The organism is Shewanella sp. M16 (assembly GCF_018224605.1).
Classification (GTDB): domain Bacteria; phylum Pseudomonadota; class Gammaproteobacteria; order Enterobacterales; family Shewanellaceae; genus Shewanella; species Shewanella oncorhynchi.
Map to the genome: position 1 here is coordinate 1 of NZ_JAGTUL010000030.1, position 54,027 is coordinate 54,027.

47 protein-coding genes, 1 rRNA gene and 1 pseudogene are annotated in these 54,027 nt (G+C 46.8%); 34 read left to right on the plus strand and 15 right to left on the minus strand.

The window, feature by feature from the left end; genetic code table 11:
- The coding region (locus KFE26_RS17520; RefSeq protein WP_212601174.1) for an MAE_28990/MAE_18760 family HEPN-like nuclease at nucleotides 1-685 on the plus strand (685 nt) is incomplete at its 5' end.
- Between the two features lie 453 nt (nucleotides 686-1,138).
- On the opposite strand, the gene KFE26_RS17525 is transcribed toward KFE26_RS17520, so the two are convergent.
- From KFE26_RS17525 to KFE26_RS17540, 4 genes and pseudogenes are all read right to left on the minus strand, one after another.
- The gene (locus tag KFE26_RS17525; protein WP_249195809.1) at nucleotides 1,139-1,495 is read right to left on the minus strand and encodes a hypothetical protein; all 357 of its coding nucleotides are present in this window, start codon (nucleotides 1,493-1,495) and stop codon (nucleotides 1,139-1,141) included.
- A 164-nt stretch (nucleotides 1,496-1,659) separates the two neighbouring features.
- Nucleotides 1,660-1,791: pseudogene (locus KFE26_RS24060) on the minus strand (LysR family transcriptional regulator); the annotation flags it as partial.
- A 66-nt stretch (nucleotides 1,792-1,857) separates the two neighbouring features.
- On the minus strand, nucleotides 1,858-2,124 hold the full coding sequence (locus tag KFE26_RS17535; RefSeq protein ID WP_168826547.1) for a helix-turn-helix domain-containing protein: 267 nt from the start codon (nucleotides 2,122-2,124) through the stop codon (nucleotides 1,858-1,860).
- 293 nt (nucleotides 2,125-2,417) lie between these two features.
- A complete protein-coding gene (locus KFE26_RS17540) occupies nucleotides 2,418-3,314 on the minus strand; it encodes a LysR family transcriptional regulator (RefSeq protein WP_212601177.1) in 897 nt (298 codons plus the stop codon).
- A 302-nt stretch (nucleotides 3,315-3,616) separates the two neighbouring features.
- On the opposite strand from KFE26_RS17540, the gene yjjG reads away from it, so the two are divergent.
- Nucleotides 3,617-4,297, plus strand: a complete 681-nt coding sequence (yjjG, locus tag KFE26_RS17545; protein ID WP_131523988.1) for a pyrimidine 5'-nucleotidase — start codon at nucleotides 3,617-3,619, stop codon at nucleotides 4,295-4,297.
- A 148-nt stretch (nucleotides 4,298-4,445) separates the two neighbouring features.
- Here yjjG and KFE26_RS17550 read toward each other — a convergent pair whose 3' ends face one another.
- Complete coding sequence (locus KFE26_RS17550; RefSeq protein ID WP_212601178.1) at nucleotides 4,446-5,309, minus strand: YicC/YloC family endoribonuclease; 864 nt, start codon at nucleotides 5,307-5,309, stop codon at nucleotides 4,446-4,448.
- Nucleotides 5,310-5,520: 211 nt separating this feature from the next.
- Between KFE26_RS17550 and rph the strand changes: the two genes are divergently transcribed.
- Both rph and pyrE read left to right on the plus strand, forming a co-directional pair.
- The gene (gene rph / locus KFE26_RS17555; protein ID WP_006079862.1) at nucleotides 5,521-6,234 is read left to right on the plus strand and encodes a ribonuclease PH; all 714 of its coding nucleotides are present in this window, start codon (nucleotides 5,521-5,523) and stop codon (nucleotides 6,232-6,234) included.
- Nucleotides 6,235-6,410: 176 nt separating this feature from the next.
- Nucleotides 6,411-7,052 carry an orotate phosphoribosyltransferase gene (gene pyrE / locus KFE26_RS17560; protein ID WP_006079863.1) on the plus strand — a complete coding sequence of 214 codons (642 nt, stop codon included), beginning with the start codon at nucleotides 6,411-6,413 and terminating at the stop codon, nucleotides 7,050-7,052.
- A 226-nt stretch (nucleotides 7,053-7,278) separates the two neighbouring features.
- On the opposite strand, the gene folE is transcribed toward pyrE, so the two are convergent.
- The 5 genes from folE to coaBC all read right to left on the minus strand — a co-directional run bounded on the left by folE (nucleotide 7,279) and on the right by coaBC (nucleotide 12,627).
- A complete protein-coding gene (gene folE / locus KFE26_RS17565) occupies nucleotides 7,279-7,929 on the minus strand; it encodes a GTP cyclohydrolase I FolE (protein WP_006079864.1) in 651 nt (216 codons plus the stop codon).
- 270 nt (nucleotides 7,930-8,199) lie between these two features.
- Nucleotides 8,200-10,188: a S9 family peptidase gene (locus tag KFE26_RS17570; RefSeq protein WP_212601179.1), complete on the minus strand. Its 1,989-nt coding sequence runs from the start codon at nucleotides 10,186-10,188 to the stop codon at nucleotides 8,200-8,202.
- A gap of 135 nt (nucleotides 10,189-10,323) precedes the next feature.
- Nucleotides 10,324-10,917, minus strand: coding sequence for a nucleoid occlusion factor SlmA (gene slmA / locus KFE26_RS17575; RefSeq protein ID WP_113941097.1), 594 nt, complete (start codon nucleotides 10,915-10,917; stop codon nucleotides 10,324-10,326).
- A 34-nt stretch (nucleotides 10,918-10,951) separates the two neighbouring features.
- Entirely contained in the window at nucleotides 10,952-11,410 is a 459-nt protein-coding gene (dut, locus tag KFE26_RS17580) for a dUTP diphosphatase (RefSeq protein ID WP_105251173.1), read from the minus strand.
- Entirely contained in the window at nucleotides 11,407-12,627 is a 1,221-nt protein-coding gene (gene coaBC, locus KFE26_RS17585) for a bifunctional phosphopantothenoylcysteine decarboxylase/phosphopantothenate--cysteine ligase CoaBC (protein WP_212601190.1), read from the minus strand. The genes dut and coaBC overlap by 4 nt, the downstream gene beginning before the upstream one ends.
- Nucleotides 12,628-12,749: 122 nt before the next feature.
- Between coaBC and radC the strand changes: the two genes are divergently transcribed.
- The 5 genes from radC (at nucleotide 12,750) to KFE26_RS17610 (ending at nucleotide 16,246) form a co-directional block, all read left to right on the plus strand.
- Complete coding sequence (gene radC, locus KFE26_RS17590) at nucleotides 12,750-13,427, plus strand: RadC family protein (protein ID WP_113941095.1); 678 nt, start codon at nucleotides 12,750-12,752, stop codon at nucleotides 13,425-13,427.
- 121 nt (nucleotides 13,428-13,548) lie between these two features.
- Nucleotides 13,549-13,785 (plus strand): 50S ribosomal protein L28, encoded by a 237-nt coding sequence (gene rpmB, locus KFE26_RS17595; RefSeq protein ID WP_006079870.1) that lies wholly within the window; start codon nucleotides 13,549-13,551, stop codon nucleotides 13,783-13,785.
- A 6-nt stretch (nucleotides 13,786-13,791) separates the two neighbouring features.
- Nucleotides 13,792-13,965 (plus strand): 50S ribosomal protein L33, encoded by a 174-nt coding sequence (rpmG, locus tag KFE26_RS17600; RefSeq protein ID WP_006079871.1) that lies wholly within the window; start codon nucleotides 13,792-13,794, stop codon nucleotides 13,963-13,965.
- Nucleotides 13,966-14,288: 323 nt separating this feature from the next.
- On the plus strand, nucleotides 14,289-15,608 hold the full coding sequence (gene argA, locus KFE26_RS17605) for an amino-acid N-acetyltransferase (RefSeq protein WP_105251176.1): 1,320 nt from the start codon (nucleotides 14,289-14,291) through the stop codon (nucleotides 15,606-15,608).
- A gap of 119 nt (nucleotides 15,609-15,727) precedes the next feature.
- Nucleotides 15,728-16,246 (plus strand): PH domain-containing protein, encoded by a 519-nt coding sequence (locus tag KFE26_RS17610; protein WP_212601180.1) that lies wholly within the window; start codon nucleotides 15,728-15,730, stop codon nucleotides 16,244-16,246.
- Nucleotides 16,247-16,295: 49 nt separating this feature from the next.
- Here KFE26_RS17610 and rarD read toward each other — a convergent pair whose 3' ends face one another.
- Both rarD and KFE26_RS17620 read right to left on the minus strand, forming a co-directional pair.
- Complete coding sequence (gene rarD, locus KFE26_RS17615; protein WP_198572571.1) at nucleotides 16,296-17,180, minus strand: EamA family transporter RarD; 885 nt, start codon at nucleotides 17,178-17,180, stop codon at nucleotides 16,296-16,298.
- Between the two features lie 205 nt (nucleotides 17,181-17,385).
- Nucleotides 17,386-17,850: a thioesterase family protein gene (locus KFE26_RS17620; RefSeq protein ID WP_212601181.1), complete on the minus strand. Its 465-nt coding sequence runs from the start codon at nucleotides 17,848-17,850 to the stop codon at nucleotides 17,386-17,388.
- A gap of 329 nt (nucleotides 17,851-18,179) precedes the next feature.
- On the opposite strand from KFE26_RS17620, the gene recQ reads away from it, so the two are divergent.
- Nucleotides 18,180-20,003 carry a DNA helicase RecQ gene (gene recQ / locus KFE26_RS17625; RefSeq protein WP_212601182.1) on the plus strand — a complete coding sequence of 608 codons (1,824 nt, stop codon included), beginning with the start codon at nucleotides 18,180-18,182 and terminating at the stop codon, nucleotides 20,001-20,003.
- Here the strand turns inward: recQ and KFE26_RS17630 are convergent.
- A complete protein-coding gene (locus KFE26_RS17630) occupies nucleotides 19,985-21,766 on the minus strand; it encodes a diguanylate cyclase domain-containing protein (RefSeq protein WP_212601183.1) in 1,782 nt (593 codons plus the stop codon). The genes recQ and KFE26_RS17630 overlap by 19 nt on opposite strands.
- Before the next feature lie 509 nt (nucleotides 21,767-22,275).
- On the opposite strand from KFE26_RS17630, the gene leuA reads away from it, so the two are divergent.
- The 6 genes from leuA to glpK all read left to right on the plus strand — a co-directional run bounded on the left by leuA (nucleotide 22,276) and on the right by glpK (nucleotide 30,617).
- Nucleotides 22,276-23,844 carry a 2-isopropylmalate synthase gene (gene leuA / locus KFE26_RS17635; RefSeq protein WP_113941087.1) on the plus strand — a complete coding sequence of 523 codons (1,569 nt, stop codon included), beginning with the start codon at nucleotides 22,276-22,278 and terminating at the stop codon, nucleotides 23,842-23,844.
- Between the two features lie 70 nt (nucleotides 23,845-23,914).
- Nucleotides 23,915-25,009: a 3-isopropylmalate dehydrogenase gene (gene leuB / locus KFE26_RS17640; protein ID WP_198572574.1), complete on the plus strand. Its 1,095-nt coding sequence runs from the start codon at nucleotides 23,915-23,917 to the stop codon at nucleotides 25,007-25,009.
- Nucleotides 25,010-25,032: 23 nt separating this feature from the next.
- Complete coding sequence (gene leuC / locus KFE26_RS17645; RefSeq protein WP_212601191.1) at nucleotides 25,033-26,433, plus strand: 3-isopropylmalate dehydratase large subunit; 1,401 nt, start codon at nucleotides 25,033-25,035, stop codon at nucleotides 26,431-26,433.
- A 27-nt stretch (nucleotides 26,434-26,460) separates the two neighbouring features.
- Nucleotides 26,461-27,066, plus strand: coding sequence for a 3-isopropylmalate dehydratase small subunit (gene leuD, locus KFE26_RS17650; RefSeq protein ID WP_113941084.1), 606 nt, complete (start codon nucleotides 26,461-26,463; stop codon nucleotides 27,064-27,066).
- A 526-nt stretch (nucleotides 27,067-27,592) separates the two neighbouring features.
- Complete coding sequence (locus KFE26_RS17655) at nucleotides 27,593-28,939, plus strand: outer membrane protein transport protein (RefSeq protein WP_212601184.1); 1,347 nt, start codon at nucleotides 27,593-27,595, stop codon at nucleotides 28,937-28,939.
- A gap of 193 nt (nucleotides 28,940-29,132) precedes the next feature.
- Nucleotides 29,133-30,617 (plus strand): glycerol kinase GlpK, encoded by a 1,485-nt coding sequence (glpK, locus tag KFE26_RS17660; RefSeq protein WP_212601185.1) that lies wholly within the window; start codon nucleotides 29,133-29,135, stop codon nucleotides 30,615-30,617.
- A gap of 171 nt (nucleotides 30,618-30,788) precedes the next feature.
- Here the strand turns inward: glpK and KFE26_RS17665 are convergent, their stop codons facing one another.
- Nucleotides 30,789-31,124, minus strand: coding sequence for a hypothetical protein (locus tag KFE26_RS17665; RefSeq protein ID WP_168826581.1), 336 nt, complete (start codon nucleotides 31,122-31,124; stop codon nucleotides 30,789-30,791).
- Nucleotides 31,125-31,786: 662 nt separating this feature from the next.
- On the opposite strand from KFE26_RS17665, the gene mraZ reads away from it, so the two are divergent.
- From mraZ to lpxC, 15 genes are all read left to right on the plus strand, one after another.
- Complete coding sequence (gene mraZ / locus KFE26_RS17670; RefSeq protein WP_105251188.1) at nucleotides 31,787-32,245, plus strand: division/cell wall cluster transcriptional repressor MraZ; 459 nt, start codon at nucleotides 31,787-31,789, stop codon at nucleotides 32,243-32,245.
- A 31-nt stretch (nucleotides 32,246-32,276) separates the two neighbouring features.
- Complete coding sequence (rsmH, locus tag KFE26_RS17675; RefSeq protein WP_105251189.1) at nucleotides 32,277-33,218, plus strand: 16S rRNA (cytosine(1402)-N(4))-methyltransferase RsmH; 942 nt, start codon at nucleotides 32,277-32,279, stop codon at nucleotides 33,216-33,218.
- A gap of 10 nt (nucleotides 33,219-33,228) precedes the next feature.
- A complete protein-coding gene (ftsL, locus tag KFE26_RS17680; RefSeq protein WP_105251190.1) occupies nucleotides 33,229-33,543 on the plus strand; it encodes a cell division protein FtsL in 315 nt (104 codons plus the stop codon).
- Between the two features lie 13 nt (nucleotides 33,544-33,556).
- On the plus strand, nucleotides 33,557-35,311 hold the full coding sequence (locus KFE26_RS17685) for a penicillin-binding transpeptidase domain-containing protein (RefSeq protein WP_105251191.1): 1,755 nt from the start codon (nucleotides 33,557-33,559) through the stop codon (nucleotides 35,309-35,311).
- The gene (gene murE / locus KFE26_RS17690; protein ID WP_212601186.1) at nucleotides 35,308-36,810 is read left to right on the plus strand and encodes a UDP-N-acetylmuramoyl-L-alanyl-D-glutamate--2,6-diaminopimelate ligase; all 1,503 of its coding nucleotides are present in this window, start codon (nucleotides 35,308-35,310) and stop codon (nucleotides 36,808-36,810) included. Before KFE26_RS17685 ends, murE begins: the two co-directional genes overlap by 4 nt.
- Nucleotides 36,811-36,886: 76 nt before the next feature.
- Complete coding sequence (gene murF, locus KFE26_RS17695) at nucleotides 36,887-38,269, plus strand: UDP-N-acetylmuramoyl-tripeptide--D-alanyl-D-alanine ligase (protein WP_212601187.1); 1,383 nt, start codon at nucleotides 36,887-36,889, stop codon at nucleotides 38,267-38,269.
- Nucleotides 38,270-39,352 (plus strand): phospho-N-acetylmuramoyl-pentapeptide-transferase, encoded by a 1,083-nt coding sequence (gene mraY / locus KFE26_RS17700; RefSeq protein ID WP_006079891.1) that lies wholly within the window; start codon nucleotides 38,270-38,272, stop codon nucleotides 39,350-39,352.
- 6 nt (nucleotides 39,353-39,358) lie between these two features.
- Nucleotides 39,359-40,678, plus strand: a complete 1,320-nt coding sequence (gene murD, locus KFE26_RS17705; protein ID WP_212601188.1) for a UDP-N-acetylmuramoyl-L-alanine--D-glutamate ligase — start codon at nucleotides 39,359-39,361, stop codon at nucleotides 40,676-40,678.
- Entirely contained in the window at nucleotides 40,668-41,879 is a 1,212-nt protein-coding gene (ftsW, locus tag KFE26_RS17710) for a cell division protein FtsW (RefSeq protein WP_113941076.1), read from the plus strand. The genes murD and ftsW overlap by 11 nt, the downstream gene beginning before the upstream one ends.
- Nucleotides 41,879-42,967, plus strand: a complete 1,089-nt coding sequence (gene murG / locus KFE26_RS17715; RefSeq protein ID WP_212601192.1) for an undecaprenyldiphospho-muramoylpentapeptide beta-N-acetylglucosaminyltransferase — start codon at nucleotides 41,879-41,881, stop codon at nucleotides 42,965-42,967. Before ftsW ends, murG begins: the two co-directional genes overlap by 1 nt.
- Nucleotides 42,968-42,969: 2 nt before the next feature.
- Complete coding sequence (gene murC, locus KFE26_RS17720) at nucleotides 42,970-44,436, plus strand: UDP-N-acetylmuramate--L-alanine ligase (protein WP_105251197.1); 1,467 nt, start codon at nucleotides 42,970-42,972, stop codon at nucleotides 44,434-44,436.
- 151 nt (nucleotides 44,437-44,587) lie between these two features.
- Nucleotides 44,588-45,337, plus strand: a complete 750-nt coding sequence (locus KFE26_RS17725; protein ID WP_212601189.1) for a cell division protein FtsQ/DivIB — start codon at nucleotides 44,588-44,590, stop codon at nucleotides 45,335-45,337.
- Nucleotides 45,318-46,553 carry a cell division protein FtsA gene (gene ftsA, locus KFE26_RS17730; RefSeq protein WP_006079897.1) on the plus strand — a complete coding sequence of 412 codons (1,236 nt, stop codon included), beginning with the start codon at nucleotides 45,318-45,320 and terminating at the stop codon, nucleotides 46,551-46,553. The genes KFE26_RS17725 and ftsA overlap by 20 nt, the downstream gene beginning before the upstream one ends.
- Before the next feature lie 33 nt (nucleotides 46,554-46,586).
- A complete protein-coding gene (ftsZ, locus tag KFE26_RS17735; RefSeq protein WP_106648312.1) occupies nucleotides 46,587-47,774 on the plus strand; it encodes a cell division protein FtsZ in 1,188 nt (395 codons plus the stop codon).
- A 182-nt stretch (nucleotides 47,775-47,956) separates the two neighbouring features.
- Nucleotides 47,957-48,877, plus strand: coding sequence for a UDP-3-O-acyl-N-acetylglucosamine deacetylase (gene lpxC / locus KFE26_RS17740; RefSeq protein WP_011845621.1), 921 nt, complete (start codon nucleotides 47,957-47,959; stop codon nucleotides 48,875-48,877).
- Nucleotides 48,878-48,889: 12 nt separating this feature from the next.
- On the opposite strand, the gene KFE26_RS17745 is transcribed toward lpxC, so the two are convergent.
- Nucleotides 48,890-49,336: a DUF721 domain-containing protein gene (locus KFE26_RS17745; protein WP_106648311.1), complete on the minus strand. Its 447-nt coding sequence runs from the start codon at nucleotides 49,334-49,336 to the stop codon at nucleotides 48,890-48,892.
- Between the two features lie 27 nt (nucleotides 49,337-49,363).
- On the opposite strand from KFE26_RS17745, the gene KFE26_RS17750 reads away from it, so the two are divergent.
- The 3 genes from KFE26_RS17750 to KFE26_RS17760 all read left to right on the plus strand — a co-directional run.
- A complete protein-coding gene (locus KFE26_RS17750) occupies nucleotides 49,364-50,263 on the plus strand; it encodes a M23 family metallopeptidase (RefSeq protein ID WP_105251201.1) in 900 nt (299 codons plus the stop codon).
- 60 nt (nucleotides 50,264-50,323) lie between these two features.
- The gene (secA, locus tag KFE26_RS17755) at nucleotides 50,324-53,050 is read left to right on the plus strand and encodes a preprotein translocase subunit SecA (RefSeq protein WP_212601193.1); all 2,727 of its coding nucleotides are present in this window, start codon (nucleotides 50,324-50,326) and stop codon (nucleotides 53,048-53,050) included.
- A gap of 754 nt (nucleotides 53,051-53,804) precedes the next feature.
- Nucleotides 53,805-54,027: ribosomal RNA gene (locus KFE26_RS17760) — 16S ribosomal RNA — on the plus strand; the annotation flags it as partial.

The window sequence follows — 54,027 nt, forward strand, 5'->3', positions numbered from 1 at the left end:
AGAAGAACATTTACAAGAGAATATTAATAAATCTTATATAAAAAAAAGGCTTAAACCTGAGTTCATTATTAATGATTATAAAAAAAAAAAGCTTTTAGCTAACCTATATATACTTTTATATAATGTTACGGAAGCATTTTTGAAACAATCAATATTAACTGTCCTTGAACGTATAAATGAACAGTATACTTACTCTAAGTTGTCGGATACGATAAAAATACTGTGGTTAGATAAGTGTGTAAAATGGTTTAAATATAAGTCGCCAGAAATAGAGAAAGGCAATACCACCCTTCAAGTTTATTATGCTGATTTTATTAAGGATTTACAGGGTAAGTTATTGGTGTTTTTAACTGATGAGGATAAGGAGAATAAGAAGTTATTTGCAGAGAAATTCGGAATTCCAGGTAATGTTGATCATAAGATTTTTAAACAGATTGCTAAGGAGTATGGTATAAGTCTGAATGATGGCAGCTTACATAGGAAGGAAGCCGACTTAGAGAATCTTCGGTTGAAGCGTAATAATCTCGCACATGGTAACATATCATTTTCAGAATTTGGAAAAGATTTGTCAATTCCAGATTTGCAGAAGTTATCGAATGATATTTTTGATTACTTAGATAAAACAGCAGATATGTTTAATTTATATTTGGATGGCAAAGAATTTTTATGTAAAAATAATAATTAATCCACCACTTTATGTTATTTGGCTTGAAAGTGGGTGGCATTATTAATGCAGTGCTTAACGCAGTTGTAATCTAAAACAGAAGGTATTAGCCGAGCCAATTGCTCATTATTTTTTTATCAAAGACACGGCGTGTCGCTGGGGATAATGTAGACTAGGTGATTAATTTCATGTCTAATCCTCTCTGTTTACAGCACGGACAATGAAAACCTTCTATGTGCTGTTCTGGGTTAGTAGAGCATCTAAGGCTGCAACTGAGTTTTGCTAAGCAGACCCTCTGCGCTAGGGACAGCGCGGTGGAGCCCCCAATGGATGTTCCTTGTAAGATCAAGAGCTGGCGTGTCTGTGTGCTGGGCCAGTTGCGTAGCACTGTTACTGGCGGCTAATTAGTTTCAAGCATAGTTTTTTTGGTTCTTTGGGTTACCGCTGCACTATCGGCATGGTTTAATATCGTGGTTATCGTATTGAAACGACTTTGGCGCTCAGTTGCAGTTTTATCTGCTCTAGATAATCAATCAGTTCACTGGGCTGTTCGAATTCAAGCTGTAGTGTTGGCTGAGAAGTGGTACGGATTTCTGGGTGTACATTGTCGCCGTCATTTACGGCCGAAATGATGGTGTAGCGGGGATAATCTTCTTCGCGACAAATGGGGTCGGCATAGTCTACCCAAAGAATAAAGTAGTCGCTTTTTCGTTTGAAATAAAAGCTGGGGCACATGTCATTTTGGTAGCTTTTATCAATGAGAAATGGGTATAAGCTTAGGTCGAAGCCAAGATCAAATTCATAGCCAAATGTTTGATGGTAAGCACTCATATTTCTGCCTTTAATCATCGCATTAAGTGATGTTAAGTATAGTTAAAGTATTTGCTTAACGAACTGTTTTATCTGGTTTAAATGTGTTTTCATTAGTCTGTTTTGGCTGTGTGGTTATGTTCGTTATAACCATTATATAAAGCCGTATTTATCCTTAACCCTATCTAATAATTGCTTAATCTCTTTGCTAAGAACTCAATCAAAAATTCAATCAATACTGTCACTTTGGTTGGGAGGTATTTTCGTTGCGGATACACGGCATAAATGCCATGTTCGGGTAGCGGATAGTCTGTGAGCGCCAGTATCTTCTTTAGAGAAAGTACCGACTAGAAAGCCATTCATATAAACGTCAAGTGCTGCCATTACCACTCCTGAGCCCATTGTTTATTGTTAGATGGGCCTGTATCACTGTCACTCGCGTTGCGAGGTTTGAGTTCTATTTCGAGTTCGAGGGCTGATAAGAGTTTGAAAAATGTATCAAGTTTAGTGCTGTCGGGATTCTGTTCGAAGTTGGAAATAGTGCCTTGGCGTAAGCCAATTTTCTCACCAATTTTAGCCTGAGAGAGTCCCTGTGATTGGCGAACATCTTGTATATAAGCGCTAAGCTGTTTGGTTGTGGTGATCTTCATCTTGAATTCCCATTATTTCCCAATACGCTTTAAAGTATAAACATAACTTAACACGCTACAGCGTATAGTTAATGTTTAAGACGTTGCAGCGTATAATTTGTTTATATACGTTATAGCGTATAAATAGGGGCTAAAAATGCAAGTGTAGTATTGATTAAAAACATAAATCTGATTGTTCAAATGATTCGCTATCAGCCGCTCGAGAGAGTCAGTCTGATGGCCTCTGGTCTATTGTTTATTTTTCATAGGGGGTGAAAGAGAGTTGTCCTTCCTCATTACTGACAAGTGAAAATTTACCCTAACTTGCCATTCGCCAGCTTCTCCATCAAAAATTCAATCAATACACTCACCTTAGTCGGCAAATGTTTTCGCTGTGGATAAACCGCGTAGATGCCATGTTCGGGGAGGGGATGGTCTGCGAGCAAGGCTTGTAGGCGGCCTGCTTGTAAGTCGGCGTCGACCATGAAACGGGGCAGGTTGGCTATGCCTAAACCATCGAGTGTGGCTTGGTGGATAGCATCACTATTGTTGACTTGATAGTTACCGTTCGGCTGGATACGAGTGGGGCCCTGCGGGCTTAAGAAGGTCCATTCAACACCATCACGAAAATATGAGTAGAACAAACAGTTATGTTGGCTGAGTTGCTGCGGCGTGTGTGGCGCAGCGTGGCGAGCAAGATACTCGGGTGAGGCGCAAATGACACTTAAACAAGGGGCGATTTTACGGGCAATCAGGCTGGAATCTGGTAGCTCGCCGATGCGAATTGCCAGATCGAATCCGCCAGCAATTAAATCGGTTGTCTTATCATCCATCTGCATTTGCAGCTGTATTTTCGGGTAACGGCGCAGAAACTCGGGGATTAAAGGGGCGATATGCAAGCGGCCAAATACCATAGGAACTGCGATGCGAAGATTGCCCTGAGGCGCTTGTTGTAGCTCAGAAATGGCGTCTAACCCTTCCTCTGCGAGTTTAACGGCAGGACGAACATAGTCAAAATAGCGGGCGCCCGCTTCGGTAAGACTTAAGCTGCGAGTAGTACGGTGCAAAAGTTGAATACCCAGACTTTGTTCTAATAGGGTAATGCGTTTACTCACCGCCGATTTACTCAGTCCAAGCTTTTGACTTGCAAGCGAAAAGCTACCGCATTCCACTACAGTGACAAAGATAGGTAGTGCTGAAAAGTGCTCCATGGTGTCCTTAGATTATCGCGTTCCCCTGTCATTATTGTTGATGATACCTCAACAGTCAGTTTTTATTATCGTGGTTATCATTGCCCTTGATGCAAGGTAGACTAATGCACTTGCTGATTGCGAGTGTCGACTGTGAAGCCTAGTTATTTTCGCGCTCATCGCTCATCGCTCATGTTTATCGCTTATCTTGATTACTGCTAGGCAGTTAGCCACAGTATTGCCGCAATCGCCGATGTACCATTCTCGATGCCACTGAACGGCATGGGATGGGTCTTAGCTATTTTGTCAGAAAGAGAGTTCCTATGTCCTTGCCTTACCAATGGATTTTGTTCGATGCCGATGAAACCCTATTTTATTTCGATGCCTTAAAAGGGCTTAAATTGATGTTTAGTGAGTTTGGGGTCGATTTTACCCAAGCCGATTTTGACGAGTATCAGTTAGTTAACAAACCACTTTGGGTTGATTATCAAGATGGCAAGATAACTGCCGCCGAGTTGCAAACCATACGTTTCGAACCTTGGGCTGCCAAATTATCTGTCACGGCCATGACGCTCAATAGTGCCTTTTTATCAGCAATGGCCGAAATTTGTTCGCCGCTACCCGGTGCTCGCGAGTTATTAGCCGCGCTCCAAGGCAAAGCCAAATTAGGTATCATCACTAACGGTTTCACTGAGCTACAAACCGTGCGATTAGAGCGTACAGGCTTACAGCATCATTTTGATATTTTAGTGATTTCAGAAAAAGTCGGCATAGCCAAACCTGATGTGGGCATCTTCGAACATGCTTTCGAACTCATGGGTCATCCTGAGCGCGATGCTGTGCTCATGGTCGGTGATAACCCGCATTCAGATATCCAAGGCGGTATCAATGCAGGTATTCATACTTGTTGGTATAACGTCCACGGCCACGATGTACCCGCCGGTATCGCCCCGCACTATCAAGTGAGCTCGCACCAAGAGCTGCAAAAAATCTTATTACCGTAAACGATTGTTCACTGAGCCTAGCTCAGCACTTCGCACTCGATAGGTTTGGCTGAGAGTGAGTGCTTTAACTGATATTCCCTCAGTGTCATAAAATACAAAAAGCCCTTATATTAAGGGCTTTTTGGTATCTAAAACGCGTTAAAAATCATTACTCAACGTTTTGGATCTGCTCGCGCATTTGCTCAATTAGCACTTTAAGTTCCACTGCGGCTGAGGTGATGTCAGTGCTGATGGATTTAGAGGCGAGCGTGTTCGATTCGCGGTTGAATTCTTGCATCATAAAATCTAAACGGCGACCTTCGCTGCCGCCTTTTTTGAGGATGCGGCGCGCTTCGGCTACATGGGCTTCGAGTCTGTCCATTTCTTCGGCGACATCTTGTTTCTGAGCCAGAAGCACCATTTCTTGCTCGATGCGGGCTGGGTCGAGTTCACCTTTGATTTCCGCAAGGCGGTTGGTGAGCTTTTCGCGTTGATACAGCATCACCGTTGGCATGTGCTCGCGTACGACGGCGATTTGCTCGCTGACTCCGTCTAAGCGGCTTAGCAGCATGTCTTTGATGGCTTCGCCTTCACGACCACGGGCTTCGATGAATTGATCTATGGCTGAGTCGAAGGCTGTCATCAGATCGGCGCCGATCGCATCCATATCTTGTTCACCGCTTGCTAGCACGCCCGGCCAGCGCAGGATGTCGGTCAGATTGACATCGCCTTGTCCCGCTTCTTGCTTGAGCCAAGTGGCGGCGCCTAATAGCTGTTTTGCTAGCGCTTGATTCAACTGCAGCTCGTTATTGCTGTTGTCTGCCAATTCGTAGCGCAGATTGACTTCCACTTTGCCGCGGCTTAAACGTTTACGAAGGCGGTCGCGCAGTACGGGTTCGAAGCTGCGGAATTGCTCGGGTAAACGTAGGTAAGTTTCGAGATAACGTTGATTGACTGAGCGAATTTCCCAGGAGGCAGTGCCCCATTGTGCTTTGTGCTCGATGCGAGCGTAGGCTGTCATGCTTTGGATCATGGGTTGTCCTAATGGTGTAATCGTCATAATGAGAGGCGATTATAGAGTCAATGGCTTTAGGATTAAAGGCATACCGCCAATAGCGACCGGGATTAGGCGTTTGAGTGTGATGAGTTTGCCAGAGAATCACCCTAAGCATGGCATCCTAAGGCTCAAGCCCTTATAATATGCAGCCAAAATCGGTCAATGACTCAGAATACAGGAATCTCGCATGCGTCCAAGTAACAGAACGCCAGCACAAACTCGTCCCATCACTATCACTCGCCAGTTTACGGCCCATGCCGAAGGTTCTGTGTTAGTGGAATTTGGCGAAACGAAAGTGCTTTGTACCGCCAGTTTTACTGAAGGTGTGCCACGTTTCCTTAAAGGTCAGGGTCAAGGCTGGGTGACGGCGGAATACGGCATGTTGCCACGTTCGACCCATAGCCGTATGGATCGTGAAGCCGCTCGCGGTAAGCAATCTGGCCGTACGCAAGAAATTCAACGTCTTATCGGTCGTGCCCTACGCGCCTGTGTGGATATGAAAGCCCTAGGCGAAAACACTATCGTGATCGACTGTGATGTGATCCAAGCTGACGGTGGCACACGCACTGCCTCTATCACTGGCGCCTGTGTGGCCTTAGTGGATGCGTTGAACTGGGCGCGTGGTAAAGGCATCATTAAATCTAACCCGCTGAAATTCCTTATCGCTGCTGTCAGCGTAGGTATTTACAAGGGTGAAGCGATAAGCGATCTAGAATATATCGAAGACAGCGCCGCTGAAACTGACATGAACGTCGTGATGACAGAAACGGGTAAGATCATCGAAATTCAAGGCACCGCCGAAGGCGAGCCATTCAGCCACGAAGAATTACTCGAACTGTTGGCATTGGCGAAGAACAGCATTCGTGAAATCGTCGATGTGCAGAAAGCCGCACTGAACTAATATTGTGGTGATGAAAAAGCCCCGTCATGTTATAGAGTGCGGGGCTTTTTATTAACTGCAACTTTTTATTTGCAGCAAGATGCTAGTGTTAGACAAGCCCTGTACCGAATTAAATGTTACCCAATAAAACATTACCTAATAAAAACCAATAAAATACAAAGTCGTAAGGAGATATTGTGAAAGCTTATCAACGTGAGTTTATTGAATTTGCCCTAGAACGTCAGGTGTTGCGATTTGGCGAATTTACCCTTAAATCGGGCCGTATCAGTCCTTATTTCTTCAATGCGGGTTTGTTCAATACTGGCCGTGACTTAGCGCGTTTAGGTCGTTTTTATGCCGCTGCGTTAGTGGACTCTGGCATTGATTACGACTTGCTGTTTGGCCCTGCTTACAAAGGTATTCCGATTGCTACGACTACGGCCGTTGCCCTGTGTGAGCATCACGATATTGACATTCCTTACTGCTTTAATCGCAAAGAGAAAAAAGATCACGGTGAAGGTGGCAGCTTAGTCGGTAGCGAGCTGAAAGGCCGCGTGATGCTCGTCGATGACGTGATCACTGCGGGTACTGCGATTCGTGAGTCGATGGAAATCATCGAAGCCCATAAGGCACAATTAGCGGGTGTGTTGATTGCTTTAGACAGGCAAGAGAAAGGCAAGGGCGAGTTATCGGCCATCCAAGAAGTTGAGCGTGATTTTGGCTGCGGAATAGTAGCAATTATTAAACTCGCCGACCTAATCAGTTATCTGTCTGAAAAGCCTGGAATGGAAGTGCAACTTGCCGCCGTGAGTCAATATCGCGAGCAATATGGCATTTAAGTCTAGTGTTTGACGGCTGGTATTGATCAAGCGGCTATCGCAGGCTTGGTGAAATCAGTTAATCAGCCAGCATTGATCTTAGCTAGGTTGAGAAGGGGTTGATTGAGTGGGTATGAAAACAAAAAACGCTGCGATTCTATAGAAGGAATCGCAGCGTTTTTTTATTGAGCTGTATTGGTTGCTATTGATTTCGACACGTTTTAAATAGCGTTAAGTTTCAATACATTTATTTAGACTGGTGCAAAAATTCGGCGCGGGTCGCAGGGTTAGATTTGAAAATACCGCCCAGCGCTGTGGTAGTGGTCGAACTGGTGGAGTCCATCACACCGCGGGATTTTACGCAGTAATGCACGGCATCCATTTTAACGGCAACGTCTTTGGTTTCGAGCAAGGTTTGCAGTGCGACTAACACTTGCTGAGTCAAACGCTCTTGTACCTGAGGGCGTTGAGCAAAGAAACGCACAATACGGTTAATCTTTGATAAACCAATGATTTTTTTGCGTGGTAGATAAGCTATGGTCGCAGTGCCATCGATAGTCACTAAATGATGTTCGCAGGTGCTGGTAAGGCTAATGTCTTGCACTCGCACCATTTCATCGAAGCCCATCTTATTGTCGATAACCGTGATCTTAGGGAAGTTCGCATAATCTAAGCCGGAGAAGATTTCATCGACGTACATTTTAGCAATGCGGCGCGGCGTATCGGCAAGGCTATCATCTGACAGATCCAATGACATTAATGTCAGGATTTCTTTCATATGATGTTCAATCTTGTCTTTACGTTCTTCACTGCTGTAAACGCTTGGGAGCATTGGGGTTTCAAGTCCACGTTCTAATAACGCGGCTTGTACTTTTACTGCTGCTTCACTTAATGCCATCTTATCCTCCACTACGTCGTAGCGGCTATAACAGAAAACCTATGCTGATCATCGCGTGGTACTTGGGCTGTTCAGCATCAGATACAAATTATTGCTATTCTCGCTAGGGCAAGAATAGGGGGAGGAGGATAGCGCGAATTGCAGACAATTCATACCGAAAAACGCGCATAGGCCACATGAAAAAGCCGATAGTCCTTATCGGATATCGGCTTTAAATCTGCCACTGCCAATCGAGTTTAGCCTAGCAGTGTCGGCAAGTTTGAGTCAATTCTAAAGTTTCAGATTGGTTTTTAGGAAACTGAGCATTTGTTCATAGTATTTCGCTCTATGCTCATCGTTATAAAAACCGTGGCCTTCATTGTCCATCACCAGTTTTTGGTAAGGATAATTGTGAGCTTTTAGGCCTTTTTCGAGGGATTCGAGTTGTTCAATTGGCGCTCGCTCATCTTCACCACCATGCACCAATAGTATGTTTGCTTTGAGTTTATCGACGTTTTCAGAAGGAGACATTGCTTTAAGTACCGCTTTATCTTGGCCAAGCACATCCTTGAGATAGCTAGTACCAGAACGGCTGTTGGCGACATCGCCTTCATTAAACATCAATTCAAGATCATATACGCCAGCTACACCTATGGCGCATTTAAACATATCTGGCGCAAGCACAGCGCTCTGCAAGGCGCTGTACCCACCAAAACTGCCGCCAACAATACAGATGCGTTCCTTATCGGCAAAACCTTGGTCAATGACGTACTGGGTTGCGTCGATAATGTCATGCTGAATATCTGAGCCCCATTTTTGATAGCCAGCGCGTTCAAATTGATCGCCATATCCGCCTGAACCACGGAAGTTGACCTGTAGAACGGCTATGCCTTGGCTTGCTAGATATTGGTTTTGTGGGTCAAAGCCCCACCAGTCACGGATACCGTGTGGACCACCATGTGGATTGACGACTAAGGGTAGGTTTTTAGTTTCTTTACCAAAGGGAAGCGTTAGATATCCATGGAGTTGTTTACCATCACGGCTGGTGAAACTGATGGGTTTAACATCAGCCATTTGCTCTGGGTCGAGCCATTTTTTAGCGGCGGCTAGATATTCAAGTTTTAGTGTTTTCGTATCAAATATGTAGTAATCGCCAGGGTTTCGATCGTTAAACGCAAGTACGACGAGTTTTGCTGCATCTCGGGTTTCGCTAACAATTCGTACTTGGTGACCTGGGAGAGCACCCAGCAGATCTTTTAGTAATTTAGCGTGCGAATCCTCATTATCGACAAAGGCATAACTCGGGTAACCATTTTCAAACTCGACGGCGTAAAGTTGTTTATTGGTGCCGTTAATCCAAAAGTTGCTAGGGTCAACGTTTTCATCCTGAATGATTTCAGTTTTATCGCCCGTTTCGAGATTAATTTTGTAAACCCCTAAGGTTTCACCTTGGGAGCGACCGGCGGCATAAATCGTATTTTTATCATCGGCAAAGGAGAGTGGTTTAAAATCAGCAAGACCTAGATTTAGTTTATCTGTATTTACCCAGTTACCATCTTTGCGGTAGAACACTTTAGTGATGTTTTGTTTGTCTTCACCTGCAACGAAGCGAACCTCTCCATCATGGTCTGTCATAAAACGGGCTCTGCCGATAGGTGAGCCTGTGATGCGTTTACGTGTGCCATTGAACAAGTCTACGCGATAGACATCTTGTGATAGTTCAAAGTCAAGATTGATCCTATCATTCCATGGAATAGCATTGACTAACATGTAGCGTTCATCATCTGGCAGAGGATCGAGGATAAACGCGCTCGCACGCATAGGGGTGTTTTTCTTGATATTTGAACCTGTTTGTTGCTCGCCACTCTCGAAGCCGAATAAATACGCTTTTCGTGAACCATCGGCATTTACCGCCATCAATTCACCGTAGTAGATAGGTGTGTCTTGCCAGCCTTTTAGGTATTCTTTTGCCAATACCAGTCGCTCACTGTTGGCCCATTCATAGTCGCCGACTTGAGCATTATCGGGAAAACGTATCGCATTGAGGAGTTTTTTGGTTTGGGTATCTAAGACTAAGAGAACGTTTTTACCTTCGACACTTGTGATAGCGCTTAAGTATTTACCAGTAGGCGATATTTTTACATCCGAGTACTCATCACCTTTGCTGAATAACTGTGCTTGCGATAACGCATTCGCGTTGGAGCTATTGGCTGCAAAGGTAGATATTGGAAGTATTGGTAAGCAAAGTGTCGCCAACATGGCTAATCGGAAGAGTTTCATCTGACATCCTTGTAAAATCATTGTGTTTTTTGTTCTTAAAATGTTTTTCGAGGATAAAACAAAAGATGGAGTGAAACAAGGAAGGAATATCGAAAATAAAGGACGATAGTTACCGTCCTTTATGTTGAAAAATCATTAGCTTTGTAAAAGTTGGTGCTGGATAAAACGCCACTGTTCATCGAAGTGTGTCGTCGGTTTGAGTTTGAATTCACTTCGTACAAATTGGGCGATGCGGCCTTCGGCAAAGGCTAACAGTAAATTGGCTAATATGGCTTCGTCTAAGTTGAAGCCTTTACCTTCTCGCAGGGTTTTTTCCCGTAAAATTTGCTTTAACTGGGTTTCAATTTTGGCAAATAAGTTACCAATACGGCTTCGCAGGCGTTCATTTTCACCGAGTAGAGCATCACCGTTGAGAACGCGGGAAATTCCTGGGTTACGCTCGGCAAAGATCAGCAGCAGTTGCAGTACCAGCTGGCAGCGCTTCATGGTGTCTTTTTCGTCATCCATGATTAAATTGATGCGCGACAATAACGACTCTTCGATAAATTCGATTAAGCCTTCGAACATCCGCGCTTTACTCGGGAAGTGGCGATACAGGGCGGCTTCCGATACACCGACTTCTGAGGCCAGTTTCGCTGTGGTGATCCTTTGTCCTGGGTTGGTTTCTAGCATCTGCGCTAGACATTGCAGAATGTGTTCACGACGATTAATTTTTGGGCTTACAGCCATTACAGTATCCTTGGCTCAATAACGACTTAGGGGATTATTTAGTGCCTGAATGGCCAAATCCGCCTTCACCACGGTCTGAGCTGTCGAACTCATCAACGAGTTTGAATTGTGCTTGTACCACAGGAACAAACACAAGTTGCGCGAGACGATCGCCCATTTCTAAGGTGAATGGACTGTCACCACGATTCCAACAAGATACCATTAAGGGGCCTTGGTAATCTGAATCTATGAGTCCGACTAGATTCCCCAGTACGATACCGTGTTTATGGCCCAGGCCTGAGCGCGGTAAAATCACCGCTGCAAGTCCTGGGTCGGCCACATGAATGGCAATCCCCGTGGGAATGAGCACAGTTTCACCCGGTGCTATGGTTAAAGCCGTGTCTATCATGGCGCGAAGATCCATGCCTGCACTGCCTGCGGTGGCGTAAGCGGGCAAGGGAAATTCTGAGCCGATACGGGAGTCGAGAATTTTTAATTCAATCGGTGTTTTCATGTATTTGTTTTTTCTTTCACTATCAACGAAAGTAATTGGCGTGCCAACGTGAGTTTGTCAGTAGCAGGCAAATCTTGACTGCCGTGCGGCCAGAAAACACGCAGGGCATTAGCATCTGCATTAAAGCCTAGGCCAGCAATGGAAACGTCGTTTGCGGCGATCATGTTCAAGTTTTTACGTTTGAGCTTATCGCGCGCATAGGCTTCTACATCATGGGTTTCGGCGGCAAATCCCACCACAAAAGGACGGTTAGGTAAGCTCGCAACCGTGGCTAAGATATCAGGATTCCTCACCAGCGCAAGTTGCATTTCTTCGGTCGATTTTTTGATCTTACAGGTAGCAATATCGCTAATGCGGTAGTCTGCAACGGCGGCGCAGCCAATAAAAATATCTTTTTTATCAACGTTATCCATAACAGCATCGAGCATATTTTGCGCCGATTCAACATCAATGCGTGTCACGCCTTCTGGGGTGCTTAGATTTACTGGGCCTGAGACTAAGGTGACTGTTGCCCCCATATCTGCCGCGGCTTTGGCGAGTGCAAAGCCCATTTTTCCAGAACTGTGATTTGAAATGTATCTGACGGGATCAATTGCTTCACGGGTTGGTCCGGCGGTAATCAGCACCGACTGGCCAGCAAGAGGCAGCGCAGAGACTTCTTTTGTTGCAAAAAAATCACTGGCTAGCTCGGCAATTTCTAGCGGTTCGAGCATGCGTCCAGGACCCACTTCACCACAGGCCTGACTGCCACTGGCGGGTCCCCAAAGTGTAAAACCACGTGATGCTAGGCTAGTTAAATTCGCCTGCGTAGCCAGATTGCGGTACATCTGCTGATTCATTGCTGGACACAGGGCAATTGGCGCCTCAGTGGCAAGACATGTGGTGGTGATTAGCTCATCGGCCATGCCTGCATTAATCCGCGCCAATAGGTTTGCGGTTGCAGGGGCGATGATGACGAGATCTGCCCAACGAGCGAGTTCTATATGACCCATGGCTGCTTCTGCTGCGGGGTCGAGCAAGCTAGATGCCACTGGATGTCCAGACAACGCTTGCAGCGTCAGAGGCGTGATAAATTCCATCGCACTTTGGCTCATCACCACGCGCACATCAAAACCACGCTCTTTCAAGCGACGTACTAAATCAGCACTTTTATAGGCCGCAATACCGCCGCCAATGCCCAGCAGGACGTTTTTATTTGTCAGACTCACAGACATCATCCGAGATAGAAATAATGCCGGCAACAATATCACAAAGTGGTGAATTTTAGTGACTATCCCAGTTCAAAAAATCTCGTCCATACTCAGTAAAGTGAAAATATGTGAGATGACAGGGAGGTCACATGGGGATTAAAGATTGGCCTGAGGGCGAAGGTCCCAGAGATAAACTGTTACAAAAAGGAGCTGCGCATCTCTCGGATGCTGAATTACTGGCAGTATTGCTGCGTAACGGTTTAGCTGGATTAAACGCGGTTGACCTTGCTAGGTCGCTTATTTGCGAGTTTGGCGGCCTCAGAAACCTGCTCTGTGCCCCAAGAAATCAGGTGTGTCGACTTCCGGGCGTAGGACCTGTAAAATACGCCCAGCTTCAAGCTGCGGCCGAATTAGCGCGGCGTGTAGCGCAGGAAAATCTGCAAAGAGGTCAGGTTTTGACAAATCCCGATTTAACTCGGGACTATTTAATGCGACAATTGGCCGATCGCTCCTATGAAGTGTTCGCAGTTTTACTGCTGGATAGCCAGCATAGAGTGATTCAATTTGTCGAATTATTCCGCGGCACAATAGACTCAGCCTCAGTGTATCCACGTGAAGTGGTGAGCTTAGTGCTGGAGAAAAAGGCCGCAGCAGTTATAGTTTGTCATAATCATCCGTCTGGTATTGCCGAGCCCAGTCAGGCTGACCGACGAATAACTGAGCGATTAAAAAATGCGTTAGCAACCATAGACGTATCCTTGTTGGACCATATGGTTGTAGGTGATCGAGAGATAGTTTCTTTTGCAGAACGAGGCTGGATTAATTAATCTAACACTTGATCTTCACTCTGTGATCGTGTATAAAATGCGCCCTCTTTGTGCCTCGGGCGACGGCCATACGAGGCACATTAATGCTCGAGCGTTAAAATTGTTTTTGGAGAAGATTGACATGTCAAGAGTATGCCAAGTTACTGGCAAGAAGCCGATGGTTGGTAACAACCGTTCGCATGCAAAAAACGCGACCCGTCGTCGTTTTTTACCTAACCTACAAAACCACCGTTTTTGGTTAGAAGAAGAAAAGCGTTTCGTACAGTTACGTGTATCTACTAAAGGTATCCGTCTGATCGACAAAAAAGGTATCGAAGTTGTTGTTGCTGAACTTCGTGCCCGTGGCGAGAAGGTATAATAGATCATGGCTAAAGCTAAAGGTAATCGTGAGAAGATCAAATTAGTTTCTACAGCTAAGACTGGTCACTTCTACACAACTGAAAAAAACAAGCGTAACATGCCTGAAAAAATGGAAATCAAAAAATTTGATCCAGTTATTCGTCAGCACGTTATCTACAAAGAAGCCAAAATCAAGTAATCCTTGGTTAGTGTTTCGAGAAAAGCCCCTTATTTAAGGGGCTTTTTTTTGCACTTTTTTTAGTGGCTAGTCATCAAGTTGAGATAATTGCCTCGCAAACTTAAGCCGCTGAATCATCCCTTGTGAAGTTAAAAAAGTGTGAACACTTGCTGAAAATATAAAATAGTGCGGTTCTAAGCACTTTAAATCATTAAACCTGTACTTTAGTGAGAATAAATTCTTTATATGTGAATTAAAATGCAATACCATACGCGAAAGTTAGCGATTCATTCCTGGTGTGTCATAGTGACGCTGCCAGCTCAAAAATGAGGTGTAAATAACGCGTGCGTACCACTGAACTGGTTGATGGATTTCGTCATTCTGCCCCCTATGTTAATGCTCACAGAGGTAAAACTTTTGTGGTCATGCTTGGCGGTGAAGCTTTGGCTCAAAATCAATTCCGCGCCATCTTAAATGATGTCGCCCTGCTGCACAGTTTAGGGATCAAAGTGGTGTTGGTATATGGCGCTAGGCCGCAGATTGATGCTGCATTAGCCGCCAACGGTATTGCGCCTGCCTACCACGACGGTGTGCGTATCACGGATGAAGATTCGCTCAAAGTGATTAAGCAAGTTGCGGGTGCACTGCAATTTGATATCACAGCGCGTTTATCCATGAGTTTAAGTAATACGCCGATGCAAGGTGCGCAAATTAACTTAGTGAGCGGCAACTTTGTGATTGCTCAACCACTGGGTGTGGATAATGGTGTGGACTTTTGCCTGAGTGGCAAAGTGCGTCGTATTGATGTGCAAGGCTTAAAACGTCAGCTAGATAATCACTGCATCGTATTGATGGGGCCGATTGCTGCTTCGGTTACTGGTGAAAGTTTTAATCTCACCGCCGAGGAAATCGCGACTCAAGTGGCGATTAAGCTCAAAGCAGACAAGATGATCGGCTTTAGCTCACAGAACGGTATTCTCGATCGAAATGGCGATGTGATTGCCGAGTTGATGCCAAATGATGCGCAAAACATCATGAACAAGCTGGCCGAGCAAGGTTCTGCTTGTGTTGGTACTATGGCGTTTCTCAAAGCCAGTATCGATGCTTGCCGCAATGGTGTGCCACGTTGTCATTTAGTTAGCTACCTTGAAGATGGTGCTTTACTACAAGAGCTGTTTTCCCGTGAAGGGATTGGTACACAAATCGTCACTGAGAGTGCTGAGCGTTTACGCTGTGCGTCGATCGCCGATATTGGCGGTGTGTTGAACCTTATTCGTCCATTGGAGGAACAAGGCATTCTGGTGCGTCGTAGCCGTGAGCAGCTCGAGATCGAAATCGAACAGTTCATGTTGATTGAACGCGATGGTTTAGTGATTGGTTGCGCTGCGCTCTATCCTTTTGAAGAGGACAATGCGGGTGAGTTTGCTTGTTTGGTGGTGCATCCCGATTATCGCGATGCCGACAGAGGGAGCTTACTGCTGAAGAACATTATCAATCAGGCTAGAAACCGTGGTTATTCACGCTTGTTTGCATTGACAACTCGGAGCATTCACTGGTTCTTAGAGCATGGTTTTGTGATTGAAGATGTTGAAGCACTGCCACAGAAGAAGAAGCAGTTGTATAACTATCAACGCCGCTCAAAAATTCTTGCGCTCGATCTTTAAGCCGTTCTAAATTAATCCAATCAATGCCAGCCTAGTACTCATATTAGCGCTGGCATTTTTATTGACATAATATGTCTTTATTGGCAGATTAAGACTTCACTGCACGGGAGATACTGCCAATGAGTCCTCAATTTTTTGAACTCGCCCCTTTAACCCAAACCTCTATCTTTAGCTTTATCGTCTTATTGCTCGGTTTAGCGGGTATCTTGCTGATGTTATGGCTAAAAAATATGCCTAAGATAGCGAAATCGGCGAGTGTAGGTATATTGCTGGTGATGATGGGCGGATTTTCTTGGGTCTTCTATCAATCGAATAGCGCCGAATTAGTGTTAACCGATACAGAGCTCACAGTGGATGTTCCCTTCTATAAAGTGCAGTTATCCCGCGTGGATTTATTGCCCGCCGAGGCGCGCATAGTCGATTTGCAGCAAGAGGCAGATTTAACGCCGAGCTTTAAAACGAACGGCATAGGCATGCCAGGGTTTCAATTAGGCTGGTTTAAGTTGCAGGGGAAAGGCAGGGCATTTTTGGCGATAACAGATAAATCGCAGTTAGTGTTAGTGCCAACGACTAAAGGCTACAGTTTATTACTAACAGTACCGCAAGGGAGTGAGTTTTTAGCACAGTTACAGAAGTAATCATCATATGTCATCACTTCTGCCACTGTGTTTATCGGCGTGATAATGCTCACGCCGTTTTGCGTTTATAGGCCATATCTAAGGTAAAGACGAGCAGCGCGCTCCAGATAAAGCCGAAGGTCACGCCTTTTTCGGCATCGAAGGGCTCATTGAACAGACTCACCGCGAGGATGAACATAATACTCGGACCAATATATTGGAAAAAGCCGAGCATAGACAATGGAATACGTACCGCTGCCCCTGCAAAACACAGCAAAGGAATGGTAGTCACTATCCCTGCCGCCATTAACATCAGATTCAATTGCCAATCGTTAGTTAGCATGCTCGCCGTGGCTGTGTCTAAGGTTGCGACGAGATAAATCAGCGCTACCGGTAATAACACTGCGGTTTCGACCAATAAGCCGGCCTTAGCATCCACATTGACCTTTTTTCGCAGCAGCGCATAGAAACCAAAGGTACCCGCGAGTGCCAGTGAGACGATGGGAATTGAGCCAAAAGAGATTAACTGGATCAATACGCCAGCGCTGGCGAGTGAAACCGCAAACCATTGCAGTTTACGCAATCTTTCGCCTAGAAATAACATACCGAGTAAGACGTTGAGTAAAGGATTGATGAAGTAACCTAGGCTGGCATCGAGCATGTGATCGTTATTTACCGCCCAGATAAATAGTAGCCAGTTTCCCGCGATCAATATGGAAGTAATGGTGAGAACCATCAACTGTTTAGGCTGTTTAAACAGTAAGCGTAAGCGAGAAAAACCGCCGATAAACTGCATAATGATCAGCATAAACACGAATGACCAAATCACTCGATGGAGCAAAATTTCGGTGGCGGAAACATGGTTGAGTAATTTGAAATATAAAGGCGCAAAACCCCACATACAGTAAGCACTGACGGCAAGTAGGATCCCTTTGCGGTATTCAAGATTTGGCATGAGACATCTTCGAAGAACAACAAGGTGGCGATTGTAGGTGTGTCTGACCGCTGACTCAAGGGATTCGCCGCGTTCTTTTCGTTACAGAATATCTCCACAAAAAATTGAATGGGCGATTAAAGTCAGTAAACATCCTGTTGATCAAGACGTTTACCTTAGTCAGTTTTGAGCCCTAAGGCAGTAATACACATCTAAATTTAACCGCCTAACCCACCATATAAGTCCCTGTTCCAAAAGCGATATGCGTGCCTTGCTCATTATGTAGTTCCATACGGCATACTGATACTCGATTACCCGCACGAATGACGCTGCCCGTGCCCGTAAAGGTGAGGCCGCGTCCCGGCCGCAGATAATCGACGCGCATATCAATCGTCCCTAAAGTTTGGAGGCGTTGTTGTAATTCTTCAATCGTCCAATCTTCACGGCTTGCGACCAGTCCTGCAAAGGCGGTAAGTCCGCCGACCACATCCAGTACTGTAGCTGTGACACCGCCGTGGAGGATCTGTTGATGGATATTGCCAATAAGTTCTGGTTTCATATTGATGACCACTTCGACACCGTCGACATCGTAGTGTTTAATATCGAGCCCGAGCAGATTATGAAAAGGGACATGTTGATCAAAGACTTCTGCCACTCGGCTTAATATCTCGGCTTGGATTGGGCTTGTCATGGTTTCTCATCCTTGTCACTGAGTGACGGTATTAGGCGTAATTGGATTTGTTATCAACACTGAGATAAACAAAGTGCGGCTTAGAGCAATTAATCTACAGTGAAGCTTACGGCTAATGCAACTCCGTCGCTAAAATGACGACACCGTTTCGGCAGTTTTTAAAGTATTTTACCCCGCGTTCGTTATTTTTGGCTTAGCCCACTAGGGTTAAAATAGCTGCAATCGTGGTGAATTGCCTCGTCTAAAACGCTTTAAATTACCGTTGAATCCTGCATTTTGAACTAGTTTGGGTATAGAATAGGCCCCCTCACTTTTGACATAGAAGATCCATGGAAAAGCTCGTACTCGACACGCATGATGATCCGCTCTCGCAACGCCTCGCACAGGTGTTTGGTTACCGTGACTTTAGGGACGGTCAGCGGGAGGTGATAGAACGTGTCTGCGGCGGGCAAGATTGCTTAGTGATTATGCCGACGGGCGGCGGTAAGAGTCTGTGTTATCAGTTACCCGCTTTGATGATGAATGGCATCACTATTGTCGTCTCCCCATTGATTTCTTTGATGAAAGACCAAGTTGATAGCTTATTGCAAACCGGTGTTGCTGCGGCTTATCTGAATTCTTCTTTGCCGCGCGAGCAGAGTGCCGAAGTATTAAGGCAGCTACGCCACGGTGAGTTAAAGTTACTTTATGTGTCACCTGAGCGCTTATTAACCGCTGATTTTATTGAGCGTATGCAGTCTCTCCAGCTGGCGATGTTTGCCATCGATGAGGCGCATTGTATCAGTCAGTGGGGTCATGATTTTCGCCCTGAATATGCGGCGCTCGGCCAGTTAAAGCAACTCTTCCCCTTTGTGCCCATGATGGCGCTGACCGCAACAGCAGATCAGGCGACGCGGCAGAGTATTTGCGAGCGACTCGGGATTGACCCGTTCCGTTTACTCTCTAGTTTCGACAGGCCCAATATTCGCTATACAGTCGCCGAAAAGCTTAATGCAGCTAATCAGTTACGACATTTTTTAACGCAGCAGAATGGCACTAACGGCATTATTTATTGCAGCAGTCGCCGTCGTGTCGATGAAGTGGCTGACCGTTTATGCCTGCAAGGTTTTAATGCCAAGGCCTATCATGCGGGAATGACGCAGGAAGACCGTGGTGCAGTACAGGATAGTTTCCTTAAAGATCAAATTGATATTGTGGTTGCCACTGTGGCTTTTGGTATGGGGATTAATAAGTCGAATGTGCGCTTTGTAGTGCATTACGATATCCCGAAAAGTATCGAAGCCTATTATCAGGAAACGGGCCGAGCAGGACGTGATGGGCTCGATGCAGAAGCTTTTATGTTGTTCGATCCCGCCGATATTGGTCGGGTGCGACATTTGATTGAACAGTCTGAACCTGGACCGCAGCAACAGGTCGAATTCCACAAACTTAATACTATGGCTGCCTTTGCTGAGGCGCAGACCTGTCGCCGCCAAGTGTTGCTGCATTACTTTGATGAGAGTGCATTAGAGCCCTGTGGTAACTGCGACATTTGCCTCGATCCACCTAAGCGTTATAACGGCACCGAAGATGCGCAGAAGGTGCTGTCATGTATTTTCCGTTTAGGCCAGCGTTTTGGTATCAATCATTTAATTGAAGTGTTGCGTGGTTCGAAAGGCGCACCGATAGTCGATCGAGGGCATGACAAACTCACGACTTGGGGGATTGGTAAAGACAAGAGCCATGAATATTGGTTGAGTGTGATCCGCCAACTCATTCATCTGGGACTGGCGAGTCAAGATGTGACCCGCGGCTCATCTATTACCTTAAACCCATCGGCACGGCCTGTGCTCAAAGGGGAAGTGGCGTTAATGCTCGCCGAACCGCGTATTCAGTTAACAACCACAAAACGTAAGGCGAGTCAGTCTAAAGTACCGTTGAATTATGACCGTAAGTTGTTCGCACGGTTGAAGTTATTGCGTAGAACCATTGCCGAGCAGCAGGATGTGCCGCCGTATTTAGTCTTTAACGACGCAACCCTCGCAGAAATGGCAGCCATGATGCCAACGAGCGCGGGGGAAATGCTCGCAGTCAACGGAGTGGGCGAGCGTAAACTGAGCCGTTTCGGTGACGCTTTTCTCGATGAAATCGCGGCTTATTTAGCGGGAGAATAATAGTTTGGATTATTCTCATTGACTTTAACCTTGCCCAATTGATTTATGCTGGCTCGCTTAATTAAAGACTCTAAGGTATCAAACTGTTGCATCGCCGCTATACCAATATTGACCTTACTTGAACCCTGCCAAGGCTGAATGCAAGCAACTAACTGACTAACGACTCTTTTAGCACCAGTTGCCGAGGTATGCGGCAGGATAATGACAATTTCATCCATCGAATATCGGATTAACTTATCTTGCTCCCGTAGTCTGTGTTGTAGCTCATCCTGTAAGAGAGGTAGGTCAACTTGACGGATCTGACTCGCATTAAACAATAATAAAGACAGTGGGTAATTACCTTGTTTGGCACTGTTTAATGCTGATGTGACTTGTTGGAGCAGCGTTTCCGCAGGTTCATTACCTTCAATATGTGGGGCACGATTATTCTGTTTATCAATCAAATACCAAATAGCTCCGCCCAATAATGCCATCGCGATTAAGAACAGTGTGCTATAGGCCCAATCGACATTTAGCTCTTGTAAGATTGAATCTTTTTCTGGTGCAGTGCTATTTGGCTCCTGCTGCAGATCTTGTTGATTTAGACGGGCCTTAAACTGCAATATCCGAGCATTATTCATCGCTTGATTGGTGAGCTCGGCCGCTCGATAACGTTTGAGCAAGAAAGAATAGGCTTGTTTAAAATCCCCTTTTTCTAAGTAGTGATCGCTCATGATCCCGTAGAATCCTTTGAGATCTGAGTATTGCTTTAGGTTTTCAGCTTGCTCAATAGCGTGATTCATGAGGATTAAAGCGGCATCTTCTTGATGCTGAGCAAAACGAATTTGGGCGAGTAGGCGAGTTGAACGCATTGTCGCTAATTGTTGATTTTGTTTTTTAAACGTATTAATCGCGATAGAAAGATACTCTTCGGCATTATCGATGCGGCCTTTATCGAGCGCGATTGAGGCCAAAATGGCATAACTGTAGGCGAGTTCAAGTGGCGAACCTAGCTCAGGTAAAAGCGCTTTAGCTTGTTGTTCGAGTTTATCACTGTAATCAAACTCTTGATTATCAAGCGCTATCCGAGCTGCATTGCGTAAAATAAAGTGTAAAACTTTCCCTTTTGCATCGGCACTTTGTATACCTAAGTTGGTGTAATACATGGCTTGGGGGAAATCATGGGTGGCATAAAGTAAATTTCCCATCGCGGCATACACATAGGCCTGTGGTGGCCAAATCCAATTTTGGGTTTGAGCATGAATATCCGGATAAATATCAATCGCGAGGCGTAAATCTTCGATAGCAGAGGAGAAGTTATCAGTGTCAGTATCGAGTTGGCCACGTAAGCGTAAAGCATCGACTAAGGCTTGTGGTTGCTGGTAACGTCGCGCTAGGTTAATGGCTGAATCAAGCAAAGGTAGGGCATTTTGAATATTGTTATAGCTAAGGTTGGCGTCGGCTTGGCAGATCAAAAAGTAAGGTCGTACTTGATCTAGCTTAAGTTGTTTAGCGTTTGCTTCGCCTAATTGAGCGACGTTGATAGCGGCTTCATTTTCCCCTATTTGTAGTAGGTTTTGGCATTTCAATACACTTAATCTGAGTCGATTGATATCTGAGCTTGCACTGGTCGCAAATTGTTTTTCTAACGCTGTTATTTGAGTGAGTGCTTTACTGGGATATTGGTAGACGAGTTCAGTGAGTTCATCTAATTGGTCTATAGCACTGGCCCCAAAGGGAAACAGCCATAACAACAGGCTCAGTACCAAGACGCGAAAATCCATTTTGTGCTCCATATAAAATGCGTAAGTTCTAATATCCCTAATCACTAAGGCGGGATTATAACTTTTCTTAATCGTTTTTTGCATAAAAAACTATTTTTTTCTAAGGGGAATAAGTTAACACATCCCAGTGATTTCTGAATCCAAACAGCTGGTTAATTCTGTGGAATCGATCACTAATTTGGGGATGAAACTCACCGTTATTAGCCTTAAGACAGGTTGAATGAGTGGAACATGAAAAAATTAGGGTTGACACTATCGGCTAGGCAAGTTAAATATTAACCGTCCTCAATAATTTAAACAGAATAAATATACAGATTAAATGAATATTATTAGCCGCAAACTCGACCTCCTCCTTCTCTCTCTCGCGGTTTATACGCGGAGGTCTTAGTGTTGCACGCTCGATAAAGAGGCAAAGCATTCACAAACCCCGCACCGATGTTGCGGGGTTTTTTGTATCTGAATACGGCAAAAATTAACTAACGAACGGTGACGTTCCATGGAGAAGCGAGATGTCTAACAGAGTCATAATATTTGATACTACCTTGCGTGATGGTGAGCAGGCATTAGCCGCAAGTTTGTCGGTCAAAGAAAAACTACAGATCGCTATGGCGCTGGAACGTCTGGGTGTGGATGTGATGGAAGTGGGTTTTCCGGTTTCTTCGCCCGGTGATTTTGAGTCAGTGCAGACCATAGCGCGTACCATCAAAAATAGCCGCGTTTGTGCCTTATCCCGCGCATTGGAAAAGGACATAGATGCTGCGGCGCAGGCCTTGTCTGTTGCAGATCAATTCCGTATCCATACCTTTATCTCGACCTCGACGATTCACGTTGAGAGCAAGTTGAAGCGTTCTTTCGATCAAGTGTTAGAGATGGCCGTAGGCGCGGTGAAGTATGCCCGCCGTTTTACCGACGATGTGGAATTTTCCTGTGAGGATGCGGGGCGTACGCCCATCGATAATCTATGCCGTATGGTAGAAGCGGCCATTCGTGCGGGCGCGCGCACCATTAATATTCCCGATACGGTCGGTTACACAGTGCCCAGCGAGTTTGGCAATATCATTCAAACTTTGTTTAATCGGGTGCCGAATATCGACCAAGCGGTGATCTCAGTGCATTGCCACGATGACTTAGGTTTGTCTGTGGCTAACTCGATAACTGCAGTGCAACACGGTGCGCGTCAAATTGAATGTACGATCAATGGCATAGGTGAGCGTGCGGGTAACTGTTCACTGGAAGAGATCGCGATGATTTTAGCGACGCGTAAGGGGATGTTGGGATTAGAAACGGGCATTAATGCCAAAGAAATTCACCGTACTTCTAATTTAGTCAGCCAGTTATGCAATATGCCAGTGCAGGCGAACAAGGCTATTGTCGGTGCCAATGCCTTTACCCATTCGTCGGGCATCCATCAGGATGGCATGTTAAAAGCACAAAATACCTATGAAATCATGACGCCAGAAAGCATAGGTTTGAATCGCAACAACTTGAATATGACCTCGCGCTCGGGTCGCCATGTGATCAAGCACCGCATGGAAGAAATGGGCTATAGCGAGCACGATTACAATATGGATACTCTGTATGAAGAGTTTCTAAAATTGGCAGATAAAAAAGGCCAAGTATTTGATTATGATTTAGAAGCCTTAGCCTTTATGGAGGCGCAGGCCGAAGAAGACAATCACTATCAATTGCAGCAATTAGTGGTGCAGTCTGACTCAACTGAAGGCGTTGCTACGGCGACTGTGCGTATCGAAGTGGGCGGCGAAATTAAAACCGAAGCCGCAACGGGTAATGGTCCTGTTGATGCTGCCTATAACGCGATTGCTCGCGCAACCGATCGTCGAATTGATATCATCAGCTACAAGCTAGGCGCTAAAGGCGTAGGTCAAAATGCCTTAGGCCAAGTGGATATTACCGCGGTTTACCACGAGCAAAACTTTCACGGCGTAGGTTTGGCAACCGATGTGGTTGAAGCCTCGGCACGCGCTTTAGTGCATGTGATGAACTTAACGTGCCGCGCAGACAAGGTTGCCGATTACAAACAAAGCATGCAAAAAAATCGAGAGCTAGGCGGCGTCTAGTCGCTAAAAGCATCCAAAGAATAGCAAGGTCGAGCATAAAGCATTCACATTTAAAGGAGTTGGCTGGCGTATGAGTTATCAAATAGCAGTATTAGCAGGGGATGGGATCGGTCCTGAAGTGATGGCTGAGGCGCGTAAAGTGCTGCGTGAGGTTGAAGCACGTTTCGATTTGAATATCGAATACACTGAATTCGATGTTGGCGGTATTGCCATTGATAACCACGGTTGTCCCTTACCCGATGCCACGCTAAAGGGCTGTGAAGCGGCCGATGCGATTCTATTTGGTTCAGTCGGTGGCCCTAAGTGGGAAAAGTTACCGCCAAATGAACAACCTGAGCGCGGTGCGCTATTGCCTCTGCGTGGTCACTTCGAACTGTTTTGTAATCTGCGCCCCGCTAAATTGCACGACGGCCTAGAGCATATGTCACCGCTGCGCAGCGATATTTCCGCCCGTGGCTTTGATGTTTTATGTGTACGCGAGTTAACCGGCGGTATTTATTTTGGTAAGCCAAAGGGTCGCCAAGGTGAAGGCGAGAATGAAGAAGCCTTCGATACTATGCGTTATAGCCGCCGTGAAATTAGCCGTATCGCCCGTATCGCCTTTGAAGCCGCCCGTGGTCGCCGTAAAAAAGTGACCTCAGTGGATAAAGCCAACGTGCTCGCCTGTTCAGTGTTATGGCGCCAAGTGGTCGAAGAAGTGGCGGTGGACTTCCCCGATGTCGAGCTTGAACACATTTATATCGATAATGCGACCATGCAGTTGCTACGTCGTCCCGATGAGTTCGATGTGATGCTATGTTCTAACCTGTTCGGCGACATTTTATCCGACGAAATCGCCATGTTAACGGGCTCTATGGGCTTGTTGTCATCGGCGAGCATGAACAGCACTGGCTTTGGTTTATTTGAACCAGCGGGTGGCAGTGCGCCAGATATCGCGGGCAAAGGCATTGCAAACCCTATCGCCCAAATTCTGTCGGCGGCATTAATGTTGCGTCACAGCTTAAAGCAAGAAGAAGCCGCCTGTGCGATTGAGCGTGCCGTAAGCAAAGCATTAAATTCTGGCTACTTAACTGGTGAGCTATTGAGCAGCGACAAGCGTAGCCAAGCTAAATCAACCGCCGAGATGGGTGACTTTATCGCCAATGCTATAAAGGAAGGTGTGTAATGACGACTGTGCCAAAAAACGCGGTGGCAAAAACGCTGTATCAAAAAGTATGGGATGCCCACGTTGTAGCGACTCCTGAAGGTGAAGCGCCGATCATTTATGTCGACAGACATTTAGTCCATGAAGTGACTTCCCCCCAAGCATTCAGTGGCTTAAAAGTGGCGAGCCGCAAACTGCGTGCACCGGAAAAAACCTTTGCCACTATGGATCACAACACTTCGACCCGTAGCGCCAGCTTGGATGCGCTAAGCCCAATGGCGCGCGCACAGGTTGAAACCCTAGCGCAAAACTGTAAAGACTTTGGCGTGCGTTTATACGACATTCATCATCCTAATCAAGGGATTGTGCATGTAATGGGTCCTGAGTTGGGTATTACCTTACCCTGCACTGTGATTGTCTGTGGTGATTCCCATACCGCGACCCATGGCGCCTTTGGGGCATTGGCGTTTGGCATTGGTACGTCCGAGGTAGAGCACGTTTTAGCGACGCAAACTTTGCGTCAGTTAAAAGCTAAGACCATGAAGATTGAAGTGCGTGGCCATGTCACCGATGGCGTGACCGCTAAAGATATCGTCCTCGCTATTATTGGCAAAATCGGCATGGATGGCGGCACGGGTTACGTGGTGGAGTTCTGCGGAGAGGCGATTGAAGCCCTGTCGATGGAAGGCCGCATGACAGTGTGCAACATGGCGATTGAGATGGGCGCTAAGGCGGGCATGGTCGCGCCGGATCAAACCACTTTCGACTATTTAGCAGGCCGCGAGTTTGCACCCAAGGGCGAAGATTGGGCAGAGGCTGTCGCTTATTGGCAAGCCATAAAAACCGATGATGGCGCCGTGTTTGATGCGACTGTGGTACTCGATGCCGCCGATATCGCACCACAATTGACTTGGGGCACTAACCCAGGCCAAGTCGTAGCAATCGATGGCAAAGTGCCTGATCCTCTTGATGAAGCAAACCCAAGTACCCGAGCTAGTATGGAAAAGGCCCTAGAATACATTGGCCTGAGTGCGGGTACGCCAATGACAGATATCAACATCAACAAAGTATTTATCGGTTCATGTACTAACTCACGGATTGAAGATTTACGCAGCGCCGCAGTACATGCCAAAGGCCGTAAAGTCGCGAGTGGCGTCACCGCGATTGTAGTACCTGGTTCTGGTCAAGTGAAAGCCCAAGCCGAAGCCGAAGGCTTAGATAAAATCTTTATTGAAGCGGGATTTGAGTGGCGTTTACCGGGTTGTTCTATGTGTTTGGCGATGAACGATGACAGATTAGAGGCGGGCGATCGCTGTGCTTCGACCAGTAATCGTAATTTCGAAGGTCGTCAAGGCCGCGGCAGTCGTACCCATTTAGTGAGCCCTGCAATGGCCGCCGCCGCTGCGGTGGCTGGGCATTTTGTCGATATTCGTAAACCTTACTAATTACCGTAAACCCAAGAGGAGAAGTTAATGCAACCTTTTACGACCCATACCGGGCTTGCGGTCATGATCGACAGCACCAATATCGATACGGATCAGATCATTCCGAAACAGTTTTTGTCTAAGGTGACGCGCGATGGTTTTGGGGTGCACTTATTTCATGACTGGCGTTATTTAGATGATGCGGGCGATGTGCCTAATCCTGAGTTTTCATTGAACCAGCCTCGTTATAAAGGCGCTTCAATTCTTTTGTCGCAGGAAAACTTTGGTTGTGGTTCAAGCCGCGAGCATGCGCCTTGGGCGCTGGCGGACTTTGGTTTGCGCGCCATTATAGCGCCGAGTTTTGCCGATATTTTTTACGGCAACTCAATCAATAATGGCCTATTGCCTGTGGCGTTAACCCATGCGCAGGTGCGTCAGTTGATGGACGAAGTGGCGGCAGAAGAAGGCGCGCAAATCACGGTTGATCTCACAAGCTGTAAAGTGATTGCACCGTCAGGTGCTGAGTTTAGTTTTACGCTGGCAGAGTCGGCGAGACATAAGTTACTCAATGGGTTAGATGCTATTGGGCTGACCTTGTCCCATGCTGTGCAAATCAGTCAGTACGAAACTCAAATCCAAGGTTGGCGCCGCTAAACTTTCAGCGCACATTTGTACTCGTGTTGAGTCTATATTTAAGCGCCTAGGTTAATACCTAGGCGTTTTTGTTTTGAATCTCAATACACTCTTAATTTAATCAGTTGTATTTTAAAGCATAAATTTTTATTGTCGTTTTGATACTAGAAAATTTTATTCTCCACAGTGATTTATGCTGAATTTGTCGAGTTTAAATGATTTACAGGTGTTCCAAAGTTTTAATTTTTTATCTTGTTGTTTAATATTGGTATTTGTTGAGTTCTTAATTTAAATCTCACGACTGTCGTGAATGATTTTTGAGTGTTTAAAGGTGGTTTTTTGTTTTAATGGTGATGTATGTCACTAAATCTGTTTTAAAGACTCATTTTTTTAGAGTTTCTGTCTGTTTTATCTCCTTTGGTTGCAAACATCTTCTGCATAAGTAAACTGCTGCGCATTCAATATGGAGTGTTTGCTCTATTTTGCCTGAACGCCGCAGTACTCATCTAAGTAGTACAGATAACAATAATATGATTAGAGAATAACAATGCAAAAACGTCTTCTGACTTTGGCTGTCACTGCAGCCTTGTTAAGTTCAACGACTCAACTCCATGCCGCGGGTTTTCAACTTGCGGAATACTCTGCTACAGGTTTAGGTCGCGCCTTTGCGGGTGAAGCAGCTATGGCGGATAACGCTTCGGCTCAAGGTCGAAATCCTGCAATGCTGACTTATTTAGAAGGACGTCAGTTGTCCGCGGGTGGCATTTACGTTATGCCAAACGTCGATGTGACTGGTGATGTCAGCCTTAGCTCGCCGTTAATTGGCCCAAATCCTAAAGTGATAGCTGGTGATGCACTGGACGTGGCCGATGACGCACTCGTGCCAAACTTTTACTACTCAAATCAGTTAAATGATCAATGGACTTGGGGTCTAGCGGTAAATTCTAACTATGGTCTAGCCACTGAATTACCTGCGACTCACGCTGCGGCTATTTTTGGTAACAAGACTTCGGTTACAACCGTTGAGTTTAATCCAAATATTGCGTACCGCATCAATGATGCAGTTAGCGTAGGTGCTGGTGTACGTATCGTTTATGGTGAAGGCGAAATTGGTGCCTCATTACCAGGTTGGGTTGATGGTATCAAACCTGCTCTGCCGGCTCCTGTGCAGGCTATGTTACCTCCAGGTGGCACTGAGCTGAAAAGCATGAAGGGTGATGATGTGGGTTACGGCTGGCAGTTAGGTGCAAGCTGGCAAATTAATCCTGCTCACCGTTTAGGCTTTGCGTATCACAGCGGCGTGCAGCTGGATTTAGATGGCCATGCCTCAGGTGTGCTGTACACTGGCGGCCAAGATGTGTCTATTGAAGGTTATTTACCGCTTGAATTGCCCGCTTTTGCAGAGATAGCTTCCCATCACCAATTGACCGATAACTGGGCCATGCATGCGAGTGTGAACTGGACCGATTGGAGTGTATTCGATCAACTAGTGGCTTATTTCCCTGGTGAAGTTAAGCCTAAGGGCGGCTTAGAGTCTGATTTAGTTAAAGAAGAGCACTTCGAAGATAACTGGCGCTTCGCGCTAGGGACGACTTATCAAGTGAATAACGACTGGTTAGTGCGTGCCGGTGTTGCTTTAGATAAAACGGCGGCAAATGACGAGTGGCGCACAACCACAATTCCAGACTCTGACCGTCTGTGGTTCTCTGTGGGCGCAGGTTATCAGGCAACTAAGAACCTGAACGTTGATTTTGCTGTGACTTATATTAAAGCGACTGGCGATGCGCCAATCAACGAACAGCAAAACCTATTGAACCTCGCGACTGTTAACTTTAACGGCGAAGCAAGCGGCGATGTATGGCTTGCGGGTATCCAAATGAGCTACAAGATGTAAGTTCAGTATGTTAAAAAAAGCCCTGAATTTTCAGGGCTTTTTTATGGCTATAGCATGGTGGCGTTATCTTGTTTTACGGCTTGCTTGCTGGTCACGGCGGTAAATTCCGAATATATTCACTGCATAAGTCGGTGGATCATGTTAATTCTCCCTAGCATAAAAAGGCGGCGGAGAGTTCAGATAGGATAGTAGTGTGCAGAAAAAATACGTGGTGGCCTTAGATCAAGGCACGACCAGCTCAAGGGCGATAGTGTTCGATCACGACGCAAACATTGTCAGCGTGTCCCAGCGGGAATTTACCCAGTTGTACCCTAATCCGGGTTGGGTCGAGCATGATCCCATGGAGATTTGGGCAAGCCAAAGTTCAGTGTTAATTGAAGTATTGGCGCGTGCGGGTATTCACAGCGATGAAGTGGCCGCCATTGGCATTACCAATCAGCGGGAAACCACTGTTATATGGGAGAAGGCCACAGGTAAACCTATTTATAACGCGATTGTGTGGCAGTGCCGTCGCAGCGCTGAGATTTGTGAGCAACTCAAAGCTCAAGGGTTAGAAGAATATGTGCGTGAGAATACCGGTTTATTACTCGACCCTTATTTTTCAGGCACTAAGATCAAATGGATTCTAGATAATGTGCCCAATGCCCGTGAGCAAGCTGAGCGTGGTGAGTTGTTGTTCGGCACTATCGATACTTGGCTCGTGTGGAAGTTAACCGAGGGCAAGGTGCATGTCACCGATCCCACCAATGCTGCCCGCACTCTACTATTCAATATCCATAGCCTGACTTGGGATAATAAGTTACTCGAAGCCTTAGATATTCCGGCGTCTATGTTGCCAGAAGTTAAACCTTCCTGCAGCGTGTATGGTACAACACGGATTGCTGGCGAAGGCAGTGAAATCCAAGTTGCAGGAATGGCGGGCGATCAACAGGCTGCGCTTTTTGGTCAGTTATGTGTCGAGCCCGGCATGGCGAAGAATACCTACGGTACTGGTTGTTTTTTATTGATGAATACAGGGACCAAAGCGGTGCGCTCAAACCATGGCTTATTGACTACAGTTGCCGTGGGGCCTAAGGGTGAAGTGAACTATGCCCTTGAAGGTTCAGTCTTTATGGGCGGCGCGACCATTCAATGGCTGCGAGATGAACTGGGGCTTATTCGTGATGCCAGTGATACTGAGTACTTTGCCTCTAAGGTCGCCGATACTAATGGCGTGTATCTGGTGCCCGCTTTTGTGGGACTCGGTGCGCCCTATTGGGATCCCAATGCCCGTGGTGCGCTATTTGGTCTGACACGCGGGGCGAATCGTAATCATATTATTCGGGCGGCGTTAGAATCCATCGCTTACCAGAGTAAAGATTTACTCGATGCCATGATCAAAGACAGTGGCGTCAGCCTTAAGCGTTTAAAGGTGGATGGCGGCGCGGTCGCTAATGATTTTTTGATGCAATTTCAAGCCGACATTACCGATGTCGAAGTGTTAAGGCCAAGCGTTTGTGAGACAACCGCTTTGGGTGCGGCATTTTTAGCTGGGTTGGCAGTGGGCTTTTGGGAGAGTGTGATAGAGCTTGAGCACAAAGCCTGTATCGATAAGCATTTTATCCCTAATATCGATGCCCAGACTCGAGTACAGCTATACGCAGGTTGGCAGGACGCGGTGGCCAGAACTCGAAATTAAACAATACGGCTTGAGGCGGCATTGGTTTGAGATAAAACTTAATTTGAGGTATCGCATGATTCGAAATCTGGCCTGATTTCAGACATGCTCGATAGTGCTGCTAAAAAGAGGCTAATAAAAAGGCGCTAATCCAATGGGATTGCGCCTTTTCCGTTTTATATCAGTCCGGATTTATACCTCTACATCAATGATATGTTGGCTCGGTGGCTTCTTGATTTCTGCGGAATCATCGGTCACTTCAAGTACGACACCTTCTTTTAGTTTTAGCGTTTCGGTTTCATCCGATGCACGGCGTTTCTTATTTTTATTATTATCTGATTCTTTGCGTCTTTCCCTGACTTTAGTATTGCGGCTTTCTAACGCTGGAGGTAACTGCGACTGCGGTGTTTCATGGCTATCGGGGGCATTTGCGCTTGCACTGCTGACTTGGTCAACAACCCGTTTAGGGTGAAACACGGCTTTTACTGGCTGTGCCAGCATGGCATAAATGCTATCCAATCCACTCATAACGCCTCCTTGTTATTACACCTCTTAATATGATATCGGCTGAAGTAGGTCAATATTTAGACTATACGCCGTTTACCTTGTTAAGGCGAATAAGGCGATCCATTAGGTAGCTAGTGCGGGTATAAGGTGAATGTATAGGGAGAAAGTGGTTCTTTTGGTGGATTTTACGTGGGATTTTTGATCTTTCTCGCAATCGCGACATTAATATTCAGCCATTAGTAAAAAGATGAACGTCTTTATTTGGAATAAAAATTTAGATTTTTATGCTGATTTCAACTCTTTTTTGACTGTCGAATAAGGATGGACGTAAGTTTGTTTTGTTGCGTTTATGAGTTTGACGTTATTTCTCGACCCGTAAAATCCCACAAATACAGAAATAATTCCCCATTTTTTCATCGCAAGCACCTGAAAGCAAAAGGTTGCTGAATATATCGGCGCTATTTATTCCTGTTGTTTCCTCTGTTTAGTCAATCTCTAATGGTTTTTCTTGTCAAAAGTTTGTCGCGAGGTTAAGTGCTCAACATGCGGCTAACCCGCTTGCCGACTGGATTTATAAAAGGATCCCATCCCTTGACAATGCTTGTCGACTGTCCCTAAACTTAGCAGTTGTGGGAAATAGTGGATATTTGTGGATCAAAAATCAAAGGATAGGATGAATTAGCGTGTTTCGTGGAGCCAGTGCTATCAACTTAGATACAAAGGGACGGATCGCTATTCCAGTGCGATACCGCGAACCTTTGCAGCTTGAGCACCAAGGCCGCATCGTGATTACCGTCGATATCCAATCCGCCTGTTTACTCTTGTATCCCATTCACGAATGGGAATTGATCGAAGCTAAGTTGTTGAAGCTTTCAGATACCGATAAAACCCAGAGATCCTTAAAACGCCTGTTACTCGGCTACGCCCACGAAGTGGAGCTCGACAGTAATGGGCGCATATTACTGCCGCCACCGTTAAGGCAATATGCCAATTTAGATAAGCGCATCATGCTGGTGGGGCAATTGAATAAATTTGAGCTGTGGGATGAGCAATCTTGGCTGCAGCAAATTGATGAATGTCAGGAAACGATTCGAAGTGAGGATCTCGTTAATAATGAGCGCCTCGCGGATTTTTCACTTTAACGAGTCGTGATAACTAAATAAGAAGAGAGTAATGAGTCAAGAATTTGCCCATTTATCCGTACTGCTAGCAGAAACGGTTGGCGGTTTAAACATCAAAGACGATGGCATCTATATCGATGGCACGTTTGGCCGCGGTGGTCATTCAAGACAAGTATTACAACAACTCGGTGAACATGGTCGATTGATCGCCATCGATCGTGATCCTCAAGCGATTGAAGCGGCCAAACAATTTGCTGACGATCCACGCTTTCAAATCGTGCATGGTGGCTTTGGTCAGTTAGCCGATTATGTCGAAGAGCTTGGGCTTGTGGGCAAAATTGATGGCGTATTACTCGATTTAGGTGTGTCTTCACCCCAGCTCGACGATGCTGAACGCGGTTTTAGTTTTTTGCGCGATGGTCCACTCGATATGCGTATGGATAACAGCCAAGGCCAAACGGCTGCGCAATGGTTGGCTCGTGCCGAAATTGAAGATATGGCTTGGGTATTTAAAACCTACGGTGAAGAGAAAAATGCTCGCCATATTGCCCGTTGTATTGCTGCCGACCGTGAGAAAACGCCGTTTTTACGTACCAAAGATTTAGCCGATTTAATTGCGCGTATCACTAAAAATAAAGAACGCAATAAGCACCCTGCGACTCGGGTGTTTCAAGCGATCCGCATTTATATCAATAGTGAATTAGATCAAATTGATCAGGCACTTGAAGGAGCCGTCAATGTGCTCGCTCCCCAAGGACGCTTGTCGGTCATCAGTTTCCATTCTTTAGAAGATCGTATCGTGAAGCGTTTTATTCGTCGTCATAGCCAAGGCGAAAGCGTACCGCACGGTTTTCCGGTGACTGAAGATCAAATTAACAAGTCGCGTAAGTTACGTGCCGTGGGCAAGGCGATTATGCCATCCGACGAAGAAATCGAACGCAATGCCAGAGCTCGCAGCTCAGTGTTACGCATTGCCGAGCGTTTAGATTACTAAGGGGCGCACTGTGAGTAAGCCCTCGATTAATCTGCCACGGATCGTTTTACATGATTTATGGCTGCACAAATGGATCTTGTTATTAGCCTTGCTTGTGCTGAGTAATGCGGTTGCCGTGGTTTATGGCAGCCATGTTAGCCGTCAACTGACAACCCAGTGGGACCAGTTACTGCAGGAGCGAGATAGATTAGATATTGAGTGGCGCAATTTATTATTAGAAGAGCAATCGCAGACTGAGCACAGTCGTATTACGCGTATTGCCTCTAAGGAACTCAACATGAGTCGTCCGTTACCCAGCGAAGAAGTTGTGGTAAAGGTGCCGTGAGTATAGGGAAGATATGACTAGGCAAGCGAAAATCAAACGGGTAAGCAAACCGCAAAAACCTCAATTGATCCACTGGCGTTTATACGTAGTGGTCGGGTTTGTGTGTGCGTTGTTTTGCAGCCTAGTGGGACGCGCAGCTTATATTCAAATTATCGAGCCCGACAAATTACGTCACGAAAGTGACATGCGAACATTGCGGACCACTAGTCGTGAAGTGCAGCGTGGCTTGATCACCGACCGTAATGGCGACATGCTGGCCGTTAGTGTGCCAGTGCGTGCCGTCTGGGCTGATCCAAAACAAGTCAATGATAGTAATGGTTTTGCCGATATGCGCCGCTGGCAAGCCTTAGCCGATGTGTTGCATGAGCCCCTCGAAGATTTGTTAGAGCGAGTGCGCAGTAACCCCACCAAACGCTTCACCTACTTGAAACGCCAAATTACCCCTGCGGTTGCGGACTATATTACTCAGCTTAAATTACCCGGTGTATTTCTAAAGTCCGAATCTCGCCGCTATTATCCTGGTGGTGAAATCACAGCTCAATTAATCGGCATCACTAACATAGATGATGTTGGGATTGAAGGTGTTGAAAATGCTTATAATAGTTGGTTAACAGGTACGCCTTCCAAACAAAAAGTGCGTAAGTCACGCGATGGTCATGTCGTCGAGCGTCTCGATATAGTGCAGGAAGGCGAGAGTCCAAATGATCTCGTGCTGAGTATCGATCATAGGATCCAACAATTAGCCTATCGCGAATTAAAACGCACCACTGAGATGAACCAAGCGACTTCGGGTTCGATTGTCGTCCTCGACATTCACACGGGTGAAGTCTTGGCTATGGTGAATACGCCTTCGTATAACCCCAATGCGCGCGACAATCTGCAAACCTTCAGAATGCGTAACCGTGCTATGACAGATACCTTTGAGCCGGGTTCGACCATTAAGCCATTTGTGGTAGCCGCAGCGCTTGAAGCTGGCACAGTTAAATCGACCGATATTATTGCCACTTCACCGGGTTGGATGCGTTTAGGTGGTCGCCAAGTACGTGACCCCGCAAACTACGGCGATATGAGTTTGGCGCGTATTTTGGCTAAATCTAGTAACGTCGGCATCAGTAAATTGGCTTTGTCTATTCCGGTGCAGCAACTGCTCGGTACTTATCAATCCATGGGACTTGGCAGTTTTTCGGGAATTAACCTCACGGGTGAAAGCGCTGGCTTGATTCAAGATCGCCACCGTTGGTCAGACTTTGAACGTGCCACCTTGTCGTTTGGTTACGGCTTAACGGCAACAACACTTCAACTTGCGCGTATGTACGCCACCTTAGGCAATGGCGGTACTTTGTTCCCAGTCTCGATAATGAAACTGAAAAAGCCACCTGTCGGTGAGCGAGTCATTTCTGAAAATGTGGCCCACGATGTGATGCAAATGCTGGTCGGTGTAACGGAAAAAGGTGGCACTGGCACCTTAGCACACATCGACGGTTATCCAGTTGCAGGTAAGTCTGGCACAAGTCGTAAGGCAGTTGCTGGTGGTTATGGTGATGATTATGTTGCTTTATTTGCGGGTGTTGCTCCTGCGAATAATCCTAGATTAGCGATAGTGGTGGTAGTGAATGAGCCTAAGGGGGATCTCTATTATGGTGGTTCAGTGGCGGGGCCTGCATTTGCCAAAGTCATGTCTGGCGCACTGCAAATGTTAAACGTTGAACCCATTACCGATAAAGAACAAGTGCAATTGGCGGGAATCGCCGCTGGGAGAGCAGAATGATGTTATTACGGGATTTGCTAGCGCCTTGGCTACATTATGCTGGCGCGCAGTCCTTCAATGATCTGACCTTAGATAGCCGTGCAATACGTCGCGGCGATGTGTTTTTGGCGCTGCCAGGACATAAGGTCGATGGCAGACAGTTTATTGAAAAAGCCTTAGATTTAGGTGCCGCAGGCGTATTAGTTCACACGGATGATGCTGACCAACATGGCAAAGTGTTGCTGGGTGATGATGCCGAGCACGGTGTGCAGATTTATTTCTTTCAGTTAAGTCGTCAGGTATCGGCAATTGCCGCCCAGCGTTATCCCTTAGCGCACAAGTCTGCCGTTATGCCATCCCTTGGTGTTATCGGTATTACTGGAACTAACGGTAAAACCTCTACGAGTCAACTCATTGCACAACTGGTGACTTCATTGGGGCGCAAAGCCGCCGTCATGGGCACCCTTGGCAATGGTCTCTGGGGCGAGCTTGTTGATAGTGGTAACACCACAGCCGATGCGATTACCTTAATGCGTCAGTTGAATGAGTTTGAAGCCCAAGGCGCGAGTGTCTGCGCCATGGAAGTGTCAAGTCACGGCTTAGTGCAAGGCCGCGTCGACGCAGTACCATTTGATGTTGCCGTGTTCACTAATCTGACACGCGATCACCTCGATTACCACGGCGATATGGAAAGCTATGCCGCCGCTAAACAAAGCCTATTTCGTTTCAGCACTTTAGGTCACGGTTTATTGAATCTCGACGATGCAGTTGGCGCGTCTTGGTTGACTGAGCTTAAGCCTGCGCCTGCGCAGATTTGGGGTTTTAGTATTGAAGGTCATCAAGGTGCGGCTTTTTATACCAAAAATGCCAAGTTTGACGATCAAGGTGTCAGGGCAACCTTAGTGTGGCCCGAGGGTGAGACTCAAATCCACTCGCCACTTCTTGGTGCCTTTAATCTTTCTAATTTACTCGCGGCGCTATCGGCCTTGTACCTGCAAGGTCTTGATATGAAAGCGTTAGCCGAGCAAGTGCAATACCTAACGCCCGTCGCAGGTCGTATGGAGCGTTTCACAACTGCGGATAACATCACCTTAGTGGTCGATTATGCCCATACGCCAGATGCGATCGAACAAGCGTTAAACGCGCTACGTCGCCATTGTGCCGGTGATTTATGGTGCGTATTTGGCTGTGGTGGCGACCGTGATAAGGGCAAGCGTCCTTTGATGGGCCAAGCTGCAGAGCAATATGCTGACCGCATTATGGTGACCAGCGACAATGCGCGCAGTGAAGACCCCGCGCAAATTATTACCGATATTATCCAAGGGCTAACCCACCCTCAGCAGGCATTGACTCAGGTTGACCGTATCGCAGCAATTAAAGAGGTTGTGGCATTGGCTAAACCTGGCGATGTGATCTTGCTTGCGGGCAAAGGCCACGAAACTTACCAAGAGGCGGCAGGTGTGCGTCATGACTATGATGAACGCGCCCTGGCACGCCTGTTAGCGGAGCAATCAAGATGATCCCTCTTTCACTCGAGACTCTAAGTCAACACTATGATGGATGTGTATTGGCACACCGGTCATTGGAGCAATCAAGATGATCCCACTTTCTCTCGAGACTCTAAGTCAACACTTAGGCGTGTATCGAGTCGGTGACGACGTCACCATCCAAGATTTAAGCAGTGATAGCCGTAAAATCGGCGCTGCAACCCTGTTTGTTGCCTTAAAGGGTGAGCGCTTTGACGGCCATGATTTTGCAGCAACAGCTATTGCGAACGGCGCAGCGGCGTTAATGGTTGAGCGTGAGTTAGCTTTTGATATCCCGCAGCTCATAGTGGCTGATTGTCAAAAAGCCATGGGTGCGATTGGTGCTTATGTTCGTGACCAGATCAATCCGATTTGTGTTGCTTTGACTGGCTCAAACGGCAAAACCAGCGTGAAGGAAATGATCGCGACCATTCTGTCGGCAAAGCATCAAATCCTCTATACCGCTGGCAATTTTAATAATGAGATTGGTGTGCCGCTCACTTTGCTGCGTTTAACGCCAGAGGATGAGTTTGGGATATTCGAGCTCGGCGCTAACCATAAAGGTGAAATCGATTACACCTCGGGACTTGTGCGTCCAAACGTCGCGCTGGTGAATAACGTCGGCAGCGCCCATTTAGAAGGATTTGGATCACAAGCAGGTGTCGCACAGGCGAAGTCAGAGATTTTTAATCATCTGCAGGCCGATGGCACTGCCATCATTAACGCCGATGATGCCTTCGCTGATTTTATGAGCGTTAAGGCAAGACCTTATAAGCAACTGAGCTTCTCCCAGCAAGATGGCGCCGCTAAACGTCATATCGACGTGATAGCGACAGGCCATAAGACTAATGCGGATGGTTGCTATCGTTTTATGCTCAATTATTTAGGTGAATCTTGCCAAGTGGTATTGCCGTTGGCGGGTCGTCATCAGGTGAGTAATGCTCTCGCCGCTGCAAGTGTTTGTATTGCTTTGGGATTGAGTTTGACTGAAATATCTGAAGGCTTGAGCCAATTAACGCCAGTGAAAGGACGTATGCAGCCGAGTCAATTGGGACGCGTGCGTCTAATCGACGATAGCTATAACGCAAATCCTGTCTCCGTTGGCGCGGCGATCGCTTGGTTAAAGGAAATTTCTGAAAATCGCTGTCTGGTACTGGGAGATTTAGGAGAATTAGGCGACAATGCGCCCCTTTTACACGCTGAACTAGGGCAACTGGCCAAGCAACAGGGGATTGATGCCTTGTTTTGTACCGGAACTTTAAGTCAGCACACGAGCCAAGCTTTCGGTGCGGAGCACTATGACAGTGTGGCGACGTTAGTAGAAAAACTTATAAAGCATATAAACCAGTTGCCGGGACAGGTAACGGTTCTCGTTAAAGGTTCACGTAGCGCCGCCATGGAGCGGGTCGTGGATGGCCTAACAGTAGCCTTCGGGCGTGGGGAGTTAGTGTAAATGCTGGTATATCTGGCCGAGTATTTAACCCGTTTTCATACCGGGTTTAACGTGTTTTCCTATGTGACATTTCGAGCCATTTTAGGCTTATTGACCGCATTGGTTTTTAGCTTATGGTTTGGTCCTAAACTGATTGAACGTTTGCAATTACTGCAAATTGGTCAGGTTGTGCGTAACGATGGTCCAGAATCACATTTTAGTAAGCGTGGCACGCCGACTATGGGTGGCTTGCTGATATTGGCTGCTATTTTCATCAGCGTGTTGCTGTGGGGCGATCTCGGTAGCCGCTATGTGTGGGTCATGCTGTTTGTACTCGGCAGTTTCGGTTTGATCGGTTTTATCGACGATTATCGCAAAGTGGTGCGTAAAGACACTAAAGGCTTGATCGCGCGCTGGAAGTACATTCTGCAATCTTTGGCTGCGCTGCTTATTGCTTTTTTCCTGTATGCCACGGCGGCCAATCCAGGCGAAACCCAGTTAGTGGTTCCTTTCTTTAAAGACGTGATGCCGCAACTCGGCGCCGTATTTATCGTATTGGCGTACTTCACTATTGTGGGTTCGAGCAATGCGGTGAACTTAACCGATGGTCTCGATGGTTTGGCGATTATGCCGACGGTAATGGTCGCGGCGGCGTTTGCGTTGATCGCTTATTTATCCGGTCACGCGCAGTTTGCGAACTACTTACATATTCCGCATTTACCTGGCTCGGGTGAGTTAGTGATCGTCTGTACCGCCATTGTCGGAGCGGGTCTAGGCTTTTTATGGTTCAACACTTATCCCGCGCAAGTCTTCATGGGCGATGTGGGTTCACTGTCATTAGGTGCTGCACTGGGCACGATCGCAGTGCTTGTTCGCCAAGAAATTTTATTAGTGATCATGGGCGGCGTGTTCGTGATGGAAACCCTGTCAGTGATTCTGCAGGTGGGTTCGTACAAGTTACGCGGCCAGCGTATTTTCCGCATGGCGCCGATACACCATCACTATGAGTTAAAAGGTTGGCCTGAACCTCGAGTGATAGTGCGTTTTTGGATTATCTCGATATTCCTCGTCTTACTTGGCTTAGCCACGTTGAAGTTAAGGTAATTGGTTATGCAAAATCAGTATTCACACATAGTGTTAGGTTTAGGGGCAACGGGCTTGTCCGTGGTGCGCTATTTGTGTGGAAAGGGCATTACGCCATTGGTGATGGACAGTCGTCGGCAGCCTCCGGGCGCCGAAACATTAGCAACGTCTTTTCCTGATGTGAAGCTGATTTCTGGCGGATTCGATTGCCGTTATCTTGTGCAAGCGACGCAGATCATTATTAGTCCCGGCATTGCTACTTATACCCCAGAGGTGCGTGCCGCTGTGGATATGGGCATTGAGGTGATTGGCGATGTGGAGCTATTTGCCCGTGAGATTGCTGACCGTAAACCTTGTGTGATTGGTATTACTGGCTCTAACGGAAAATCGACCGTCACTACGTTGGTGGGCGAGATGGCAAGGGAAGCGGGTATTGCTGTTGCCGTCGGAGGTAATATCGGTGTGCCTGCGCTGGATTTGCTGCATGAAAATGCGGACTTATTTGTGCTTGAGTTGTCGAGCTTTCAATTGGAAACCACCCACAGCCTTAAGTGTGTGGTGGCGACCTGTTTGAATATCAGCGAAGACCACATGGACAGATACAGTGACATTGATGCCTACCGCGAGGCTAAATTACGTTTATACAAACAAACCCGTGCCGTACTCTTTAATCGTGACGATAAACTGACCGTACCGCCAGAACCAATGAACCAAAATAGTTTTGGTTTAGCTGCGCCAGAAGCGGACGAATGGGGCATCAGCGACAGCAAGATTTATCACGGCAGCAGCGAAATAATGCCGATCACTGAAGTCTCGCTGATTGGCAGTCATAACCATGCCAACCTACTTGCGGCGATGGCGCTTGTGGATGTCGTCGGTGTCGATAAGCACGTTATGGCAAAAGTGGCGCGTACTTTTACTGGCTTATCCCATCGCTGTGAAGTGGTTGGTATTAAGAATGGCGTGACCTATGTCAATGACTCTAAAGCGACAAATGTCGGTGCCACAGTCGCCGCGCTCGATGGCTTGAGTGACCACTTAGGCGATATTATTTTGATTGCTGGCGGTGACGGTAAAGGGGCTGATTTTAAGCCTTTAGCTGTGGCTTTAGCTAAAGTGACGCACCTCATCACCTTAGGCCGCGATGGTAAAAAGATTGCTGCATTGAAAGACGGCTCGATAAGAGTCGACACTATGGCTGCTGCGGTAGCGAAAGCCGCTGAATTGGCAACCTCTGGTGATATCGTTTTATTATCGCCAGCCTGCGCCAGTTTAGATATGTACAGTAACTTCATGGCTCGAGGTGATGATTTTAGAAACCTCGTGGGACAACTTAATGGCGAGTGATGCAAGACAACTTAGCCTATTTGGGCGTTTGCGTTTAGCAATACCCAATTGGCAACGTGATACCGAAGTTCCGGGCGTGCAATTGTACGACCGTGCTTTGCTCGCGGCTGTGTTGTCTTTGATTAGCTTCGGCTTTGTAATGGTGATGTCAGCCTCTATGCCTGAAGCGCAAACGCTCACGGGGAACCCATTTTATTTTATGACTCGCCATGTGGGTTATTTAGTGGGTTGCTTATTCATTGCGGCATTTGTGCTAAGAGTAGAGATGCAGACTTGGCAGCGCTGGAGCCCCATGTTGTTGTTGATTGTGGGTTTGATGTTGTTGGCTGTATTGGTGGTTGGCACTACGGTAAACGGTGCAACGCGTTGGTTATCCATAGGCCCTATTCGTATCCAGGTGGCGGAAGTCGCTAAATTTGCCTTCGCCATCTATATGGCGGGTTACTTAGTGAGGCGTCATCAGGAAGTGCGCGAGAATGCTAAAGGCTTCTATAAGCCGATTGCAGTATTTGCGATTTACGCTGTGCTGATTTTGATGCAGCCCGACTTAGGTACTGTGGTGGTGCTATTTGTTGGAACGGTTGGTTTATTGTTCTTAGCCGGTGCGCGTTTACTCGATTTCTTTGCCTTGATTTTTGCGGGCGTATTGGCGTTCGTGGCCCTAGTACTATTGGAACCGTATCGTATCCGCCGAGTGACCTCCTTTATGGATCCTTGGCAAGATCCCTTCGGTAGCGGTTACCAGTTGACTCAATCTTTGATGGCCTATGGTCGAGGTGATTGGTTTGGCCAAGGGCTCGGAAATAGTATTCAAAAATTAGAATATTTACCCGAAGCGCACACAGACTTTATCTTTGCCGTGATCGGGGAAGAATTGGGCTTTATCGGCATTATCGCTGTGTTATCTGTATTGCTATTTGTGGCGCTGAGATCGATTCGTTTAGGTAATTTGTGTTTAGCCATGGATAAGCCATTTGAAGGTTATTTAGGTTATGCCATCGGTATTTGGATTTGTTTCCAGACTGTGGTGAATGTCGGCGCGAGTATCGGCATGTTGCCAACCAAAGGGCTGACATTACCTTTTATCAGTTACGGTGGTAGTAGTTTATGGGTCATGACTGCGGCAGCGATGATGTTGCTGCGCATTGATTACGAGCGGCGCATGACATTAGTTCAGGCCGTGCAAGGGAGATTGAAGTGATGACTCCAACAGGAAAACGTATTTTAGTCATGGCGGGTGGTACGGGAGGACATGTGTTCCCGGCACTGGCGGTGGCTAAGTATTTAGCTCAACAGGGTTGGCAAGTGCGTTGGTTAGGCACGGCAGATCGTATGGAGGCGCGTTTAGTGCCCCAGTATGGATTTGATATTGATTTCATCGATATCAAAGGTGTGCGCGGTAATGGTTTGATCCGAAAACTCGCGGCGCCATTTAAAGTGGTGCGTTCAATATTGCAGGCTAAGGCCGTGATTGCTGAGTTTAAACCCGATGTGGTCCTTGGCATGGGCGGATTCGCCAGTGGCCCAGGTGGTGTTGCGGCAAGATTAGCCGGTATTCCACTGGTGCTGCATGAACAAAATGCTATCCCAGGGATGACAAACAAGTTGTTGTCGCGGATTGCGACGCAAGTGTTATGCGCTTTTAAAAATACCTTTACCACAGTGAAGGCCAAGGTCGTTGGTAATCCGATTCGCCAAGAACTGATTGCCTTAGGTGTAGAACCTAAGCATGAGGCTGATGAAGCCTTAAAAGTGCTCGTGGTCGGTGGCAGCCTTGGCGCCAAAGTATTTAACGATCTTATGCCAGAAGCGGTTGCGATACTGAGTCAGCAGCAGTCTGTGACGGTTTGGCATCAAGTGGGTAAAGATAATCTTACGGGCGTGAAGGCGGCATATCAGCAACAAGGACAAGATGGTGGCGTGAATATCGCTGAGTTTATCGACGATATGGAAGCCGCCTATCGCTGGGCTGATGTGGTATTGTGCCGAGCTGGCGCCTTGACTGTGTCTGAGTTAGCGGCGGTTGGGCTACCGAGTATTCTGGTACCTTATCCCCATGCAGTGGATGATCATCAAACCCGTAACGCTCAAGTATTGGTTGAGGCTGGCGCAGCTTTCCTATTGCCACAGGCCATCTTGGACGTGAATAAACTGGCGAACAAATTACAGTTGCTCGCCAATGACAGAACAGAATTAGCCCGTATGGGCCAAAGAGCGAGAGACGTTGCGGTACTGGATGCGACTGAACAAGTTGCCGCAGTGTGCATCAGCCTTGCTGAGAAAGGATAAGCATGACTAAGACAGAAAGATACGCACAACTGAGAAGCATGATCCCAGAAATGCGCCGTATTAAGCGTATTCACTTCGTCGGCATTGGCGGCGCGGGCATGGGCGGGATCGCCGAAGTGTTAGTGAACGAAGGCTATCAGGTGAGTGGTTCGGATATTGCGCAAAATGCCGTGACCGACAGATTGTGTTTACTCGGTGCCAAGATCCAAATTGGTCATGCCGCTGAAAACGTGCAGCAAGTGGATGTGGTCGTCATATCAACCGCGATTAATCTGGAAAATCCAGAAATCCTTGCCGCTAAAGAATTACGTATTCCTATTGTGCGTCGTGCTGAGATGTTAGCCGAGTTGATGCGTTATCGACATGGTGTCGCGATTGCGGGCACCCATGGTAAAACCACGACAACGAGTCTTATCGCCAGCGTTTATGGTCAAGCTGGGCGGGACCCAACCTTTGTGATTGGTGGCTTGCTTAACAGTGCCGGTACCAATGCCAGATTAGGTACCAGCCGTTATTTGATTGCCGAAGCCGATGAGAGTGATGCGAGCTTTTTGCATTTGCAGCCTATGGTCAGTGTGGTGACCAACATCGAAGCTGATCATATGGATACTTATGGCGGTGATTTTGAAAAACTGAAATCGACTTTTGTGGATTTTTTGCACAACTTGCCGTTCTACGGTGTGGCTGTGGTGTGTATCGATGATGCCGTCGTGCGTGAGATTCTGCCGCGTATTGGCCGTAAACACGTGACCTATGGTTTCAGTGACGATGCGGACGTGCAAGCACTTAATTTTAGCCAGCAAGGTCATCAGTGCCGTTTTACTGTTAGACGTAAAGCTAAAGAAGATCTCGATCTGGTGTTGAATTTACCGGGCCAACATAATGTGCTCAATGCGTTAGCTGCCATTGCGGTGGCGACTGAAGATGAAATCGACGATAACGCTATTACTCAGGCTTTAGTGGAGTTCCAAGGTATAGGGCGTCGTTTCCAGCATTTAGGCAAATTTGCCACGCCGAAGGGCGAAGTCATGTTAGTGGATGATTATGGTCATCATCCCAGCGAAGTTGCGGCGACCATTAAAGCTGCGCGCGCAGGATGGCCTGATAGACGTTTGGTCATGGCGTATCAGCCGCACAGATACACTCGTACCCGTGATTTGTATGAGGATTTTGTGGAAGTGTTATCACAAGTGGATTGCTTATTGTTACTCGATATTTATAGTGCGGGTGAAGCGCCGATCACAGGTGCGGATGGTCGCGCATTATGTCGTTCAATTCGCTTGCGTGGTCAGCTAGATCCGATCTTTATCGCAAGCCCAGATCTGCTTGCAGAAGTGCTGCCCGATGTATTGCAGGACGGGGATTTATTACTCACCCAAGGTGCGGGTAATATTGGCGCCCTGTCACGACAGTTAGCGTCGTCTGGATTAGGGTTTGCTGTGGTGGAATTACCTGCGCAAGCAAGCTGATCTTTAGCGCTTGATCTGCGAGAAAAAGGAAATTTTGACCAAAGGATTTTGGTCTATATAATGGCCGGTTTTCTGTGGTTTTTAATGGGTGTCGTTAAAGGTGGGATGAAGCGTGTCTTGGAGTGATAAGAGGCGGCACTGGCGGGCAAGAATGTCACGGTTTAATTGGTATCAATGGAGTGGGGCTGGCTTTTTATTCTTCATCGTAGCCAGTTTTGTATTTGGTGGCTATCAGTTACATAAATTTTTGAATGATGCCAGCAACTTGCCGATTGAGGCCGTTGCCATCAAAGGTGAGCGGGTTTACACCGCAGATAAAGATATACAAGTAGCACTACAGCATTTAATGCAGCGCAGTTTTTTTAGTGCTGACATTACCTTAGTGCAGCAGGCGTTAGAAGCTTTACCTTGGGTGTATCGCGCATCGGTAAGGCGTGAGTGGCCAGCGAAACTCAGGGTGTATTTGCAAGAGCAACAACCCGCAGCTCATTGGAATGGTGACTTGTGGTTGAACGTGCATGGAGAAGTATTCGAAGCGCCATCGCACCCAGAGCTTGAGCATTTACCGCAGTTATCTGGACCAAATGATATGGGCCTTGAGGTGTTGACTGTCTATGCACAGATCAACTCCCTACTAAAGATTAATGGCTTTACCTTAGCCAGTTTGAATTTAACGCCACGACATGCGTGGCACGCGACCCTTGGAAACGGTATCGTTTTAGATTTGGGTCGAGAAGATAAAATTGCACGGATACAACGATTTATTACTGTTTATCCGGTTTTGGCGAAACAAGAGAAATCCGTTGCCAGAGTAGATTTGCGCTACGACACAGGGTTGGCCGTAGGCTGGGGCGATGCACAAACAAGAGAGCCGATAATTAATGATCAAAAACCAAGATAGAAACCTTATCGTCGGATTGGACATAGGAACCTCTAAGGTCGCAGTGATCATAGGCGAAGTTCTGCCCGATGGCGAAATTAGCATAGTCGGCCTTGGTAACCATCCCTCAAGGGGAATGGATAAAGGTGGCGTGAACGATTTAGATTCGATAGTTCGCAGTGTGCAACGTGCGCTCGATCAAGCGGAATTAATGGCGGATTGCCAAGTGTCATCGGTTTACTTGAGTATTTCGGGTAAACACATCGCCTGCCAAAATGAAAACGGCATGGTATCGATCAATGATGAAGAAGTGACACAGGAAGATGTTGATAACGTGATCCATACGGCTCGCTCGGTGAAGATCCCGACCGAACGTCGCATTTTACACGTGCTGCCGCAGGAATATGCAATCGACGTTCAAGACGGTATTCGCAGCCCAATCGGTATGTCCGGTATGCGTATGGAGGCCAAGGTACACATAGTGACCTGCGCCAATGATATGGCGAAGAATATTACTAAGAGCGTTGAGCGTTGTGGCCTTAAGGTTGACGACTTAGTGTTCTCTGGGATTGCTTCAGCCGATGCTGTGTTGACCTTCGATGAGAAAGATTTAGGTGTGTGTATCGTCGATATCGGCGGTGGCACTACGGATATCGCGGTATATACCAATGGCGCCTTGCGTCATTGTGCGGTTGTACCGGTTGCTGGTAACCAAGTGACGAATGACATTGCGAAGATTTTCCGCACGCCATCGTCACATGCTGAACAAATTAAAGTGCAGTTCGCCTGTGCTCGCAGTTCTATGGTGAGCCGCGAAGACAGTATTGAAGTGCCATCGGTAGGTGGTCGTCCATCGCGGAGCATGTCACGTCACACGCTCGCCGAAGTGGTTGAACCAAGATACCAAGAGCTGTTTGAGCTTGTGCTTAAAGAGTTGAAAGACAGTGGGTTAGAAGATCAAATCGCCGCAGGTATTGTGCTCACAGGTGGCACAGCGTCGATTCAAGGTGTGGTCGATATTGCGGAAGCGACTTTTGGCATGCCAGTTCGCGTAGCGTCACCGCTACCGATCAAAGGTTTATATGAATACGTGGACCAGTCTATTTACTCCACTGGAGTCGGACTGCTTCATTACGGCGCACGACGGGTGATCGAACGTCAGTTCGAACGTCCTGAGCGCCAAGGGGTAACTAGCGCTTGGAATCGGGTCCAAAGCTGGTTTAAGGGCGAATTTTAATTTTCATAACGCAGGCAACACGGAGATCAGACAATGTTTGAGATCATGGATACTCACTCAGACGACGCGGTGATTAAAGTCATCGGCGTTGGCGGCGGCGGCGGTAACGCTGTCGAACATATGGTCAAACACAACATTGAAGGTGTTGAGTTTATCGTTACCAATACAGACGCTCAGGCCCTGAGAAAATCAGGCGCTGGCTCAACAATTCAATTAGGACGCGATGTCACTAAAGGTCTTGGAGCAGGGGCAAACCCAGATGTGGGTCGTGCTGCAGCTGAAGAAGACCGCGAAAACATTCGTGCGGCAATCAAAGGTTCTGACATGATCTTTATCGCTGCCGGTATGGGCGGTGGTACAGGTACAGGTGCTGCACCTGTTGTGGCTCAAATCGCACGTGAAGAAGGTATTCTGACCGTTGCGGTTGTGACTAAGCCTTTCCCATTCGAAGGGAAAAAACGTATGGCTTACGCTGAGCAAGGTATTGCTGAGCTGGCTAAGCACGTGGATTCGTTAATCACGATCCCGAACGAAAAATTATTAAAAGTATTGGGCCGTGGTACTTCTTTACTCGATGCGTTCGCCGCAGCGAATAACGTGTTACTTGGTGCGGTACAAGGTATTGCCGAGCTTATCACTCGTCCTGGTCTGATTAACGTCGACTTCGCCGACGTGAAGACTGTGATGTCTGAAATGGGTAATGCCATGATGGGTACAGGCGTCGCTCGCGGTGAAGACCGTGCTGAAGAAGCGGCCGAAGCTGCTGTTGCCAGCCCATTATTAGAAGACATCGACTTAGCCGGTGCGCGTGGTGTGTTAGTTAACATTACTGCGGGTATGGATATGAGTATCGAAGAATTCGAAACTGTCGGTAATCATGTTAAGGCTTATGCCTCTGACAACGCGACTGTGGTTGTTGGTGCTGTCATCGACCCAGAAATGAGTGATGAGCTGCGTGTAACGGTTGTTGCTACGGGTATCGGTGCTGAAAAGCGTCCTGATATCCAATTGGTTTCTAAACCTGCACCTCGTCCAGAGCCTGTAGTGGTTGAACCAAAAGTCGAAGCCTATGTCGAAGAAGCTGCACATGTGAACTATGCAGCGCCAAAAGGCAACGTGTTGCCAGCGGCTCCGCAGCCAGCTCCTACGCCTGCACCATCGACAAAGCATGAATTGGATTATCTTGATATTCCAGCATTTTTGCGTAAGCAAGCCGACTAGCGAGAGCGTTTGAGTCCAGCGTAATATGTGAGGTGTTGTTCGTTTTGGGCAATACCACAACATAGCTGCATTTGTGTGACATAATAAAGTTATGTTATTATGTTGAACCAGTGCGGCTCGATTTGCCGACGCTGAGTGTACAAATATTAGGCTTTATAATTGGCATATAAACGGGTAACTGAATGATATTTCAACGAACTGTTCAGAAAATGGTGAAAACAACTGGTGTCGGATTGCATTCTGGCAACAAGGTCACTTTGAGCATTATGCCCGCGCCCGTTAATTCAGGGATCGTACTCGTGCGCACCGATTTGAGTCCTGCCGTCGCCATCCCAGCGAAGGCGGAGCAAGTTCGTGAAACCACTATGTGTACGGCACTTGTCAATGACGAAGGTATTCGTATCTCGACCATTGAGCATTTATTTGCAGCACTTGCGGGTTTAGGCATAGATAACGCTGTAATCGAAGTGGACGCGCCTGAAATTCCTATTATGGATGGCAGTGCAAGCCCATTCGTCTTCTTGTTGCAGTCTGCGGGTATTAAAGAGCAGGCCGCGCCTAAGAAGTACTTAAAGATTAAGCGCCCTGTGCGCGTTGAAGATGGCGATAAATGGGCCGAGTTAAAACCGTTTAAAGGTTTTAGAGTCAATTTTAAAATTGATTTTGCGCATCCAGAAATCGCTCGTAGCCAACAGCATGTGGTGATGGACTTTTCAACTTCTGCTTTCGTGAAAGATATCAGCCGCGCCCGTACTTTTGGGTTTATGCGTGATATCGAATATTTGCGAGCTAACAACCTAGCGTTGGGCGGCAGCATGGAAAACGCTGTTGTACTTGATGAATATCGCGTCCTTAATCCCGACGGCCTGCGTTATGAGGACGAATTTGTTAAGCACAAAATTCTAGATGCGTTTGGTGATTTATATGTGGCTGGGCACGCTATTTTAGGTGAGTTCACTGCGTATAAAACCGGTCATGCGTTGAACAACCAATTGGTGCGTGCTTTACTGGCGCAACAAGATGCGTGGGAGTTGGTCAGCTTCGAAAAAGAAGCCGATGTCCCCGTCAGCTTTACCGTACCAGGTGGCGCTGTATTTGCTTAAAAAGCGGTAAGATTATTTATTACGGCTGGCCAATGAGGCCAGCCGTTTTAGTTTTTCGCCCAGTGAACCGCCAATATTTTCCGCTAATGCTGCAATGTGCTCCGCTGCTGCTGGGCTTAATTCTTTATGTCCCTGTTTAGGCTTTGCGTCATACATTGCTAATCTCGGGTTGACTTTAACTTCAATTGCGGTAAGGATTGGGAGCGTTTCTGCTTGAAGCTGGGTTAATAGCTTCGGCTTTTGGAAATTAATTCGCGCAGCCCAGGCTGCCGAAGTGGTTTCAACCACAAGAACACCCTGGCGGAAATTAGCGACTTTTAGTTGCTCCGCAACAGGACCTGCAATAATCTGCTTCACATGCTGATCCAGATACATAAGTAGTTCCGCTTTCTCAGCAAGGTCGGGTAATTTTCCCGATTGATGCAGTAATTGGCTGAGATCTTGAGGGGGCTTTTTCATATGATAATAAGATGGCTGAATTAGGCTATGAGTGTAACAGTATTTATTCAAGGTCGGAATGGCGTCACACGCTGGCAGCCCAGTAAACGCTGGTTGCTACTTCCAATACTATTGTTGGCCACTGGGTCCGGTATTTATCAACACAACTCCGCTCGATTTCAAGATCAGCAAGCCAGTGTCGATAACGATCGTCTCGTGCGCGAACAGCAAAAGAAACAAGTCTTAGAGCTTAAAAGTGCTACTGAGTCTCAACTGGCTATGCTTGTGACTCATGTTGCACGTATGCAAGCCAAGATCACCCGTCTCGAAGCTTTAGGTCAACAGGTCGCTCAGCAGAATAAGTTGGATGAAGATTTTGATTTTTCATCCGAGGTTGGTGTGGGTGGTTTGAGCGAACTAGGCACTAACATCGAGCTCGGACAGCTTATCGACGATATGGATAAGTTGGCATCACGAATTGACAATAATAATGTTCAGCTTTCACTACTTGAAACAGTGTCATCTAACCACCATATAGATGATGAACGTTATATATCAGGTATCCCGCTCGATAAAGGTTGGTTATCGTCGCCCTACGGATTACGTAATGACCCTTTCAACGGTCGCAGGTCTGTGCATAAGGGGATTGATTTTACCGGTCGAGAAGGAGCTAAAGTTGTTGCGACTGCTGCAGGCGTGGTGACTTTTGCTGGAAATATGTTCGGTTATGGCGAATTGGTTGAAATCGACCATGGTAACGGTTTGCATACGCGTTATGGCCATAATAAAGCTTTGTCAGTGACTGTAGGTGATGTGGTCGCAAAAGGCGATGCTATCGCCAGTATGGGAAGCACTGGGCGCTCAACTGGGGCTCATGTGCATTATGAAGTGTTGCGCGGCGGACAGCAGATAGATCCACAAAAGTTTGTCTACCGCAAAGCAAGTTAATTGAAACATTGGCTTCTAGTTTCCATCATGGACTTGGCCTACAGAGAATAAGTGATTCAGATGTTTGGTAAATTACTGACAAAAGTATTTGGTAGTCGCAACGACCGCACCCTTAAAGGGCTTCAAAAGATCGTTATTAGCATTAACGCATTAGAAGCTGATTATGAAAAATTAACCGATGAAGCATTAAAGGCGAAAACCGCAGAGTTCCGTGAGCGTTTAGCTGCTGGAGCTTCATTAGATAGCATCATGGCTGAAGCCTTTGCGACAGTACGCGAAGCGTCTAAGCGTGTATTTGATATGCGTCATTTCGACGTACAGTTACTCGGCGGTATGGTACTCGACAGCAACCGTATTGCTGAAATGCGTACGGGTGAAGGTAAAACCTTAACGGCAACCTTACCCGCCTACTTAAACGCATTGACAGGCAAAGGCGTCCACGTGATTACAGTGAACGATTACTTGGCACGTCGTGATGCCGAGAATAACCGCCCACTGTTTGAGTTCCTTGGTTTAACCGTAGGAATCAACGTCGCAGGTATTGGCCAACATGAGAAGAAATCTGCCTATAACGCCGATATCACTTACGGGACCAACAACGAGTTTGGTTTCGATTATCTGCGCGATAACATGGCGTTTTCACCGCAAGAACGGGTCCAACGTCCGTTGCACTACGCCCTAATCGATGAAGTGGATTCAATCTTAATCGACGAGGCGCGTACGCCGCTGATCATCTCTGGCGCCGCCGAAGATAGCTCTGAGCTATACATCAAGATCAACACCTTGATCCCTAATCTTATCCGTCAAGATAAAGAAGATACGGAAGAGTTTGTGGGTGAGGGCGACTACAGCATCGATGAAAAAGCCAAACAAGTGCATTTCACCGAGCGTGGCCAAGAAAAAGTAGAAAACCTGTTGATCGAGCGCGGCATGTTAGCCGAAGGCGACTCACTCTATTCTGCAGCTAATATTTCCCTGTTACACCACGTCAACGCGGCGCTTCGTGCGCACACGCTGTTTGAACGTGATGTGGATTACATAGTACAAGACAACGAAGTCATCATAGTCGATGAACACACGGGTCGTACTATGCCAGGTCGTCGTTGGTCGGAAGGCTTACATCAAGCCGTCGAAGCCAAAGAAGGCGTGCACATTCAAAACGAAAACCAAACATTGGCTTCAATTACCTTCCAGAACTACTTCCGTCAATACGAGAAGCTGGCAGGTATGACAGGTACAGCTGACACTGAAGCGTTTGAATTCCAACACATCTATGGATTAGACACAGTCGTTGTGCCGACTAACCGTCCAATGGTGCGTAAGGATATGGCGGATTTAGTTTATTTGACCGCCGATGAAAAATATCAAGCGATCATTAAAGACATTAAAGATTGCCGCGAACGTGGTCAGCCAGTATTGGTGGGTACTGTCTCAATCGAGCAGTCTGAACTGTTAGCGCGCTTAATGGTGCAGGAAAAGATCCCGCACGAAGTTTTAAATGCTAAATTCCACGAACGAGAAGCTGAAATCGTCGCGCAAGCTGGCCGTACTGGTTCTGTGACTATTGCGACGAACATGGCAGGTCGTGGTACCGATATCGTGCTTGGCGGCAACTGGAACATGGAAATCGATGAACTCGATAATCCAACAGCAGAGCAAAAAGCCAAGATCAAAGCCGATTGGCAAATTCGTCATGATGAAGTCGTTGCTGCGGGTGGTTTACATATCCTAGGTACAGAACGTCACGAATCACGCCGTATCGATAACCAGTTACGTGGTCGTGCGGGTCGTCAAGGTGACGCGGGTTCATCACGCTTCTACCTGTCGATGGAAGATAGCTTAATGCGTATCTTTGCCTCGGATCGTGTCTCTGGCATGATGAAAAAGCTGGGTATGGAAGAAGGCGAAGCGATCGAGCATCCATGGGTGTCTCGCGCAATCGAAAACGCTCAACGTAAAGTTGAAGCCCGTAACTTCGATATCCGTAAGCAATTACTCGAATTTGATGACGTCGCTAACGATCAACGCCAAGTGGTTTACGCCCAGCGCAATGAGTTGATGGATGCGGAAAGTATTGAAGATACTATCCAAAACATCCAAGACGATGTAATTGGCGCGGTAATCGATCAGTATATTCCGCCGCAATCAGTAGAAGAGCTGTGGGATATCCCGGGTTTAGAGCAACGTCTACACCAAGAATTTATGCTCAAATTACCTATCCAAGAATGGTTAGATAAAGAAGACGATCTGCATGAAGAGAGTCTACGTGAGCGTATTATCACTGCTTGGGGCGATGCGTATAAGGCAAAAGAAGAAATGGTTGGCGCGCAAGTGCTACGCCAGTTTGAAAAAGCCGTTATGCTACAAACGCTCGATGGCCTGTGGAAAGAACACTTAGCGGCGATGGATCATCTGCGCCAAGGTATCCACTTACGTGGTTACGCGCAGAAGAATCCAAAGCAAGAATATAAGCGTGAGTCGTTTGAGTTATTCCAACAACTATTGAATACCTTGAAACATGACGTCATCAGTGTGCTGTCGAAAGTACAAGTGCAGGCTCAGTCAGATGTGGAAGAAATGGAAGCGCGTCGTCGTGAAGAAGATGCCAAGATCCAGCGCGACTATCAACACGCAGCGGCAGAGTCGCTTGTTGGCGGTGGTGATGAGCATGAAGCTGTCACTGCGCAAGCACCGATGATCCGTGATGGTGACAAAGTGGGTCGCAACGATCCTTGTCCTTGTGGCTCTGGTCGTAAGTACAAACAATGCCACGGCAAGTTAAGTTAATCTGCTGACAGATTAGCCTACTGCCTACTGAATAAGTAGAATAGAACGCACACTAAAGGCAACTTATCTAAGTTGCCTTTTTATTTCCTCTTTAATAAGCCTAGCGCTTACTCTCGTGTCATCCGGATTACATTCTTACTCTTCTTTATATAGCTAATCGTCGTTATTCCCCATTGAACATCATTTCATTCTTATCGATAGCCATTAAAGCAAAGCCATCGCTGTAGCAAATTCAACCGTTAAAACCCATTTTGTGGATAAGTCTGAGGATAAAGTGGGGGTATTGTGTGACTAACTGAAAGTATTAAAAAAAGATCCATTTTTCTCAAAAAAGCCCTTGCGGACTTTCTCAATCTCCCTATAATGCGCATCCACTGACACGGCAGACAGCGAAACGCAAGTTAAGCAAAGAAAGCCAAGCAGTTCATCGGTTAGCAAGCTAAACGATGAGTGTTGAGAAAGTTGAAAAAACTACTTGACGCACTAACGGGAATGCGTAAAATACGCAGCCCTGACCCGCTGAAAACTCAGTGTGTGGTCAACGCTCTTTAACAATTTATCAAGCAAATCTGTGTGGACACTCACAGGTGTTGAGTTAATCGAAACTGCTTAGCCTTCGGGTTGGCAGTCAAAAATTTAAATCAATGTAACAATGAGTGTTCATAGTAATATGTACAGTTTGTTTCTTTAGCTAGAAACAAAAAATCAGAATTCATTGAGCCGCTGATTCCTTCGGGATGAAGCAACAAAACTTTAATTGAAGAGTTTGATCATGGCTCAGATTGAACGCTGGCGGCAGGCCTAACACATGCAAGTCGAGCGGCAGCACAAGGGAGTTTACTCCTGAGGTGGCGAGCGGCGGACGGGTGAGTAATGCCTAGGGATCTGCCCAGTCGAGGGGGATAACAGTTGGAAACGACTGCTAATACCGCATACGCCCTACGGGGGAAAGGAGGGGACCTTCGGGCCTTCCGCGA

What these genes read in the sequence shown, in the direction of transcription:
- KFE26_RS17525 (WP_249195809.1), bottom strand. Translation starts at nt 1,495, where the DNA reads ATGAGTGCTTACCATCAAACATTTGGCTATGAATTTGATCTTGGCTTC.
- KFE26_RS17535 (WP_168826547.1), bottom strand. Translation starts at nt 2,124, where the DNA reads ATGAAGATCACCACAACCAAACAGCTTAGCGCTTATATACAAGATGTT.
- KFE26_RS17540 (WP_212601177.1), bottom strand. Translation starts at nt 3,314, where the DNA reads ATGGAGCACTTTTCAGCACTACCTATCTTTGTCACTGTAGTGGAATGC.
- yjjG (WP_131523988.1), top strand. Translation starts at nt 3,617, where the DNA reads ATGTCCTTGCCTTACCAATGGATTTTGTTCGATGCCGATGAAACCCTA.
- KFE26_RS17550 (WP_212601178.1), bottom strand. Translation starts at nt 5,309, where the DNA reads ATGATCCAAAGCATGACAGCCTACGCTCGCATCGAGCACAAAGCACAA.
- rph (WP_006079862.1), top strand. Translation starts at nt 5,521, where the DNA reads ATGCGTCCAAGTAACAGAACGCCAGCACAAACTCGTCCCATCACTATC.
- folE (WP_006079864.1), bottom strand. Translation starts at nt 7,929, where the DNA reads ATGGCATTAAGTGAAGCAGCAGTAAAAGTACAAGCCGCGTTATTAGAA.
- KFE26_RS17570 (WP_212601179.1), bottom strand. Translation starts at nt 10,188, where the DNA reads ATGAAACTCTTCCGATTAGCCATGTTGGCGACACTTTGCTTACCAATA.
- slmA (WP_113941097.1), bottom strand. Translation starts at nt 10,917, where the DNA reads ATGGCTGTAAGCCCAAAAATTAATCGTCGTGAACACATTCTGCAATGT.
- dut (WP_105251173.1), bottom strand. Translation starts at nt 11,410, where the DNA reads ATGAAAACACCGATTGAATTAAAAATTCTCGACTCCCGTATCGGCTCA.
- coaBC (WP_212601190.1), bottom strand. Translation starts at nt 12,627, where the DNA reads ATGATGTCTGTGAGTCTGACAAATAAAAACGTCCTGCTGGGCATTGGC.
- radC (WP_113941095.1), top strand. Translation starts at nt 12,750, where the DNA reads ATGGGGATTAAAGATTGGCCTGAGGGCGAAGGTCCCAGAGATAAACTG.
- rpmB (WP_006079870.1), top strand. Translation starts at nt 13,549, where the DNA reads ATGTCAAGAGTATGCCAAGTTACTGGCAAGAAGCCGATGGTTGGTAAC.
- rpmG (WP_006079871.1), top strand. Translation starts at nt 13,792, where the DNA reads ATGGCTAAAGCTAAAGGTAATCGTGAGAAGATCAAATTAGTTTCTACA.
- KFE26_RS17610 (WP_212601180.1), top strand. Translation starts at nt 15,728, where the DNA reads ATGAGTCCTCAATTTTTTGAACTCGCCCCTTTAACCCAAACCTCTATC.
- rarD (WP_198572571.1), bottom strand. Translation starts at nt 17,180, where the DNA reads ATGCCAAATCTTGAATACCGCAAAGGGATCCTACTTGCCGTCAGTGCT.
- KFE26_RS17620 (WP_212601181.1), bottom strand. Translation starts at nt 17,850, where the DNA reads ATGACAAGCCCAATCCAAGCCGAGATATTAAGCCGAGTGGCAGAAGTC.
- recQ (WP_212601182.1), top strand. Translation starts at nt 18,180, where the DNA reads ATGGAAAAGCTCGTACTCGACACGCATGATGATCCGCTCTCGCAACGC.
- KFE26_RS17630 (WP_212601183.1), bottom strand. Translation starts at nt 21,766, where the DNA reads ATGGATTTTCGCGTCTTGGTACTGAGCCTGTTGTTATGGCTGTTTCCC.
- leuA (WP_113941087.1), top strand. Translation starts at nt 22,276, where the DNA reads ATGTCTAACAGAGTCATAATATTTGATACTACCTTGCGTGATGGTGAG.
- leuB (WP_198572574.1), top strand. Translation starts at nt 23,915, where the DNA reads ATGAGTTATCAAATAGCAGTATTAGCAGGGGATGGGATCGGTCCTGAA.
- leuD (WP_113941084.1), top strand. Translation starts at nt 26,461, where the DNA reads ATGCAACCTTTTACGACCCATACCGGGCTTGCGGTCATGATCGACAGC.
- KFE26_RS17655 (WP_212601184.1), top strand. Translation starts at nt 27,593, where the DNA reads ATGCAAAAACGTCTTCTGACTTTGGCTGTCACTGCAGCCTTGTTAAGT.
- KFE26_RS17665 (WP_168826581.1), bottom strand. Translation starts at nt 31,124, where the DNA reads ATGAGTGGATTGGATAGCATTTATGCCATGCTGGCACAGCCAGTAAAA.
- rsmH (WP_105251189.1), top strand. Translation starts at nt 32,277, where the DNA reads ATGAGTCAAGAATTTGCCCATTTATCCGTACTGCTAGCAGAAACGGTT.
- KFE26_RS17685 (WP_105251191.1), top strand. Translation starts at nt 33,557, where the DNA reads ATGACTAGGCAAGCGAAAATCAAACGGGTAAGCAAACCGCAAAAACCT.
- murE (WP_212601186.1), top strand. Translation starts at nt 35,308, where the DNA reads ATGATGTTATTACGGGATTTGCTAGCGCCTTGGCTACATTATGCTGGC.
- murF (WP_212601187.1), top strand. Translation starts at nt 36,887, where the DNA reads ATGATCCCACTTTCTCTCGAGACTCTAAGTCAACACTTAGGCGTGTAT.
- mraY (WP_006079891.1), top strand. Translation starts at nt 38,270, where the DNA reads ATGCTGGTATATCTGGCCGAGTATTTAACCCGTTTTCATACCGGGTTT.
- murD (WP_212601188.1), top strand. Translation starts at nt 39,359, where the DNA reads ATGCAAAATCAGTATTCACACATAGTGTTAGGTTTAGGGGCAACGGGC.
- ftsW (WP_113941076.1), top strand. Translation starts at nt 40,668, where the DNA reads ATGGCGAGTGATGCAAGACAACTTAGCCTATTTGGGCGTTTGCGTTTA.
- murG (WP_212601192.1), top strand. Translation starts at nt 41,879, where the DNA reads ATGACTCCAACAGGAAAACGTATTTTAGTCATGGCGGGTGGTACGGGA.
- murC (WP_105251197.1), top strand. Translation starts at nt 42,970, where the DNA reads ATGACTAAGACAGAAAGATACGCACAACTGAGAAGCATGATCCCAGAA.
- KFE26_RS17725 (WP_212601189.1), top strand. Translation starts at nt 44,588, where the DNA reads ATGTCACGGTTTAATTGGTATCAATGGAGTGGGGCTGGCTTTTTATTC.
- ftsA (WP_006079897.1), top strand. Translation starts at nt 45,318, where the DNA reads ATGATCAAAAACCAAGATAGAAACCTTATCGTCGGATTGGACATAGGA.
- ftsZ (WP_106648312.1), top strand. Translation starts at nt 46,587, where the DNA reads ATGTTTGAGATCATGGATACTCACTCAGACGACGCGGTGATTAAAGTC.
- lpxC (WP_011845621.1), top strand. Translation starts at nt 47,957, where the DNA reads ATGATATTTCAACGAACTGTTCAGAAAATGGTGAAAACAACTGGTGTC.
- KFE26_RS17745 (WP_106648311.1), bottom strand. Translation starts at nt 49,336, where the DNA reads ATGAAAAAGCCCCCTCAAGATCTCAGCCAATTACTGCATCAATCGGGA.
- KFE26_RS17750 (WP_105251201.1), top strand. Translation starts at nt 49,364, where the DNA reads ATGAGTGTAACAGTATTTATTCAAGGTCGGAATGGCGTCACACGCTGG.
- secA (WP_212601193.1), top strand. Translation starts at nt 50,324, where the DNA reads ATGTTTGGTAAATTACTGACAAAAGTATTTGGTAGTCGCAACGACCGC.